Consider the following 57086-nt stretch of genomic DNA (forward strand, 5'->3'; position numbering starts at 1 on the left):
GGTTAGAGGTGCCAGGGGAGGGGGGTGGGGGGTAGGTAGCGGCAGGCGGTGCCGGTGGAGACCGTGGCACGCAGGTGGATGGCGAGGGGTGGGTGCCGCTGGTCGAGCCGCCGCAGGGTGTCGCGGATGCGGGCGGTGACCGTCTTGCGGGCCCGTTCCGCCTCGTCACCGAGCCGACGGGTACGACCGGCCAGCCCGGCGGCGGCCCGCAACTGGTCGATCAACGCCTGCCGCTCAGTGTCCAGCGCCGCCACCCTGCGCTCGTCGCCGCGCCCGGCCGCCAGATCAATCTCGTCGTCGAGCCGTGCCAGGTGGCGCCGGTAGCGGTTCTTCGCTTCGTCGTCGAGCACCTGATCGCCGCCCATCCGGCGGGCGGCGACGAGTTCCGGCCCGGCGGCCGGGTCGAGCAGCTCGACCGCGGGCACGTCGACGCCCGGGCTGCCGAGCAGCAGTCGCAGGTCGTGCAGCCCCTTGGCGTCGGGTAGGTGAGCCGTGCTGCCGTCGAAGGTGAGTCGCCAGACGGCACCGTCGCGCCGGAACTCGTACGCCGGTCCCACCGCGCCACCGTTGCCGGCCGTCCCGGCTGGCGCCGACCCCACCGCCGACTCGCCCGACCCCCACTCGCCCGCGGCCACTCCCGCCACCGGGCCAGCCGCCGTGACCGTCGCCGCAGTACCAGCTGCCGCTGGGCCCGCCGTCGCCGCGCCAGCCGTGGCCCGGTCTGCCGCCGCCGGCCTCGCCGCCCCGCCAACCGTGGCCGCACCCCCCGCCGACCCCGCCACCAAGCTCGCCGCCCCGCCAACCACCGCAGAGCCCGCCGCCGCCCCGTCAACTGTGGCCGTGCCCCCCGCCGCCGTTCCACCGGCAGTCGCCGGGCCGGCCGCCCCCGAACCGGCCATCGCCGAACCCGCCGCCCCCGAACTGGCTGTGGCCGAACCGGCAGCCGCCCCACCGGCCGTGGCCGAACCGGCCGCCGGGCTCGTCTCGGCGGACCGATCGGGTTCTTCGGTGGCCGGCGGGACCGAAGCGGCGGCGAGTCGGGCCAGGATCTGCGGCATGTCGAGTTCGCGGGCCTCGCGCTCGGTTTCGGCACGCAGAGCAGCGGCGCTCGTGGCGTCACCCGGGCCACCACGGGCGGCCAAGGCGTCGGCGAGCGCGGCCCGGGCGATCAGTGACCACGGGCGGGCACCCATCCGGTCGGCGGCGGCACGGGCGGCGGAGAAACCGGCGACGGCGTCGTCCCAACGCTGCTCGGCGACGTCGACCACGGCGAGCCAGTGATCAACCGGGCCGCTGAGGTCGCAGCCGTACAACGAGACGAGCCACTGGCCCCGGTACGGCAGCAGCGCCGCCCGGATCTCGGCGCAGCGGCTCGGATCGGCAAGCGTGGCCTGCGCGCGCAACCGCAACCACATCGGCGAGATCGACCCGGCGAACCGGGTGCCCGAGGCTTCGAGCTCCGCGCTGAGGTCGGCCGCCGTGCGATGGTCACCGCGCTCGGCCGCCGTGATCGCCCGCAGCAGGGCGAGATGCGGATGATCGGTCGCGGCGAGCCCGTCGAGCAGCGCGTCGGCGTCGTCGAGCCGGCCCCGCAGCAATTGCAACGCCCAGCGCAGATGGTGGCCGAGGAAGGCATGGTCGGCGTGTTCCCAGTCGTCCAGCTCACCGAGCTCGGCGTAGCACGTCTCGGCACCGGCGAAGTCGCCGCGGAAAGCGCCGATGATGCCGCCGTCGATGGCCGCCGCCATCTGATGCCGGGGCTTGCCGGTCTGTCGTCCACCGGTGACGAAGGCGGTGAGTTCGTCGAGATAGCGCGGGTCGCCGAGTTCCAGCAACGCCACCCAGCGCAGGGAGGTGGACCACAGCTCGGTTTCCCGGTCGCCGCTGCGACGCGCGACGTCGCGGATCTCGCCGGTGAGGGCGGCCCGGTCGGCGGCGGTGCCCAACCCCCAGGTGGAGTCGTGTCGCACCCACAGGCTGAAGGTGAGCGCCTCGTCGTCCCGCGTCGACCGGGCGAGCGTCTCGGTGGCGGTGATCAGGTCTGCTTCGAGGACGGCCGGCCCGGCGCTGTCGTCGGGTTCGCCGATCAGCCGCCGGTACGCCTCCCGCAGCAACGCCTCGCCGTCGATGCCGGGTACCGGCTCAAGCTGCCAGTGGCGACGTACGTTGAGCGCGAACCGGGCCAGCGTCGCCTGGTCGTCGACGGTCAGGGCCAACGCCGTGGCGTCGCTGAGCAGTTGGCGAGCCTCCTCCCGGGCGCCGCAGTGGAAGAGCTGATCGGTCAACGCCGTCATGATCTTCACTCGCTGGAGGTCGTCCCGGACCACCTCCAGCGCCCGCCGGAGGTGGACTGTCGACTCCTCCAGCGCCAGCCGGCACCTGGCGTCCCGCGCCGCGTCGAGCAGCAACTCGGTGACCCGGAACGCGTCCAGGTGGGCACCGGCCAGCCACGCGTGGCGGGCGACATCCGCCGGGATCAGCAACCGGTCCAGCGTGTCGTGCTCCTCCACGGCCCGCACCACGGCGGCGTGCCGCGCTCTGCGGTCGTCCTCGGTCAGTGCGTCGTAGAGCGTCTCGCGGACCAGGTCGTGCACGAAGGCGTAGCGGCCGTCGCCCAGGCCGAGCAGCAGTCGCGCGGTGACCGCGACCTCCAGCAACTCACCGACCCGGGTCGGCGGCAGACCGACACTGGCCGCGAGGACCTCGCCGTGGAACTCCCGGCCCAGCACGGCGGCGACGGTGAGCGCGTCGGCCACCATGGCGGGCAGGTGGTCCAGCCGCCGCCGCACCACCTCCCGTACGCCGGGAGGGATGGTGGCCAGCCCGCCGTCGGCATGCCAGAGCCGGGCGGTCTGCTCCACGAAGAAGGGGTTGCCGCCGGTGCGTCGGTGCACGTCGTCGACACAGTTCGCATCGGGCGCCCGACCGGCGGTGCGGGTCATCAGCTCGCCGACCTCGTCCCGGGTCAGGCCGGTGAGACTGATCGTGGTCGCCTTGGCCACCAGCGACATCAGCAGCGGCCGCAGCGGGTGGTCGGCGGCCTCCACCTCGGCGTCACGATAGGTGCCGACGAGCAGCAGCCGCTCGAACCAGGTGTGCTGGGCGGCGAACCGCAGCAGTCGCATCGACGCCGCGTCGGCCCAGTGCAGGTCGTCGAGGATCACCATGACCGGCCGGCGCTGCGAGACGGCGACCAGCGCGGTGGTGACCGCGTCGTAGAGGGCGAACGCCTCCTGCTCCGCCGCGTCGCCCCGGTCGGTGACACCAGCCGGCGACAAAGAGTTCGCCGCGTCGTGCGCGATGTCCGGCACCGGAGAGCCCGCCGCGCCGCGGGCGGCCCCCGGGAGGAGCGAGCTCGCCTCACCGAGCAGCAGGGCGAGCGCCGGCTCGGCGGATTCCCGAGCCAGCGCCCAGTCCTCCGGCGACCGGCGCAGCCGGCGCAACACCTGCGCCCAGGGCCAGTAGCCGGGGGCGCTCGCCGAATCCCAGCAGGCGCCACCGAACACCAGTGCGCCCTGTCGACGGGCCTCCTCGGCGGCGGCGGTCACCAGGGTCGTCTTGCCGATGCCGGGCTCCCCGGCAACCAGCACCAGCCCGCCGTGGCTGGCGGTGGCCCGGTCGACCTCAGCCCGCAACAGACCGGCCGGATGATCCCGCCCGATCATGAATCCGCCCGCCCGCACGCCCATGGCAACCGACGGTAGCCGACCGGACCGACACCCCGGGGTGTCGCGGCTCAGCGGGCGTCGGTGACCACGTGAGCGCAGGCGGCGCAGGCGGCCGGCCCCTGTTCGGCGAACCAGCGGCAGGTCCGCCGGATAGCGCAGCGGGGCAGTTCCACCTCCGGTTCGCCGACCGTCTGCGCGTACGACGCGACGAGGCGTTCACCGAGGCCGCAGTGATCACCGGTCCAGAAGCCGCACTGGCTGGTGACGCAGGGACCGGCGAGCCGGTAGCGCGCCTCCACCGGGGCGTCGGCCTCCGCCGCTGCGGCGACGGCCACCTCGGCCGGCAGGGCCGGGGTCACGTACGCGACCCGGCCCGCCGGAGTGATCATGCCGAGGAAGACCGTGGCGTTGCCCGCGGGCGTACTCGGGCACATCCGCTCCCCCGACGGGGCCGGTCCCTGCGGCGGTCGGGTCACTTCTGCAACCAGAAGCCGATGTCGTTGATCTTCTCGCCGAGGTCCTGCGCGAACGGACCGTCGATCACCCACAGGCCGTACCACTCGGGCCGCAGCCGCAGGTTGGCGTGGCCGAGGGCGAGTGGGTTGCTGAGCTTGGTACCGGCGACCGAGAGCGCGGCCAGGCCGGCCTTCTGGATCTCACCGGCGATCTGGCTCTGCTGCTCGGGTGTGAGGTCGACGCCGTCGACCACGAAACGGAACTCGTGGCGTGCCATGGTGTTTCCTCCGGTTCGTTCAGTAGGTGTCGGTACGTAGCCCGCGCCGCAGTGCCGCCCGGGTGAAGGCTGCCCAGCCGGAACGGGAGGCGGCGTCGAGACGGCCCACCTGGTGACGCCATGTGGCGGCACCGGCGGTACGCACGCCCCACAGCTCGCGGCACGCCGCGACCGCGAAGGCGACCTGCTCGGGTGAGCCGGTGAACCCGGCCGTAGCGTCGACCACGCGCAGCCCACCGTCGGCGGCGACGGTCACCTGGCCGAAGTGGTGGTGCAGGCTGGCCAGGGTGCCCAGGTGCGCGCGGTCGGCTCGGCCGGCGAGGAACGCGTCGAGCGGCCGATCGTCCACCACCACCCGGACGGCGCGCAGGGTGAACGTCGCCCCGGCCGCGTCGGCCACGCCGACCACCTCGACGGGGACGCTCCAGCGATGCGGTGAATTCGCCGACCAGAACGCCAGCCAGGCGCCCAGCCGCTCGTGCAGGTCCGGTTGCAGGGCCGCCGGTGCGGCCAGTCGTGCGGTGGCGATTCCGTCACGGATGACCGCCGGTGCTGCCGCGTGGACCGGGACGGCCGCCCCGGCGGGTGAGGTGACGACGGTTGCGGTGACGGCTGCGGCCGAGGCGACCGCCGTGCCGGCGAGCAGCCCGCGCCGGGACAACGAAACAGATGGGGATGACATGGTCCGCCTTTCTCCGACGGCCTAGGCATCCCACGCTATAGACGGCGACAGATCATCTGAATCACGGTTGTATCGGGACGCCGACACGAATCCCGGTGATCGACGACGGCGTGAATCCGTTCATCCTGCATGCCGTCGCCGCTGGTCAATCCGGCGGCTGGGGCACTGCGGCGAGGTGCGCGAGGATCGCCTGGTTGGCCTCCCAGCCGTCGGGGAACCGAACCGGCACATCCAGTTGCGGCGCCTCGGTCGAGGGATGGGCGTCCAACAGTTCGCCGATTCCGGCGCGGGCCACCACCAGGCAGGCGTGCCGGTGCCGGGAGGTGAGCACGCAGAGCCGCCCCGATTCCAGGTGGAAGGCGGTCGCGTCGCGTCGGCCGGAGAGCGGGTGCAACACGATCGTCACGTCGTACTCCCGGCCCTGGAGGCGGTTGGCGGTGTCGACGGTGACGTCCGCACCGGCCTCGCCGAGCCGCGCCCGGATGGCCGCGACCTGGTCACGGTGGGCGGCGCCGACGGCGATCCGGTCCGCGGTGACCGGCGCGCCACCGGGCGCCTGCTCGGAAACCGCGACCGCCCCGCGCCGCAGCACCCGCAGCGCGAGCGCGGCGCACGCGGCGGCAGCTTCCCCGTCGGTACGCAGAGTGTGCCGGGCCGGCAGCTCGTGCAGCGCCCAGCCGGTGGCGGCGGCCGACTCCACAGCCCGGTCGACGGCGTCACCCGACCCGGGCTCGGTGAGGTGCAGGGCCCGCTCGTCCGGGCCGGTGCCGGAACGGAAGCCGGTGAAGGGGTAGAACGCCCGGGACACGACCGGTGCCGCCGAGGCGGGCAGCCGCCAGGAGACCGGCAGCCGGTGCACCGGCAGGTGCGGGTTGTGCCGCAGCAGCACCGCCACCGCCGACTGCATCGGATCCCAGGTCAACCCGGCCCACCGGCCACTCTCCACAGTGGAGAACGGATCGAGCTGCCCAGGATCACCCACGAACAGGGCCCGCTCGAACCTGCCGGCCACGCGCAGCAGGGCGTCCGAGCGCATCTGGTACGCCTCGTCCACGATCGCCCATGGCCAGCAGCCCTCGGTGACAGTTGCCCACTTGGCCGCCGTACCGATCACCACAGCCGAGGCGGCCAGGTCGGTGACCTTCGCGGCAACCCGTACCTGCGCATGTGCCCGCACCCGGGGCGACGCCCGGTAGTCACCCGCCGAGAGCCGCCCGAGGCGCACCTGCGGCGCCTTGCTGGCGAGCCGGTCGATCAGGTCATCGACCTGCTCGTTCGTCTGCGCAATGATCATCAGCGGCTCGCCGGTGCTCGCCAGCTCGATGGCGGCCCGTACCACCAGAGTCGACTTACCGGCCCCCGGCGGCGAGTCGACCACCACGCCCCGATGCTCGCCCGACCGCAGGTCGGCCAGCACGGCGGCGATCACCCGCTCGGCCTCGACCGCCGGCGGCACCGCCAGTCCCGGCGGTGCCGCCAGTTCCGGCGTCAACCCGATCTTCCCCACCGGCCGCACCCTACCGCCAGCTGCCCTGTCCCGCGCTGACCCTTGCCGCCCCTTGCCGCCCCGGCGGCAGTCGCGCTCTACCGCCCCAGAGACAGTCACGGGTTACGGCCCCGCGACGGTGACGCCCCACCGTCCCGGCGACAGTCACGCCCATAGCCCGGCGACAGTCACGAGTTGCGGCATCTCGGGGTCACCGGCCGCCCGGAAGCCCCAACATGCCGCAAGCCGCGACGGGGCCACGCCGCGAGGAGGCAACGCCGCGACGTGGCCGCAAGCCGCGACGGGGTGGCGCGGGTCAGTGGACGATGACCGGGATCTTCGGCTGGTCGCCCGGCTGGTCACCTGGCTGGTCGCCGGGCTGGTCGTCGAGCAGGTGGGACCGTTCGCGCCGCCTGGGCAGGAACGCGGCCGGGATGAACGTCGCCGCCACCAGGGCGAACGCCACCCAGAAGGTGGTGGCGAAGGAGTTTGCGGCGAAGTCCAGCCCACGCTCGATGAGTGACGGGTCGGGAAGCTGCTGTGCCAGCTCCGGCCGTTGCTGGGCGGCGATCGCCAGGCCGGCCTCGGTGACCGGGTTGCCGTTCTCGTCGGTGAGGCCGGGGATCTGCCGGGAGCCGTTCAGCTCGTTGGTGAGGATCACCGACATCACCGCGGCGCCGACGGAACCGCCGATCTGCTGGAGGATGTTCACCAGCGTGGAACCTCGGGCCACCTCGTGCCCGGTCAGCGTCTTCAGCGCCGACGTCATGATCGGCATCATCGTGCCGCCCATGCCCAGGCCCATCACGAACAGCGAGCCGCAGAGCAGCACGTAGGAAGTGTCCGCGTCGAGCTGGGTGAAGGTGAAGAAGCCGGCGAGGATGAGCAGCAGCGCGAACGGCACCGTCCGGCCGACCGGCACCTTGTCGGCCAGCATGCCTGCGATCGGCATGGTGACCATGGCGCCGATGCCCTGCGGGGCCATCAGCAGGCCGGCGTGCAGGGTCGACTCACCGCGTACCTGGAGGAAATAGCTCGGGAACAGCAGGCCGGCGCCCATGAAGGCGATGATGAAGACGAACATGGTCAACGCCGCGATGGTCAGCCTGCGGTTGCGGAACAGCCGCAGGTCGAGCAGCGGGTGCCGGGGCTTGAACGAGTAGCGGACGAACGCCACCACCAGTGCGGCACCGACCAGCATCGGCCCCCACACCTCGGCGTCGGCGAAGGTGCCGGCCTCGGGCAGCGTGGAGACGCCGTACAGGAAGAGGGCGAGACCCGGCGAGAGCATCAGCATGCCGAGGAAGTCGAACGACTCGGAGGGCTGCGGGCTGTCCTTCGGCAGGGCCAGCTGGGCGTACACCAGCGCGACGATGCCGATCGGCAGGTTGATCAGGAAGATCCAGTGCCAGCTCGCCACGTCGATCAGCCAGCCGCCCAGGATCGGGCCGCCGATCGGGCCGAGCAGCATCGGGATGCCGAGCACCGCCATCAGTCGGCCGATCCGGTTCGGGCCGGCCGCCCGCGTCATGATCGCCATGCCGATCGGCATGAGCATGCCGCCGCCGAGACCCTGCAGGACCCGGTACGTGATCAACTCGCCGATCGTGTCGGCGGTGGCGCACAGGCCCGAGCCGATGGTGAACAGCGCCAGGGCCATCATGTAGAGGCGTTTGGTGCCGAACCGGTCCGCGGCCCATCCGCTGAGCGGGATGACCGTGGCCAGAGCGAGCGTGTAACCGGTCATCGTCCAGGCGACGCGGGCGTACGAGGCGTCGAACTCGCTCTGGAACGTCGGCAGGGCGACGCTGACCACCGTCACGTCGAGAATCGACATGAGCGCACCGAGCACGACGACGCCGGCCACCTTGAGTACCGCAGCGTCGAGCTTGTCCGAGGTCGGGACAGGCTGCGGTGCCGCGACGGATTGCTGTGTCACGAAGTCTCCTGTTGTCGGAACTGTCCGGGAGGACGAGCGGTGGTGGCCGACGTGGCGCCCACTGACCAGCGCGACGGCGGTGGTGAAGCCCGCACGGCACAGTAGCCCCCGCCAACGACACTTCGCCGCCCGTTTAGCGACCAGCAGAGCTTTCTGTGAGCACGGCCACGGTGATCTTGTGCCGCAAGGCGTGACCGGGCGGAGAGCGGGTAGGCGCGACCGGGTCGGGCGGCGGCGGGGAAGGTGGTGCCAGCGTGGCGAAGTTCCTGGTCACAGCGATCTACACGGTTCCGGGAATGGCCGGGCTGGCCAAGGAAGGCGGTACGGCGCGGGCCGAGGTGATCGAGGCGCTGATCGAGAACGCCGGCGGGCAGGTGGAGGCGGTGTACTACGCGTTCGGCCAGTTCGACCTGTACGTGCTCTGCGAGGTGCCGGACAACCTCACCGCCGCCGCGCTCGGCATCGCCGTGCGGGCGGCAGGCGGCGTCGACGCCCGGATCGTGCCGCTGCTCACCACGGCGGAGATCGACGCCGCCGTCCGGCTACCGATCACCTACCAACCGCCCGGCCGGTCATAGCACGGGGGCAAATGGTCTGACACCACCGGTCAGTGGCCTACCAGTAGTTCGCCCACCGCATCAGCCCATCGCGGTCGGCGTTCAGTACTCGCTGATCCGCTCAACCTCGCCATGATGGTCTCCTCTCGGGCTGCCGTCGGCTACTTCAATTAACTGCAGATCGAACAGCCCAGAATCGCCACCAGGTTGCCCAGCGAAACCGATCCCGCTGGGCGCGTGTTTTGGCCTAGGCGCTGATATGGGAAACGACGGCAGCACGAAGGACGCGGTCCTGGTCTAGCTCGGAGAGTTCCCCGATCACATCGAGGACGTCAACGTGAGCCACAGCGAGCGCCTTCGGACGTACAGCGGTAGGACGTCCCAGCCCGGCACCTTCGTAGTCGAGGAGTTCCACCGGCCGTTCGATGTGCCGGTGACGGGCAGCTGAGCTAGTGCACGGCAGGATCACCACGTTCCACCCTCGAAGGCCCAGGACGACCGCCGGCCGGATCTTGTACTGGGCCTTGTCGTCGAACGGCACCCGCGCCCAAACGAGCACTCCAGGGAGCAGGCGGTTCCGAGCGACCAGCCGAACCACGGATAGGTTCGGCACCCCACCACGCGGTGCGGGACGAGGGGCGGCTCGCCAGCGGCGTACGCCAATAGCGATATCCTGACGCTTCTGAAGCCTAGTAAGCTTGTGCACCGGCGTATTCCTTCTGCTTTGACGTGATATGACTTGATCCAGGGCAGAATTATTACGCTGCTGGCATAGGTTTGTCAACAGCGTCCTCACAACTACGCCAGGGGAGCACAGATGGACCAGCAACCAGGCGGGCTCGGACGGGCGATCCAGGTCAGACGCGCCGAGCTTGGGCTCAAGCGCAAGGAGGTCGCGGAGCGGGCCTTGCTCAGCTACCCGTACCTCTCGGAGTTGGAGAACGGCACTAAGCTGCCCTCCGCGAAGGCGCTACGCCAGCTCGCCGGAGCCCTCGAACTGTCGCAGGCAGAACTCCTGGAACGGGCCGATTACGATCCCGCTCCCGTCGGCCAACGCAGGACGACGGGACAGGGGCCGACAGCGTACCCATCGAACTCGAACGAAGCGAGGAGTATCAGCGACCCGGAGTTCGAACAGATGGGAAGACTGGCCGATATTGTCGCCGCAACGGTACGGGCAGAGTTGGCAGCGTGGGCCAGAACGTCTTTGCCCAGGCTCATCCGGGACGAAGTTCGCCGAGCCCTGGACGAAGAACACCGGGACGACCGATGATCACGACATGTGGATTTACCCTTGCCGACTGGCAGGCCGAGGCGGTGCATGCTTGGGAGAACAACTATCCCGCAGGCCCTTACCGGGGAACCCTGGAGATCGTCACTGGTGGCGGTAAGACTCTCATCGCCCTTGTGTGCGCAGCCCGCGCCGCCCTTAGAGACCCCGACCTCCGGCTGGCCGTAGTGGTGCCGACCGAGGCACTCGCCCGTCAGTGGCAGGTTGCCCTCGCGCGGTACACCAACCTGACCCAGCCTGAGATCGGCCTTCTCGGCGCAGGCGGGGACGACGATTTCAGCAAATGCCGAGCGGTCGTCAGCGTCCTGAACACAGCCGCCAAGCGTTTGCCGGCGCTGGCCCGCACAGCCCAACCACTCATGCTCGTCGTCGACGAGTGTCATCGTGCTGGCGCGCCCACTTTCGCCAAGGTTCTTGAGACACCAGCGGAATATCGGCTGGGTTTGTCAGCCACCCCCGACCGCGAGGAGTTCGACGACACGGGGCAGCCACTCCGGTACGACGAGCAACTGGTGGGCCGAGATCTCGGCCCGGTCGTCTACCGCTTCACCTTGCGGGACGCGCGGCTGGCCGGCTGGCTCCCGGACTACGACATCCACCACCACGGCATCCAGCTCAGTCCGGAGGAACAGCGCCAGTACGACCAAATCAGCAGGCAGGTCGACGACCTGGGCGACGAATTGCGGAGTCTCGGCCTTGAGATAGGCCGAGCCCAACAACTTCAAAAGCGGCGCGACGAAGTCGGCCTGCTCGCGCGGAGATACATTGCCGCGACCTCCCGTCGTAAGGATCTGCTGTACCGAGCGGCTCACCGGGCCAGGGTTGTCATACGTATCTTGACTCAAACACTCGAGTCGGGCCAGGCGAGGCGAGTTCTCCTCTTCCACGAGCGGGTCAGCGAAGCCGTGGCGCTCCACAAGGAACTTGCCATGTCGATGCCGGGCATCTCCATCGCGCTGGAGCACTCCCGGCTCGGAGATCGAACGCGGGTCGAAGCATTGGAGTCGTTCCGGACTGGGGAGGCGCAGGTGCTGGTGTCAGTCAAGTCCCTGGTCGAGGGAATCGACGTCCCCGAGGCCGACGTCGGAATCTCGGTCGCGTCGACGTCTAGTGTCCGGCAGCGGATCCAGGCACTGGGACGGGTCCTCCGACGTCGCTTCGACGAGAGCGCCCAGCGCAAACATGCCGACATGCACCTGATCTACGTCGCCAAGACCGTTGACGAGCAGATCTATGCCAAGGAGGACTGGGCGGATCTGACCGGCGCGGGGGCTAACAGGTACTGGCTATGGTCGGCCGACCCCGCCGCACTGCCACAGTCGATGCCGGGACCACCGGCATCCCCACGACCGACCGAGGAGCAGGAGTGGGACCGCCTCCAACGGCGTCGCCCAGATGCGCCGATTGCCTGGAGAGGAAGCATGATCGGCCAGGAGTATTCGGTCGATACCTTGGGGACTGTCACCAACAGCGCAGGCACCATAATCAGTAATCCACAAGATGTTGCTGCCCTCGTCGCGCGGGTTCGAGGCAGGCCTGGCGGGCGTTTCCGGGTCACACCGATCCATCGACTCGTTCTCGTATGGGGTGACAGCGCGGAAGGGCTCGTTCCATACGTGACGGGGCAGTTGGCAGAACCATTTGAGGCTGAGGTGGGGCGGCACGAAGATGGCAGCCACGCGGAGAGCGTTGACTCGGCGCTTCTGAAGCCCGGTACTGTGCTGGTGGAAGCGCCCAACAAGACCGGTGGGTCCTTCCGGCTTCGACAGAAGCAGGGTGGGGTCATCGAACGTCGCAGTCCGGACGGCACTGTCGAATTCGCTCGCGTTGATGACGACGCGCCTGCCGCCTTGGTAGCCAATGCCCGTCGGGTGCTGGACAACTGGCGTCAACTCTTCGATCGTGGGATCACTTTCTTCCTGAGCGAAGAAGGACAAGCCTGGTACGTGGAGGGCGGCAAGCGATTCCACCTCGCCCACGTCCCCGGCGGGTTCTCCTGGCCATCGTGACCGCAAGGTGGGACTTGTCGTCGGACGGCGGCAAGGTCGAGAGTGTGTCTCTTATCCGACAGAGATGACGGCTTGGAGGCGCATTAGTCTCACATCCGACCCCACCGTACCCGGAACGGCTGCCGGTACCGCTTGGCCCGACTTCCGGGCCAACGAGAGGTACTTATGTTTACCTTCTATCCAGGGCTGTCACCCTCAAACGTCAATAAGGACGCCAAGTATTCGGTTACGCACAGTCTGGCTGGCGGGATGGAGGTACGGCTCGTATACCGGATCAGTGCACGCGAGAAGGAACTCCTCACCAACGATCGCCATGAAGATCTCGTTGCGATGGTCAACGAGGTAAAAGAGAAGGTCAACGGCACCCCAGGCGGCGCCTTCTACATCAACGAGTATCGCGACGTGCTGGTGCCACACCCGGACGGCACTTGCGTCTACGCCGGAACGTACGACGACATCCTCGAATTCGACTACGACGGGCAGGTCATCGGGCCGGTACCGCCGCACACCCTGACGCCTGGGGCTTCGTGGTCCGGCCCCCACGCTGGAATCCCGTACGTGCTACGCGCCGGCGGGACAGACATCAAGTACGAGTTGACATCCGGCCGACGCATCAGGGAGGTGCGTCTGTCCGACGAGGTTGGGCCTGAGGCAGCCCGGTCGCTCGCACGTCGCCTGGCGGCCTTCAAGGGAGACTCAGGCGGACGCGTTTACATCAACGAAGCCTGCCACTTCTTCGCGCCACGGGCGACGACGGCCGATGGCACCGCGTACATCTACCTGGGAGCTCTGGAGGACGACGCCTGGTTCCCAGCGCCTGAAGTTCCAGGACGTATGTAGTCGAGAGCTTTGTACCAGCCTTTACCACTCTGGACGGAGCCAGGGCCAACGCAGCAGCACAGCGGTGGGCGGGTCGTGTGCCGCACCCGCCCACCGCGCTGGTCAGCGGCGGCGCTCCCCCACCCGGTACGTGACCAGGTTCGGGTCGGCCCGCAGCTGCTTCTGGGTGAACTTGATGGTGTCCCAGCCCTTGGCCGAGTACAGCCGGGTCTGGTCGGCGTACCAGGGCGAGTTCGGGTTGGCCGACTGCGAGTAGGTCAGCAGCTGCCGACCCGACGGCCCGTCGCGGCCCAGCTCGACGGCCATCAGGTACGACGTGCCGTGCCGCACCTTCGGGTAGCCGACGCCGGGCTGCACCTGGTTGATGATCATGTTGAAGACACCGGCCTCCGGCCAGCCGCCGTGGATGGGGATGCGGTCGGTGCCACGGGGTTCGGTCTGGATGTCGCCGAGGCGGGCGTCCAATGGGATGCCGCCGAGCAGTTGGACGGCGTCGGCGAGCGCCGTACGCACCCTCGGGTCGTCGACCGCGAGCCGGTTCGGCGTCGTCAACGGGGCGTCCGGGTCGAACGGGTCGGCGAAGCGCAGGCCGCCGGCCCGGGCGAACTCGGTGAACACGTGCGAGCCCCGGCTGCGCAGGTCGACCCGGAGGTCCCAGCGACGGAGCGCGGCGCAGGCGGCCGTCAGCTCGACGGTGGTGCCGTCCGAGGCGCTGGCCGTCGGCTGGGCTTCGCAGAGCCGGACCAGGTCGTCACGGACCAGTTCGCCGCCGTACGCCCGGTTGCCGAGCGTCACGTCCCACAGCCTGCCGGCGGTGAACCCCCGGCCGGGCAGCCCGTCGGTGCCGGCGAGACGCTGGCGCACCTGGTGGACGCCGAGCCGGGTCCGCAGGCTACGGGCGGTCCGCTCGTCGCCGATGATGCGCGGGTACCCGACGAGCGGGCGAGCCGGGTTGGCCAGCCAGTAGCTGTCGTTGGAGTTGGTCACGTAGTCGTCGCGGACCAGCGTGGGCAGGTTCGCCGGCCCGAGAATGCCGGGCACCGCCGCGTCGCGGTCCCGACCCAGCTCACACGATGATCGGGAACCGTCGAGGACGGCTTGGCCGCTTGTCGCGTACAGACTTTGGAGGGACGCGGGGATGCACGCGGCCGCGAGCGCGGCGGTGACCCGGGGCACGACGGAGTGGTCGGCGTAGAGGGCCCGCCCATCCCGGTCGGCGGCAATGACGTTGACCCAGGGCAGGAACTGTCGCCGGTCCAGCACCGACCGCAGCTCACCCACCGAGCGCGCCCGGCCCATGGCGAGCCAGCCGTCAAGCGCCCGGTTGTTCGTGGCGTTGACGTCGGTGATCGCGTACGCCGTGTCGGTGGTCCAGTCGAAGCGGCCCGGCACCACAACGACCGGGCCGAAGTGGGTGTCGTAGAGGGTACGGCTGACCGGGCCGTCGGGAGTCTGGACGGTGACCGTGCGGGCGGTCATCTTCCGGGTCCGGCCGTCGTAGCGGTAGCTCGTCGGGTCGCCGGGCACCAGCGTGAGCCGGTGCCAGACGAAACGGCGGGCGGTGGAGACGGTGTGCGACCAGGCGACCTTGCCGTTGTGTCCGATCTCGATGAGTGGGTCACCGATCAGGGCCGCGCCCTCCACGTCGTACCGGCCGGGCACCTTGAGCCGCATCCGGTAGAAACGGTCCGCGCCATCCCACGGGAAGTGCGGGTTCGCCAGCAGCATGCCGGCACCGCTGGTGGTGGCGCGGCGTCCCAGACCGTACGCGTTGCTGCCCACCCCGGCCGGCGCGCCGTCCCGAGCGGCCACGACCGCCGCGGCCTGCGGGGCACTCACCGGCGCGCTGGTTCCATCCGCCCGGGGTGGCGCGGCGGCGACGATACCGTCGGCGAGTGCGGCGGAACCGGCCCGGACCATGGCCGTCCACTGGGTACGCCACAGATCCAGCTCGGTGATCGGGCGCAGCCACGGCCGGCCAGCGCAAGCGGGGTCGGTGACTTTCCTCATCCGCAGGTAGGCGTTGTAGCCGGCGGCGAAGCCGCGCATCTGGTCGCGTACCTCCCGCGACGGTGCGCGCACCCCGTCACGCGGCCCGGCGAGCAGCCGCTCGGCCACCCGGTCGTCGATCGCCTTCTGGTGGAACAGGTCGCTGGCGACGTTGTCGGTGTCAGCACCGAAGAACCGGGACCGTTGCGCGCTGACGGTCACCACGCTCTCGGCGATCAGGCAGACGTTGTCCTCCGCCTGCGCGTACCCGACGCCGTAGCCGAGGCTGGCGAAGTCGCGGGCGGTGATGTGCGGTACGCCGTACGAGGCGCGCTGGATCAGGGCCGAGTAGCCGTCGCCGTGCGCGACGGCGGTCCCGCCGGTCACGGCGAGGCCGGCGGCGATCAGGGCGGTGGCGGTCGCCGCGGCGATGAGTGAGCGTGGCCTCATCGGGCGGCTCGCTGGTGGTGGCACATGGAACGTCCTCCCCCGAGAGATATGTCTGTCCAGACCCGACCGACGCTAGTGGTGAAATTTACTCAGGTCACTCCCTGGCCGCCCCGGGGTTCACCCGCAGGGGCTCCTGGCCGCCGCATCAGTGGAACCGGCCGGCTACGAGAGCGACCGGTTACGCGATGAGCAGGAGCACGCTGATCACCAGCATCACTACTGCGGTAGCGCCGTGGATGCCGTAGACGGCCGCCTTGGGCCCACCGCTGCGCAGCACGATCAGCGCGTCGCCGATGGGGATGAGGGTGGCGGCCAGCATGAGCCCGCCCAGCAGGTGGGTTGTCCCGCCGACCACCACGATGAGGATGAAGATCCCCGCGGCGATGTCCCGCACGGCCTTGACGGACAGCCAGGCGTGAAAGGCCCGGTCCTCGGTCGGGGTGTCGGGGATGCCAAAGCCGACCGCGCCCTGCGGTGCCCAGAAGGCGCGACCGCCCATCACGATGACTGCCACACCGACCAGTCCGGCAAGCACGGTGGCGACGTTGCTGAGCATGATTGTTCCCCTCGCTTGAAACCTAGCGGCGCTAGATGTTGTAGCGACGATACGTTGCCGTCGACAGTATGTCTAGCGCTGCTAGGATCAGGCCATGTCCGCCATCTCCGAACGCCGCGAACGCGAACGCGCCCAGCGCCACCAGCTGATCATCACGGCCGCCCGCGAGCTCGCCGAGGCCGAAGGGTGGGAGGCAGTGACAACGCGGCGGCTGGCCGAGCGCGTCGAGTACAGCCAGCCGGTGCTCTACAGCCACTTCACCGGCAAGGACGACATCATGCGGGCCGTCGCCATCGAAGGCTTCGGCGAACTCGCGACCCGCCTGCGCCGTGCTCGTCTCACGGACCCCGTGCCGCCTGCGGCACTGCACGCCGTCTGCCGCGCCTACCTGGAGTTCGCAACCGAGCAGCCGGCCCTCTACCAGGCCATGTTCATGCTGCCGACCGACGTGAAGTTCGCGCACGCCGAGACGCCGCCGCCATTGCGCGCCGCTTTCGACGAGTTCGTGAGCTGCTTCCACCCGGACAATCAGCGACGCGAACTCTTCGCCGAAGTCACCTGGAGCGCGCTGCACGGCATAGCCGCTCTGACCGAGAGCGGACGCATTCCCCCGAACGGCCAGGCCGAACGGCTCGACTTCCTCGTCACCCAGATCGGCGCCACGCCAAGGCCAGGGATCTGAGCCGAGCAGGACTGCGGCCTTGGCCATTGATATTCATGCATGCGGCTCTCTAGCATGCGCACTATGCGTGCTCGTCGGTTCACCCTCGTCGCCGTACTCGGCATCGTGCTCGGGCTCTCCGGCACCGCCGTCGCCCATGCGGCCGACGATCCGGTGCTGACCACTCCCGGCGCACCGGTCGTGGTGGCCAACGAACCACACCTGCTCACCCTCACCTGGGCGCCGTCGACCTGGATCGGTGAACCGGGCGGGACGCCCATCCGGCACGAGGTGCGGGCCTGGCTCGGCCCCAACGTGTACCGCAGCCTCGGCACCACCACCGGCACCGACCTCACCCTCACCGATCTCGCCCCGGGCACCGAATATCGGCTCACCGTCTGGGCGTACACCAACGCCGGGTACTCCCTCGACTCGCCGGTGACCCCGGTCCGCACCGCGTACGGGAAGGCACGGGTCAGCTACCGCAACCTGAGCTGGTCACCGACGGACAACCAGATCCAGCACGTCCTCCAGGTCGTCAACACGGGCACCGCCCCGCTCGACCTGGCGGACGTGCGGGTCCGTTACCACCTGACGTTCGAGGGCGGGAACACCTCGCTGACCACCAACTGCGACTGGGCGGCGATCGGCTGCGCCAACGTGCAGCGCCACATCCAGTTCTTCCCGCCACCCCTGCCGCCGGGCCCGCCGGGCACGCCACCGCCGGCTGCGCCATCGCCGCCCGCCTCGGGATCGTCAGTGGCACCCGCGACGACCACGTCGCCGCTGCCGCCGACCCCGACGCCCACCCCGACGGTCTTCCCGCCGCCCGGCACCCCGATCCCCGGCTGGATCGAACTGACCTTCACCGCCGGGAAGCTGGCCCCTGGCGAGTCGACCGGGCCGATCTACCTCCGCCACCACCGGCCGAACTGGTCCGCGATCGACGAACGCGACGACCCCAGCTGGCAGCAGGCCACCGGCGAGTGGGCCGACAACAGCCGGATCACCCTCGACGTCGACGACATCCGCGAGTACGGCGACACGTACGCCTGAACTGTGGCCAGCGTCGGCACGGCCAGCACATCGTGCGGAACGGTCAGGCGAGCCGGAACAACTCCTCGACCGGCCCCCAATCCAGCCCGCCGCCGGGAGCGAGAGCGGCTTCACCCCAGGAGACGCCGAGCAGCCCCTCGTCCGAGTTGCAGGCGAAGCCGACGAGCAGCGTCCTGGGCTGCGGGGTGAGTTCCTCGATGGCCGCGCGCAGCAGCGTCCGGTCCCGGGCCTCGTCCGGAGTCTCGGGCATGCCCGGCAGGGTCGGCTCGTCGTAGCCAGGCTCCGGCCCGAAGAGGATCAGCAGGTCACGGACGAGCTGGTTCTTGAGCCGCCCCCGCACACGCCGCATGTCGAGACCCCGGCGCTTGGCGTACATCCAGGGCAACAGCAGATGGTTGCGGCAGATGGTGACGCGCACCTGCGCGCCGGGTGGATGCACGTCCTGCACATCCGGCAGGTCCCGGAGGTGCTCGTGCAGCGACTCGTACTGCTGCTTCCAGCGGGTCGGGCCGAAGGCATGATCCGTGGCCAACGCCGAGGCCTCCCGCGCGTTCTGCGCCAGCTCGACAGCCCGCTGGAGGGCCTTGGGGATCCGTGCCCGCAGGTCACGGACCAGGTCGGGGCCAAACTTCTCGACCGACCACTGTGACGGCTCGCCATCAACCCCCACGCCATATACCCCCTGTACCGAGGCGGTCACTGACCGATACAAGGTCTCACATTTTTCGATGCGATCAACAGCCCTGATCGTCCGCTCTCACCGGATTGCGGGCAGGTGGAGCTGGTGGGCGGGTATGCCTGCGGCGGTGAGCCTGCCCCGGGCGTGGTCGAGCATCGCGGGTGGGCCGCAGACGTGAACCTGCTGGCCGGTGCGGTAGTGGTAGAGGCCGAGAGTCAGGGCGTCGCCCTGTTCGGCGGGAGCGACGAACGGGTCGTGGGAGAAGGTCGGGACGACGGTCAGCCAGGGGTGGGCCTGGTCGAGCTTGTCCAGGGTGATCGCGTCGTAGAGGTCAGCCACTGTGCGTGCGCCGACGATCAGGGTCACCCGGCGACCGGCCGGCGCGGCGGCGACCTGCTCGACCAGGGCGCGCAGCGGGGCCAGCCCGGTGCCGCCGGCCACCAGCAGCAGATCCCGGGCAGTGGCTCGTCCCGCCCTGGCCGGCTCAGCCTTGGCGGATGCCGCCTCGTCGGGGCAGTCAGGAGGGGACGGCTCCGGGGCGGTGGGCAGGCTGAGGCCGATGTCGACGGGTGGGCCGAGATGGAGCAGGTCGTTGGGGCGTACCTCGTGGACGAGGGTGCGGGAGACGGTGCCGGCGGGGACCGCGCGGACGTGCAGCTCGACGGTGCCGTCGGGGCGCGGCGCGTTGGCCGGGCAGTACCAGCGCCACCGGCCGGGGTGCTGCGGCAGGCAGACCGGCACCGCCTGACCGGGGCGGATCGGCAGCCGCCGCCAGGGGCGTACCGTCAGGATGGCGATGCCCTCGGCGGCCAGGTCGCGGCCGACCACATCGGCGGGCCAGAACGCCGGCCCGTCGCCCATCCACCCGGCGGCGCGCTCGACGAGTGCCCAGGCCCGCCGCCAGCGTCGCTCCCAGCCGACCTGTTGCGGGCACAGCCGTGGTGCCACCGGCGCCAACGCGGCACCGATCAGCGGACCGTGTTCGGATCGCAGCCGGTACCGGCGGTGGACCCGACCGAGCACCGCCAGCAGCGCCAACCGCCCGGCCCGGTCACCGCCGCCGCCAACCAGCCGGGCCAACGCGGCGACGACGAGCGCCGTCGCCCGCTCCGGCAGCAGCCCCGGGCAGCGCAGCTCGGCCCGGAAACGTGCGGCGGCCTCGTCGATGACCTGGTGGTCGCGGGCGGAGAGAACCCCGGCCAGGTAGTCGGCGGCCCGCCGCCGCTGCGCCTCCGGCAGCCCCGGCCAGCCGTCCAAAATCGGTCCGCCGGCCGCGAGCTGCCGGGCCAGGTGCGCGGCGAGCCGGTCCCGATCAACCCCGATGAGGTACGCCGACAGCTCCGCGTCCGCCTCGACCAGCCGCAGCCAACGGGTCACCGCCTCGCGGCTCACCGCCGCTCCCCCGTCGGATGGTCGTGGAGTGCCGACCGACAGTCGGCGTGCCGGGCCTGCCGGCCGTCGGCGTGCCGGGACTGCCACTGCCGCAACGCCTGCCGGATCCGCTCGGCCTCGGTGTTCGCGGTCGTCAACTCCCGGTGCAGCCTGTCGATCTCGTCGGCCGCCCGGTTGAGGTAGTCGTACACCTGGCGTGGGTCGAGACCCCGCCAGCGTCGATCGAAGTCGACAGCTCGAACCTGATGTGGGTGCAGGCGCTCCCCGGACAGGTAGATCATCGCCGCGGTGCCTCCTGCTCGGCGATCAACGCCTGCACCTGCCGCTCGCTGAGGCCACGCCGGTCCAACACCCGCCGCCCCCACCGGTGCAGCCGGCACGGATGCGGCGCACGATCGTTGCGGCAGCGCGGCCCCTCGGGCCACTGCTCCGCAGCGTGTACGGTCACCGCCCGCACGGCGAAACCGACATCCTCTGCTGTCACGTACGGCGGCATCGGCAGCTCGCCGAGCACCTCGTCAATCGAATCCATGTCCCTCCCCTGCTGTGATGTGGCACCGAGGCGGGCGGGGACGGCGCACCGTCGGGGGTCGGCACCACCGGAGCCCAGCACCCGCCCCGGGCCTCGTGTCCAGCCTCGGCGAGCACTTGAGCAGGGACTACAGCGCCGGAGAGGCCTGCGTGACGCAGAAATGAGGCATCTGCGTACCCGCGTGGTCGACGCAGGGTTATTAAAGTGACGCCAAAGCGGAGGGAGATCGGCCGTGGCCTTGAAGCGACAGCGACTCTGCCAGCGGCGTAAGGCGCTCGGATACAGCCAGGAGCGTCTGGCCGACCTTCTCGGCGTGGAGCGGTCCACTGTGGTGCGCTGGGAAAACGCGGAGACGGACCCGCAGCCGTGGCATCGCACCCGCATTGCTTCCGCGTTGCGCGTTACGCTCGAACAGCTCGACGACATGCTCGTCGACGTGTCAGTGGCAGCGCATCGAGGGCAGGCCTTGAGGGACATGGAGCGTGATCCCGTTTCCGCCGCCGCTAGGTCTGATCTCTTGGATGGCCTTCGGACCTTCCTCAGCACCTACCTGACGGACTCAGCACGACCGGCACCACCGCTGCCCGAGGTCCGGCGCGCTGTGGGCAGGGTGCACAACCTCTACCAGCGAGCGAGCTACACGTCGGCGGCCCGCCTGATGCCGGATGTGCTCAGCCATGCGACGGCCCTGACCAGCAGCGCCGCCGGCTTACACCGCACCAGTGCATTTCGGCTGCTCGCCGCTGCCTACATCGCCGCATCCAAGCTCGCGGCCAAGGTGGGTGACGGTGAGGCAACCCTGTTGACGGCTGACCGGGCGTCCACCGCCGCACGTCTGGCCGACGATCGGGCGCTTGCTGCTGTTGCCGCCTACCAGGCGGCATGCGGTTTGATGGGGCAGCCCGGAAGATCGGTAGAAGCCGAGCAGGTGGCACGAACCAGCATCGACTTATTGGCTTCGGCTGCTTCAACCTCCGACCCTGACCTGCTCTCCGCTCAGGGAGCGCTACTACTTCTTGCTGCCGTCATGACTGCTGCGGAGGGCGACACGAAGCAAGCGGGCTACTTCCTCACGCGTGCCGAACGGCTGGCAACGACGTTGGGCGCCGACCGCAACCGGCTGTGGACAGGCTTCGGCCCAACGAACGTCGTCATTCACGCGGTATCGGCCGCCGTGCGCGCGGGTAACCCGGACCAGGCCATGGAGGTTGGTGCTCGGCTCGACACGTCGCGACTGCCCATCGTGCTGGTTGGCCGAAGGGCACAGGTGCACGTCGACCTGGCGGCGGCAGCGCTGATGTCGTCCAACGACAGGTCGATCTGCGTGCTTCACTTGCTCGAAGCCGAGCGGGTTGCCGCCGAGATGGTGTACGCGAACGTACAGGCCCGCACACTCCTGCTCGACCTGTTGGCGAAGGAGCGCCGGACGGCGACGCCAGGACTGCGGCCACTCGCGGAGCGGGCCGGACTGCTGGCATGAGCCAGTCACGCGTACTCGCCCTGGTCGTCTGCGCCGCTCCTCCGGTGCTGCGGATCGCTGAGCTGATCGATCTACTAAAGGAAGACGGCTGGACTGTCTGTCTCACCGCCACCCCGACCGCCGCGACCTGGATCGACCGGGAGGCGCTAGCAGCGCAGACCGGCCACCCCGTGCGGGTGGAGTGGCGGAAGCCCGGCGAGCCGGAGCCGCATCCGTCGGCCACGGCCGTCGCCGTCGTGCCCGCCACCTTCAACGTGATCAACAAGTGGGCTCAGGGCATCAACGACACCCTCGCGCTCGGCATCCTCAACGAAGCGCTCGGTGCGGGGATCCCGGTCCATGCGTTTCCGAACGTCAAGGAGCAGTTGACCGCACACCCGAGCTATGACCGGCACCTGCGATTGCTACAGGACGCGGCGGTCGCCGTGACACCCCTACCTGCTGAACTGGATTGGCATACGGCCGTTCACCGTCTCCGGTTCGCATAACCTCCGGCACTCAATTGTCCGTCGGTGTATTGCAGGCAGCACGACCAGGCTCAGCGGCGTGGGTGCGGTACCTGACGGTTGAAGCGCGGCTTGAGGGCCAAGACCAGCGCTTCCTTCGCCCCCTCCGGGTTGTCGGTCTCCTGCCAGCGGATCTCCCGCCGGCCCAGCCAGTCGGCGATGTCGTGCGCGCTCGCCACCGGGCCCTGCTTGTCGAGAATCTGGCCGACCTGCTCGTGCAGCACCGACGACTCGCGATTGCCGGTCAGGTGCTGCCGGAGGCGGTTGCGTAGGTTCCCGGTCCGACCCACGTAGATCACCGTGCCGCCGTCGAGGACCACGTGCACGCCGGGCGCGCGGGGAGCATCGGCCACAGCCTCCACTGTGTACGGGGCGGAAGACGTGAAGCCGGCCAGCAGGTCGTCGCTCAAGGGCTCGGGCATGCCCGGGAGGCTACCCCTCGGTGACCGCGCACGAGCCGTCGTAGCCCTGAGTTGCGGAATCAGCCGGCGCGGGCCAAATGACCTGCTCGACTAGCTGATAGGCACTTGTCCGTTGCCGTCGACTATTGGCTTTTGCGAGTCGCCCGGTGGTTCCGCCATTCGCGGGCGGCACGGAGCAACGGTCCGTGGTGAGGGCTTGGTGCTAACCGCTGCTTGCGCTCCCACAGGCGCAACAGCCCGTCGGTGAAGGCATACAGCGCTTCCTCGGAGGCATGCGCCCAATTCGGGATCTGCCCGGCCCATGCCTCGGCTTCGGCGGGAGGATGGCCGGCGCGGACGAGACGGACCAGCATGAGGGCGGTGTCGATCCACGCCGCGCCGAGCGCCGGGCTGGACCAGTCGACGAGCCGCAGCCGATCGGCGACGAGGAAGTTCCGCGGCGTCATGTCGGTGTGCAGGAGCGTGTCGCCGTCCACCAGTTCGGGAGCGATCAGGCCGCACCAACGGTCGGCGAAGCGCTGCACCCGGACAGGCGGGCTTGGAGTCAGGAGACGGCTCTGGGTGTCGAGCAGGTCCGCGACCGCAGTCAGATCCGGCGAGCCTGGAGCAAGATCGGCATGCCGGCCGGCAACGTACTCGAAGCCGAGTATCAACCAGCCCTCCGCCTCAATCGTCCAGCGCAGGCGGGGCGCCACATCGGGTAGCCAGGGGTTGACGCGGGCCTCGTTGCGGTAGAGCCAGGCAGTCGGACCATCGGTCTTGCCGCCCTTGCAGAAGACTCGGCCGGTGTCGGTGTCGATAACGGCGGCCAGGTCGCAGGAGGCACCGGTCGGCACGGAGTAGGCCGCATGGACAGCGCCAGCCCGATGTTCAACGCGTTGGCGTGTTTCTTCGGGAAGTTCGTGCCAATGGCGGCGCTGCGGCATGCGGTAGCCTCCCGGCAGGCGAGCGGACCCGGGCAGAGTATGCCCAGTTCGGCTGATGGTTTGGCCTACCGAGGGAGAGCCGACGTGGCACAAGGTGGAATCGGCACCCCGGCCACGACTGAAGCGATCGGCGTGTGCGGGGCGGCGTCCGCCTGCGGGAATTGTTAGGTTCCCGGCGTGGCCGACCTTGACCGAGGTATCTACGAGCACTTGATCACCGAACAGCTCGCCGAGCGACTTCGACAGGTTGCCCCGGCCTTGGTCCAACACGACAAGATCGAATTGGCCGATGCGCCCGACGTGCTCTCTCGGCACATCGCAGGCTTGGCCCGGCGGGCGCTGCTCGCCGTCGGCGGTGGCGACGACAAGCTAGCTCGCCAGGTTGAGTTGGCCAACCGGATCGCCGAGAACATCGGCCGGGCCGAGCCGCGCGCGGTCGACAGCGCCGACCAGATCACGGACGCCCAGCGCTTGCTGCACGCCATCGCCGCCCCGCCAACCCCGCCGGCCGCACCCACCTTTCCGGCACGCCCCACCACACCACTAACGTCCGGCGCGCTGCTCGTCAACGGTCGTCACCAGCCGCGCATCGGCCACGAGGTCACCCACGAGATGGCCTCCGCCGACCAGGTCGACCTGCTCTGCGCGTTCATCAAGTGGCATGGCCTGCGCATCATCGAGCCGGCCATCCGCGACCTCATCGACCGAGGTGGCCGCCTCCGGGTCATCACGACGACCTACCTCGGCGCGACAGACCAGCGCGCCCTCGACCGGCTCGCCGAACTCGGCGCTGACATCAAGATCTCCTACGAGACCAGGACCACCCGGCTGCACGCCAAAGCGTGGCTGTTCCGCCGCAACAACGGCATGACCACCGCGTACGTCGGGTCGTCGAACCTGTCGAAGGCGGCGCTTGTCGACGGGTTGGAGTGGAACGTCAGGATCTCCAACGTCGAGCAGCCGTACGTCATCGACACGTTCACCGCCACGTTCGAGGACTACTGGCACGATCCGGCGTTCGAGGACTACGAGCCGGGCCGGGACGCCGAGCGGCTCCGCACCGCGCTGCACGGGGAGCGACGCGACGAAGCACCGACGCAGATCGCCAACCTGGATGTGCGGCCGTACCCGTACCAGGCCGAGGTCCTGGCCGACCTCGACGCCGAGCGAAAGGTCCACGGCCGCTGGCGGAACCTGGTGGTGATGGCCACCGGTACGGGCAAGACGGTGGTGGCGGCGCTCGACTACCGCCGGCTGCACCGGGAGAAGGCCGTCGACTCACTGCTGTTCGTGGCGCATCAGGAGCAGATCCTGCGGCAGAGCCTGGCGACGTTCCGGCAGGTCATGGGGGACGGTAGCTTCGGCGAGACGCTTGTCGGGGGCCGGGCGCCGCAGCACTGGCGGCACGTCTTCGCCTCCATCCAGTCGCTGCACCGGCGGGAGATCGACCCCGAGGCGTACGACATGGTTATTGTCGACGAGTTCCATCACGCGGAAGCGCCGACGTACGCCCGGCTGCTGGAGCGGCTGACGCCGCGCGTACTCCTGGGATTGACGGCGACGCCCGACCGCAGTGACGGCGGCGACGTGCGGCGGTGGTTCGATGGTCGCGCCGCCGTTGAGCTGCATCTGTGGGAGGCGCTGGAGCGGCAACTGCTCGCACCGTTCCAGTATTTCGGGCTGCACGACGATGTCGACCTGTCGCAGCTTCGGTGGAAGCGCGGGCAGGGGTACGACCCGGCTGAGCTGGACGGCGTCTACACCGGCAACGACGCGCGGGCGCGGATGGTGCTACGGGCAGTACGGGACAGCGTCGACGTCGACCGGATGCGGGCGCTCGGGTTCTGCGTGAGCATCGGGCACGCCGAGTTCATGGCTGACTGGTTCAGCAGGCACGGCGTGCCGTCGGCGGCGATCACGTCCCGCGTCGACGCCGCCGCGCGGCAGGCGCTGCTCAGGGAGTTCAAGGACGGCACGATCAAGGTGCTGTTCACAGTTGACCTGTTCAACGAGGGTGTCGACCTGCCGATGGTCGACACGATCCTGATGCTGCGGCCGACCGAGAGTGCCACGATCTTCCTTCAGCAGCTCGGCCGTGGGCTGCGTCTGGACGACGACAAGCCGTGCCTGACCGTGCTCGACTTCATCGGCGGGCAGCACGCCAACTTCCGCTTCGACCTTCGGTGGCGCGCTCTGACCGGGGTCAGCCGCCGCGCGATAACCGAGGCGGTACGCGACGACTTCCCGTCCCTGCCGAGCGGCTGCCACATCCAGCTCGACCGGGTGGCCAAGGACATCGTGCTGGCCAACCTGCGCTCAGCGATGCCGACCTCGAAGACCGGGCTGGTGAAGGAGCTGCGGCTGCTCGGGGACGTGAGCCTGGGCGAGTTCCTGCGCGAGGCTGGCGTGGAGATCGAGGACGTCTACCGGTCGGCGAGCATCGGCGGGTGGACCGGGCTGCGGCGGCTCGCCGGGCTGGAAGCCTCACCGGGCGGCGCGGATGACCGCGAGTTGGGTCGGGCCATCGGACGGATGCTGCACCTGGACGACCCGGACCGGCTCGACCTGTTGGCCCGGGTGGCGGCCGGCGAGCGGCCGGCGGCCGGGCGGCTCTGGGACATGCTGCACTTCGACCTGTGGGGGCCGAACGCGCCACTGAGCCAGCGTGAAGAACGGCTGGCGCGGCTCCGGGCCGAGCCGGCACGCTGTGCCGAGCTGCGACAGGTCGCCGAGGTGCTACGCGACCGCATCCACCGGGTGACGGTGCCGGTCGACGGGTTGCCGCTGAACGTGCACGCCCGGTACAGCCGCAACGAGGCATGCGCTGCCTTCGGCATGCCGAACCCGGGGTCGCTGCGGGAAGGGGTGAAGTGGCTGCCAGACGCCAAGGCCGACATCTTCTTCGTCACCCTGGTCAAATCCGAGGAGCACTACTCCCCCACCACGATGTACGCCGACCGGGCCGTCACCGACACGCTGTTCCAGTGGGAGTCGCAGAGCACCACGTCATCGGCGTCAGCGACCGGGCAGCGCTACATCCACCACGCCTCTCGCGGCTCCACAGTGCATCTCTTCGTACGGGAAACCCGGGTGCCGGACCGTGACCTGGGCGCACCGGCCTACCTGTACGCCGGCCCGATGACGTACCAGGAGCACACCGGCGACCGGCCGATGCGAATCATCTGGCGGCTGCACAACCCGCTGCCCGCCGACATGTACGCCGCCGCCCGCGCCATCGCCGCGTAAGCCTGTGTTGCTACGGAACCGGCACGACTTCTCTCACCAACGCCTGCATCCGAATGCGGTCTGCCGTGCTGGTAGACATCTGCTTCAGGCCGGCAGCTTGGGGCGCACCGAAGAAGCGGTGCAGTACCTCAGCGCCCTGACGGCCGGTAACGCTGCCCGGCCAGTTCCCGACCCGCAGCCCGGCCGCATAGGCCGCGTTGATCGGTCGCCACAGATCAACCGCGTCCTTCGCCGCGAATCGTCCCCGATAAGCGAGGGCCTTCAGACAGAGCGCTGAGGCCACGTCCGGCAGCATGACGCGCAGGCCGAGCGGCTCACCGCTGGTGAGCTGGACGTGGACGTCGAGTAACTCGGCAGGTCGATGCAGCGCAAGGACGAGGCCGGGCACCTCGTCGACCACCAGCTCACCGTGTCGTTGGTTGGGCACCAACGCACCCCGGTAGGACGGCGCAAGGATGTCGACCACCAGCGTCAGCGGCCCATGAGAATCTTCAACCTCGCGCATGAAACGGTTGGCTGCCTCCCGAGATGTGTAGCCGCGCTCGACGAGTTCCGCTGGCAGGCGAGGGTCAGCGACGACGGTGGGCAGGGCGGCGAAGTCGGCGTCTGCCGTCTCGCGCAGTGGCACCTGTGCGGAGACGCCGTGCAGTGCGACAAGCAGGGTGACCATGTGACCGCCGACGATCCGGTGGTCGAGTTCGAGCGCGGTGGTGATCTCCGCGAGGTCGGCAAGGGTGAGAAATCCGGCGTCTGCGGCGCGGCTGGTCGAGACGAGCGAGACGGAACGCGGTGCCACTGGGGCTGGTCCGGTCACGCCGCGTGCCTCTGGTCATGGTGGCGTTGACGCAGCATGTTCCACACGCGCTGTGCCGCCTCTTCGTTGTCGGGGCCGGGCGAGCGCCGGACGTCCCAGAGGACCTGGAGCGGATCGACGAGTGGGAGGCCGGGTGCCGCCTTGCCGGGCGGCGGCCACAGGCCGGGATCCCTCGGCACCGTGAGTTCGAGCGTCGCCTCCTCGTCGCCAGCGGGAACGAAGCCCACATCGGCCAGGTTAACGCCATCGCGGACGTAGAGGATCGCGCGCGTCGGGGCACGCCATGGAGCCATTGTGTCCGCCGCGACGTCGCCGGACACGACGACGCCAGCAGCATCTGTTTCCGCGACCAGTTCGACGACCGTCCGGGCCTGCTCGACCGCTGACGCCAGGCCGTACCAGTAGGTGCTGATGCCCCCCGGCCCCGGATAGGTCGACAGCCACCACCGGATCGCCTCATCGAGGTCCCGCACGACCCAGCCGGTAGGCATGCGGCTGACCAGGTCGTAGTCAGCTAACGCGGCCAGCGCCTGGGAGACGCGTGGTTGGGAGACGCCGACCAGGGCGGCCAGTTCCTGCTGGGTTGCGTACGGCTGTTGAATCAGCCGGCGAACCAGGGTGAAGGTGCCCCACGGCACCCGGCCGCGCTTGGCCCATCGCCTTACCGCCTCCGTTGGGGGTCGCAGCGTGACCCGTTCTCCGCCGAGGCGCAGCACACCCGTGACCTGCCGCTCGCCGTCGATCAGCCAGGACCAGCCGGCGGCCTCGACTGCTTCCCGAACTGCGGCCGTCGCCGTCGGCATGATGAACAGGCACGGTCCGGGGTGGCGGTCGATCGTCGTGGCGATGTCGCGCGGGGTCAGCGGAACCGGGGAGGCGATGACGGTCACCGTGACTCGGGCATCGACGTAGCCCAGCTCAGCCCGGTCGGCTCCGCGTGGCACGAGCGTGACCCCCGCTTCAGCCAGAGCGCGCCAGACGGACGACGATATAAGCATTACCCAACCCCCTTGGTTAATACTTATACACCCTGCTCACCTGCGTCTCCACCAAGTTGCAGTGGCGAGTTCGCAAGTATCGGTGCGTGCTAGGTCAGGCTGACGGAGCGGGCGAGTTTCACCGGTCGTCAGCCGCGCCGGCCGTCACCGCGCAGCGCCCGCAGCAGCTCCGCCGCCGACCGCGTGCGCTCGTACCGGACCTCATGCCCTTCCCGCCGGGACACGACGAGCCCGGCCCGGCGCAGCCGCCCCAGGTGGTACGACACGGTGGCCGGGCTGATCCCGTGCCGCGCCGCCAGTTCGGTGGTGGTCAGCGGCGTAGCCAGGTCGGTCAGCAGTGCGGCCCGGCGCGCGCCGAGAATGCCGGTCTCCTCGCCGGCCGGCGCGGGCAGCGACCACACCTGACCTCGCCCCCGCGCCGGGTAGCCGACCATGATCAGGCCGGGTGCGCCCAGGTAAACCGCGGGGCGGGGCAGGAACGCCGACGGGGACAGGATGAGCCCCTGCGCCGCGTCGAGGGACAGCTCGGCGGGCGAGTCGACCGTGACACGACGGCCGTCCCAGGTGAGCCTCGGGTCGAGGGTACGGACGATGTCGGCGAGGCCGGTCCGGGTGGCCAGTGTGGCGCGGTGGCGGATGTCCTCGTCGAGCACCCGGTGCAGGTTCGGCCAAAGCTCGGCCTGGGTGTGTCGCCAGAAGCGGGCGAGCTGATCGACAACCCGGGTGAGCAGCGCCGTCTCGCCACGTCGGGCGAGGACCTCGGCGACCGTGGCCGGCAATGGTGGCCGAGGGTCGCGTCCGGTCGGGCTGCGTTCCAGCAGGGCTGGCGAGGGCGGGCCGATCCGGAACGCCGTCCGCAGCTGTTGGTGGACGTCCTCGGCGGTGGTTGCCGCCACGGCCGCGAGTTCCTCGTCGAGGGTGGGCTGGTAGCTGCCGGGCAGCGGGGACAGAAAATCCGGGATGTACGCGGCGGCCCCGTTGACCAGCGCGAACAGCACGTCGACCGAGCCCGGGTCGAGGGTACGCCGAGTCTGGCTCACCCAGCTGCGGGCGTACGGTGCCCGCTCGGGGTGGGCGAGCACCTCCAGCGCGTTTGTGACCTCCGTCAGCCGCGACAGCGCAAACCGTGACCGGACGAGCCGCTCCGCGTCGACGTGCAGAGTCAACACCCGCCAACATTAGAACCCCCTCGAATCCTTGGCACCCGTCCTTGCCCCGCTGATCTCCTGACAACTACGGGGAAAGAGTCGCCTCCCGCCGCGGCGAGGGGACACCTTCCCCGAAGTTGCGCCCAGCCGGCCCTGCCACAGCGGTCGGCGTGGACTGTGGGAAGGGGATCTCTGTGTCGTACTCCGAAGGATTGGTGAGCCGGCGGACGTTGCTGCTGGGGGCGGCGGCCGTGGGTGGCGGTGTCCTCGCCGCCCGGCCCGCACAGGCGGCAGCCCGGCCCGCACAGGCGGCAGCCCGGCCTGCGCAGGGGAAGGCGAGGTCCGACTGCTCAAAGATCCGCTCGGTGGGCTGTTTCGAGGTGCTCGCGCTACGCGACGCTGCCGGCTCGTTCTTTCTCAGCTACGACGACGCCTTCTCCGGGGCGTCGGGAAATGACTGGGCGGCGGCGCGGCGCATCGACCCGGCCGCGTTCGGGCCGGACCGTACGTGGCACCTGGACTTCCGCTGCTACGCCATCCGCCGGCCCGGCGACCGGTACACGCTTGTGGACACCGGTGTCGGCCCGGAGGGCAGCCCGGCCTCGGCGTGGGCGCCGGTGCCGGGCGCGCTGCCACAGGTGTTGGCCGGCAACGGGATCGACGTGCGGCGGGTGGACACGGTGGTGCTGACGCACCTGCACGAGGACCACGCCGGCTGGGCGGTCACGGCCGAGGGCGTGCCGATGTTCCCCAACGCACGGTACGTGGTGCAACAGCATGAACTCGACGCGCTGGAAGCGGGCGGCAGCGAGATGCTGGGGTACGTGGTGCGGCCGTTGCGCGCGACGGGGCAACTGCACCCGGTGGACGGTGCCGTGGTGCTCAGCGGTGCCCGGGCGGAGGCCGGCCGGCGTACTCCCGCCGGCCGCCGCGGTGACCGCATCCGGGTGGTGCCCACGCCCGGCCACACCCCGGGGCACCAGTCGGTGCTGGTGGAGGGTGGCCGCCACGACCAGGTGGTGGTCACCGGTGACGTGCTCGTCCACGCCGTCCAGGTCGCCGACCCGGACGTCGCCTACCGGTACGAGGCGGACCAGGACCTGGCCCGGCTGACCCGCCGCAGCCTGCTCGACACGGCCCGCCGCGAACGCGCGGTGCTCGCCACCGCGCACCTCAACCGCCCCTTCGTCGAGCTCGACTGAAACCGCCTCCGGCCAGGTCGGCACCACCCGATCAGCCCGGACCGCGTTGCACAGACCCCCGGTCGGCGGCCCGTGGATCTTGGTGAGCCTCCAATGTGGCAGGATGCCAGCGCAGGTGCGCGATCTTCGCGCCGGAGCATCAGGAGGGCGTAATGCGGGGACTGGCACGACGACTGGCCATCTCGATTGTCTCGGCGACGGTGACGGCGGTGACGCTCGCGTCGCCGGCACAGGCCGCGACGAATCCGTTCACCGCGGCACAGGCGTGCAACAACGATTTCGGTGGTTCCTGGGCCCACACCACTGACGGCCACCGGTCGATTTCCGCACCGGATGGCACCAAGGTGGGCGATGTCTACCTGATGTACAACAGCGCCAGCGGGTACAACTGTGTCGTCACCCTCAAGCGGGTGGCGGTGGGCTCGACTACCGGGGTTTCCGCCGGGATCCGGGTACAGGGCGGTTCCTGGGCCTACGACCCGGGCAACTACAAGTACTACGCGGCGATTCAGCGCTCCGCCCGGGACAAGTGCGTCATGTACAACGGCGAGGTCCTGTATTTCACGAGCTGGCAGAGCGCCGGCCGGTACAGCTGGGGTAACTGCGGCTGATCGGGCGCTTGGCGCGAAAGCCTCACCACCTCGATTGATTCCGGTGAAGGGTTGCCTGATCGGGGGCGACGTGCACAGGATACGGGGACGCTCGATCAGCGTGCGTAGATCCACTGGTGCCCGGGCCACTCCGGGCCGGTGGTCTTCCACCTATGAGGAGGTTTCGTGGCACGACGCCGCTTCGCGGGGATAGCAGCCAGCGCCATCGTCCTACCGTTACTCGTCATCGCTCAGCCGACCGCCGCCTCGGCCACCCCGGAGGCCGCGACCGTCAAGCCGGTGCCGGCTCCGGCCACCGGGCTCGCCAGTGATGTCCGGGAGCTGACCCGCAAGGACTTCACCTTCAACGGGAAGCGCCTGGAGGCCCCGACCCAGTACCAGCCGCGTACCCAGGCCCGGTCGACGGCGGCGGCGGCCGAGACGCCGCCGGTCGGCACGGTGCGGCAGTGGCTCGCGCTCGACGACTACCTGGGCGAGATCTACCTGAAGGACTACACGCTGCGCGGCGTGGGCGACAACATCGAGGTGTGGGTCGCCAACGACACGGAGTTCCCGGAGGGTGACTGCCGCCGGCAGATCCCGAACTCCACGGTGGTCACCGACGAGCAGGTCGCGGGCCTGGTCAACGAGTTCGACACCAACATGTACCCGAAGTCGACGGCCGCGTTCAGCACCCCGCCCGAGCGGGACGGCAGCAACGCGCAGATCGGCGGGGACTTCACCGGTGCCGGTAACCGGACGGTCACCCTCGTCGACAACGTACGCGACGACAACTTCTACGACTTCCCGGCCGCCCCCAGCTACATCGCCGGGTTCCACTTCTCGCTCTTCAACGAGCTGCTCGACCGCAACATCATGACTGTCGACGCGTTCGACTGGGCGCACCGCACCGGCGCGAACCCGCCGAACGAGCCGACCGACGACCTGTGCACCAGCCGGCCGGCGCGCCCGCAGCTGTACGAGGGCACGTTCATCCACGAGTGGCAGCACCTGGCGCACTACTACACCGACCCGTTCGAGACGACCTGGCTGAACGAGGGTCTCTCCGACTTCGTGCAGACCCTCGCCGGGTACGTCGACGCCACCGCCCGGGTCGACGAGCCCGGCACCGACAGCCACCTCTACTGCTTCCAGGGCTTCGGCACCGTCCAGACGGACTACAACACGAATCCACGGGACTGTGGTGGTCCGGAGAACTCGATAAACCTGTGGAATGAGGGCAGTACGTCGAGTGGCGTGCTTGCCGACTACGGCAACGTCTACTCGTTCGTGCTGTTCCTGTACGACCGCTACGGCCTGGACTTCATCTCGCGGCTGCACCGCGACGGTGAGCTCCAGGGCTTCGCCAGCCTTGAGGCTGCGCTGAAGGCCGAGGGCGTCAAGGACATGTACAAGGTGATCCACGACTACCAGACGATGAACCTGGTGGACCGGATCGTCGGGAACTCCAAGCGGGGCATCATGCTCGGGGTGGACAAGCGCCGGGTCACCACGGCCAGCCTCGACGCCACCGTGAACCTGGCCAACCCCGCCTCGTACGCGGCCGCCGGCGCAGCACCCAACGGCGCCGACTACGTCACCTTGCAGAAGGCCAACGGTAAGCCGCTGGGCCTGGGCGATCTGCGTTCGATCAAGTTCCATGGCGCGAAGACGTTGCCGCCGGTCCCGCTGGCCTGGCAGGTCGTCAGCGACGACCCGGATCGTAGCGGCAACCCGGTGCTGTGGTCCGGCAACGGCAACAGCCTGGACGTCGCCGCGGTCACTCCGGTGACCGTGCCGGCCGCCGACCCGACGCTTACCTTCCTGGCGAAGTACGGTGCCGAGGCCGGCTACGACTACGGCTACGTCAGCGTCTCCACCGACGGCGGCGAGAGCTACACCGTCATCCCCGGTGAGGAGACCGTCGCCGGTCCGCTCGGCCCGGCGCTGAACGGCACCACCGACGGCTTCCAGCCGCACTCGTTCGACCTGTCCGCGTACGCCGGGCAGGACGTGCTGGTCAGCTTCCGGTACGTCAGCGACGGTGGTGTCAACGAGGGCGGTCTGCTGATCGACGACATCGCGGTCGGCGGCACGCTGGTCAGCGACGGTTCGAGCCTGGAGCCGTTCGACTCGCCGTCGGAGATCAACCCGACGCCGGTGGCGAACTGGAACGTCCGCTTCGTCGGCATCAACGAGAAGCTCAAGCTGGCCTACCAGGTGGAGGTCGACGGCAAGTCCAACTTCACCCTCGGTCTGATCCAGACGGCGCTGCTGTCCGCCTTCCCGAAGGTGGTCGCCATCGTCGCCTACGACGAGCCGACCGAGCAGGTCACGCAGTACGCCCCGTACACCCTGACGGTCAACAACGTGGCGCAGCCCGGCGGCGCTCCGCTGAGCTGACCCTGAGCAGGTAACTCCCGGTGCCGCCCGGCGCGGCACCGGGAGTTCTCTGTTCTGCCGGGCGAAGCTGCCGGATCCGGCGACGCGGCCCGGCGTCGGTCCCTAGCCTGGCCAGCAGAGGCATCGTCGGGGGCAAGCAGCCGGGGGACACCATGACCAACGCGATAGGTGACGCACTTGATGGCGTACGCGAAGTCGAGCTGACGGTGACCGGCCGCAGGACCGGGCGGCAGATCACCCATCCGGTCTGGTTCGTGCAGGAGGACGACAACGTCTTCCTGGTGCCGGTGACCGGCTCGGACAGTCAGTGGTACAAGAACGTCAAGCAGACCCCGATGGTCCAGTTGGCCGTCAACGGCACCGCGTTGAGTTCGAGTGCCACCCCGATCACCGAGGCCGACCGGGTCGACCATGTCGTGACGATGTTCCGCGACAAGTACGGTGCCGACCAGATCGCCTCGCTCTACCCGAAACACGACGTCGCCGTCCAGGTCCCCCTCGGATAGCTGTCGCAACTCCGGGTTACCTTGCCACGATGGAACAGCGACTCAGCCTGATCACGCTCGGCGTCGCCGACCTGGCCCGGTCCCGCGACTTCTACGGGCAGCTCGGCTGGCAGGGCCAAGAGGTCGAGCAGACCGTGTTCTTCCAGGCCGGCGGGCTCGCCGTGGTGCTGTGGGCGCGGCAGTCGCTGGCCGAGGACGCCGGTGTCGAGGACCGGGGCACGGGCGGGTTCGCCGGGGTCGCGCTGGCCCACAACGTACGCGAGCGCGCCGAGGTGGATCAGCTGATGGCCGCAGCCGCCCGGGCCGGGGCCAAGGTCACCCAACCGGCCCGCGACACCTCCTACGGCGGGTACGCCGGCTACTTCACCGACCCGGACGGTCACCTCTGGGAAATCGCCTGGAATCCGGGTTTCCCGATCGCCGCAGACGGCACGATCACCGTCCCCGACTTCGGCGCACCCTGACCCGACCCGGCGTCACGGGTCTTGTCGCCACCTCACGCAGGTCACTACCCGGCGGTCCGGGGGACCAGCTGCGCCGGTGCCCGCCGCCGGGGGCAACCGACGGGGCGCCGGCCGTGTCATGCTCTCTCCGACGACTCGCTGATTCGAGGGGGTCGATGTGGAGCTGCGCAGAGGCCGCGGCCCGTTGGTGCTCGGCCTGTTCTTCTTCGTGACTGGCGTCTTCCTGCTGGGGTGCTTCGAGCTCACCGTACCGGGATGGATCATCGGTCTTCTCGCCCTGCTGATCGGCGGCGGGATCGTCCTCGCCGAACGCCGGCCGTTCAGGTTCCACATCGGGCCGGACGGGCTGGCCGTCCGGGTAGCGGGGCTCAACCGGGCGGTGCCGTGGGCCGAGATCGACGCGATCATCCTCGACCAGGAGGTGCCGACGATCGGCGTGAAACACCCCATCGACTCCCGTCTGCTGCTGGTGCCGGCGGCGGGTTCGACCATCGACGGCCCCTTCGACGGACAGAGCCCGATCGACGGGCGGCCGGCACTGGTCCTGCTCGATCTCGCCGACGTCACGCAGTCGTTGGACGAGGTGGCGGCAGCTTTGACCCGCTTCGCCGGGAGCCGGTTCACCGACGTCCGGCACCACCGTCGCGCACACTTCGAGTCGCTGGACTTCGCAGTCGGGCCGGGAGGTTACGACCCGACCCGGGTGGACGAGTTGATCCGACAGGGGCGGGACGGGCTGCTCATCGACGAGTTGCTGCCGCGCTGGTCGGCCAAGGCGCGCTTCGAGGAGGCCCGGGCGGAGTTGCCCACGAGCACGTCGGGCTACGACCGCACCGCTGTGCACGCGACGCTCGACGAACTGTCGGCCCTGATCGCCCGCTGGCCCGAACAGGACGTCCCGTCCGACCGGAGCAACCGGCCCGACCCGAGCAACCCAACCGGACAGAACGGCCCGAGCGGCAAGAGCAGTCAGAGCGACCCACCTGACCAGAGCGGCCAGAGCGGCCAGAGCGGCCAGAGCACCCTGCCCGGCTGAGCGTCAGGGATCAGCGCTGGTCGGTGCCGGCAGGGTCAGCGCTGGTTGCGGCGGCGTGGCATGCTCTGCACGCCACTCAGCTGATCGAGGTGTCGTCATGGAGCTGCGCAGGAATCGACGTTCGCTGGCACCCGGGGTGCTGCTGCTCGCGTTCGGGCTCTCCCTCCTGCTGGGCTCTCCCGGCATGGGCACATCGATCTTCGCCGGTGCCGCGCTCCTGACGGGTGGTTGGATCACCGCTCGGTCGCTGCGACCGTTCCGGTTCCGGATCGGCCCCGACGGGCTGGACCTGAGGGTCGTCGGGCTCAACCGGTTGGTGTCGTGGGCCGAGATTGACACGATCGTGCTGGGCCGACCCGCAGGGGCAGCGGCTGCGACACCGTCTACCCCGTCGTTGCTGCTGGTCCCGGGCGTCGGGTCGACAATCGACCGTCCGCTCGTCGGTCGGAGCCCGGTCGACGACCGACCCGCCCTGGTGCTGCTCAGCCTCGCCGACGTGCGGGAGTCCGCGGACGAGGTGGCCGCCGAGTTGAACCGGGTCAGCGGTGGTCGCTTCACCGACGCCCGGCAGCACCGAGCCGAGCTCCGGGAGGGCCAGCCGGGAGTTGTCTCCGAGCCGGTCTTCGACACGGTGCTGCGCGGCTATTTCAAGAACATGGTGGACGACCTGGTCCGGCGGGGCCTGGACGCGCTCGCCTCCGGGACGGCGGCGCAGCGTCAGGCGGTCAGGGCGGAGCTGGATCCCACGACGCTCACCGTCGCCCTGCGCGGCTACGACATGGGGCAGGTCGACGCCTACCTGGAACGGCTCTCCACCGCGCTCGCCAACGAGCCGGGAGAGCCGGCACAACCGCACCAGCCCGAGTAGCCGACGCAGCCGGAGCTCCTACCGGACGCGGGCGGGGCGGGCGAGGGTCAGCAGCATCAGAAGCGAGGCGGCTGCGGCGGCGCTGAGCACCACGGCCATCGGGAGCGCGCTGCCTTCTCCACCGAGCCCGACCAGTGGTGCGGCGCTGGCGGCGACCACGGCCTGGATGCCGCCGAGCAGCGCTGCGGCGGTACCGGCGCGGGCGGCGTGCCGGTCCAGGGCGAGGGCGGTCCCGTTGGGCATCACCAGGCCGAGCGAGCCGAGGAAGACGAAGAGCGCGGCGACGACCACTGGCAGGTTGTTCAGCAGCGCCCCGGTGAGCACACCGAGGGCGGCGAGCAGGCCGAGACCGAGGCCGCCGACCAGCAGCGGTCGGGGATCGTAGCGGTCGAGCAGGCGGGCGTTGAGCTGGCCGACGGCGACGAAGGCGAGCGCGTTGGCACCGAAGACCAGGCTGAACGTGCTGGCGGAGAGACCGAAGACGTCCTGGAGGACGAACGAGGAACCGGACAGGTAGGCGAAGAGGCCGGCGAAGGCGAGGCCCTGGGTCAGCGCGTACCCGAGATAGACGCGGTCGGTGAGCAGCGTGCGCCCGGCGGCGGCGGTCGCGGCAAGGCCGCCGGTGCTGCGCCGCGCGGCGGGCAGGGTCTCCGGTAGCCGCAGCGCGACGGCGGTGGCGAGCAGGGCACCGACCAGGGCGAGGGCGACGAAGATGGAGCGCCAGTCGCCGACGTTGAGCACCAGGCTGCCGAGGGCCGGGGCGACCATCGGCGCGATGCCGAAGATCAGGACGAGGCGGGAGAAGTACTTCGCGGCGGCCCGGCCGGAGTACAGGTCACGGACGACGGCGCGGGCGACGACGGTGCCCATGCCACCGGCGAAGCCCTGTGCGAAGCGGGCCACCGCGAGCGTCTCCGCCGACGGTGCGAGGGCGCAGACCAGCGACAACAGGGTGTACGCGGCGACGCCAACCAGCACCGGACGGCGTCGCCCCCAGCGGTCGCTGAGCGGACCGGTGACGAGTTGGCCCAGGGCCATGCCGATCAGGCAGGTGGTCAGGGAGAGTTGGATCTGTGCCTGGCTGGCGGCCAGGTCGCGGGTCATCCCGGGAAACGCCGGCAGGTAGGTGTCCAGCGACAGCGGACCGATCGCGGTGAGCGAGCCGAGCAGCACCAGCAGCCCGAGGGCGGCGCGGCCGGTGGGTGGGGTGATGCGCTCCGGCGGGCGTACGGGCACGTCGGTCTGCGGCATCGATTCCCCTCGGCAGTCGGCGCCACCACGGCGTGGCCGGCTGCCGGGGGCGTTCGGCTACGGTAGCTCTGCCTACAGAGGTGTTGCAGCGTGAAGGGGCGGCACTGTGACCGACGAGACGCTCGACCAGCTCGGCGCGGCCCTCAGTGACCTGCACCGGGTACTCCGCCGTCGGGCCATCCAGCGGACCGGACGTGCCGCCCTGCCGGACGCGCAGGTCGAGGTGCTGCGGCTGGTGCAGCGTCAGCCCGGCATCAGCGTCCGGGAGGCCGCCGAGCGTCTGGGTACCGCCGCGAACACGGTGAGCACCCTGGTCGGCGAACTGACCACCGCCGGCCTGCTGCGCCGGGACCGGGATCCGACCGACCGGCGAAGCGTCCGGTTGGCGTTGACCGAGGTGGCGTACGAGCGCATCGCCGCCTACGGGCAGTACCGCCGCAAGCTGCTCGCCGCCGCACTGGCCGACCTGGACGCGACCGACCGGCAGCGGCTGGCCGCCGCCGTGCCCGCCCTGTCCCGCCTGGCCGACCAGGCCGCGGAGCTGCCCTGACCGCAGTCCCCGGACGCCCAGCGGGGTCAGCCGCAAGCCCGGTCAGCGCCTCGCTCTGATCACCTCGTACAGGGCGGTCCAGTCCTGGTCGCCGTGTCCGGCGGCGACCGCCCGCTGGTAGTGCGACCTGACCGCCTTCGGCAACTCGACGTCGACGCCGACTGTCTCACTGGTCCGCAGGATGTGCTCGGCCGTGGCACCCATCATCCGCGCCGTGCTCAGATCGCCCGGGTGCTCGCCGGCCTCCAGTGCGCGCGCCAGTTCCAACCCGTCGCCGATCATCGCCGGGATGTCGGTGAGCGTGGTCAGCGCGCCGGGCAGGAACTCGGCCGCTGGTACGCCCGCCGCGGTGACGAGCGCGGTGGCGTGCAGCAGGCTCGACAGGCAGGTGAGGAAGACGTCGAGGTGTGCCTGGTAGAACAGTTGCGCCAACCCCGGATCGGCGTCCAGGTACCTCGGCTCGCCGAGGATCCGCAGCACCGGTTCGCTGCGGTCGTACGCCTCGCGGGCTCCGCTGTAGAAGACGTACGCCTCACTGGCGCCGATCATGGGGGCGGGCACCATCACCCCGCCGGTCACGAACCGTGCGCCGTTGCTCGCGGCCCACGTCGCCGCCTGTCGCGAGGCGTCGGGGGTGTCGGAGCTGAGGTTGACCAGGGTGCGGTCGGCCAGGGCCCCGGGCTCGCCGGCCGCCGGGCCGAGGATGTCGTACATCGCCGGGTAGTCGGTGAGGCTGAGGATTGTCAGTTCGCTGGCGGCCACGGCGGCGGCGGGCGACGGCGCGAGAGTGGCTCCCCCGGCGACCAGGGCGTCGGCCCGGCTCGGGGTGCGGTTCCACAGCGTGACCGGGTGTCCGGCGCGCATCAGGGCCACAGCCATCGCCTGCCCCATCGGCCCGAGACCGATGACAGTGACCGGCCGGAGATCGTTGTTCATCGGACACTCCTCAGTTCCTCGAACATGCGGGCGGTGCCGTGCTCCCCGAACCCGGCGGCGAGCTGCCGACGGACCATGTCGTGCAGCGGCTTGAGCACCTCATCGGTGACGCCCTGCCCGGTGCTGGCCTGCATCACCGTGCTGAGGGCCGTCTCGGTGAACCGCAGGCTCTGCTGGCCCGGCCCGAGGTAGTCCTGCTCGTCGATGGTCGCAGCGAAGCCGGCCAGTTGCTCGGTCATCGCGGCGAGGAACGACGCCTGCCGCCGGACGAACTCGCCGGCCGGCACTCCTTCGGAGCCGACCATGGCCGCGCCGTGCAGGAAGCCGGCGAACATCGCGTACATGCCGGCGAGCATCGCCGTGTCGTAGAGCGCCGCCATGCCCGCGTCCGGCCCGAGGTAGCTGCTCTCGCCCCACAGGTCGAGCAGTTGTCGGTGCTGCGCGAAGCCCTCCCCCGATCCGCTGTAGAAGATCGCCGACTCGGGGCCGCCGATTGTCTCCGGGACGGCCATGATCGCGCCATCGAGGAGGTCGATGCCCCGCTCACCGGCCCAGCGGGCGAGGTCACGGGACTGGTTCGGCGTCGTGGTGGTCAGGTTGATCACCGTACGACCGGACAGGCCGGTCGCCACGGGTTCGAGCACCTCGCGTACGGAGGCGGCGTCGAAGAGGCAGACGACGACCGTGCGCGTACCGACGATCGCCTGCTCGACGCTGTCGGCGATGACGGCGCCCCGCTCGCCGAGGCTCTGCGCCCGGTGACCTGTGCGGTTCCAACAGACGATCCGGTGGCCGGCGTCCGACGCCGTTCTCGCGAGCGCGCTGCCCATCGCGCCCAGTCCCAGGAAGGTGGTGCTGACTGTCATTCGGTGGTCCCCTGCTCTGTCCGGTGATCTGACGGGCGCGCCGATCACCATGGTTGGCGACCACAATCGAGCGGGCAAGTACCCACTATATTGTTCAATACTTACCTCAAGGTAAGTGATGAAGATCGGCTACCGAGGAGGCGGATCCATGGCATCGGGCGACAGGTGCGGCCCGTACATCTGCGGGATCGACGCCGCGATGGACGTGGTGTCAGGGAAGTGGAAGTCGCTGATCCTGTGGGAGCTGGACAACCACGGCACCCGCCGGTTCGGTGAGCTGAGGCGGGGCCTGCCTGGGGTGAGCGAGAAGATGCTCATCCAGCATCTGCGGGAGCTGGAACAGGACGGTCTGGTCCACCGCGAGGTCTACCGGGAGGTCCCGCCCAAAGTGGAGTACTCCCTGACCGAGCACGGCCGGTCACTCAACGAGGCGCTCGGGCCCCTGGGCGAGTGGGGGCAGCGCCGGGTCGAGCGGCTGGCCGCCGAGGCCCCCACCGCCTCCGCCTGACCGTGCCCCCGTCACCCGCCGGCCAGATCCGCACACCACCCAGCACCTTGCGCCCTCACCCCCGCCACCACCTAGCAACTTCGGGGATAGTGCGGCCTCACCCCCGCCACCACCCAGCAACTTCGGGGATAGTGCGGCCTCACCTGGCGCTTTTCGAGGTTGCGGGCGAGCAGGTGGTGGGGTGGTCAGGTCGTGACGGTGCGGCGGACGCCGCCGTGCAGGCCGCAGGCCCGGGGGCTGCCGCCGGCCAGGCTGACCTTGCCGTTCTCGCACTGCACCAGGTAGCCGCGGCCCTCCCAGAAGCCGGGCACGCAGTCGAAGTGCTCGCACACCTCGCGGGCGGGTTCGCGGACCCGTTTCCCGCCGCAGAAGTCGTACCCCATCGGGTTCTTGGGAGCGCCGCAGCGCCGCTCGGGCTTCGGGCTGGCCTTGGCCGAGCCGGTGGCGCGCGGTGTCGGCGCGGAGCCGGTGGCGGGCAGTGCCGGCGCTGAGCCGGTGGCGCGCGATCCGGTCGAGGAGCTGGTCGTTGCCGGCGCCCCGGTCGCGGCCACCGCGGTTTCGGTGCTGGTCGGGTCGGACGGGCCGGAGTTGGCCAGGGCCACCGGCACCATCACGGCCAGCGCGGCGGCGACCACGGCGGTCCGCCGGCCGCCGGGGATCAGAGTCAACAGTCGGGCCTGGCCAGGGGTGGCGATGCCCGGGCGGGACGGGCGCAGCCGGGCGTGCTCGTCGATCAACTCGTCGAGCTGGTCGATGACCGCCTGACGCTGCTCGATGGCGTCGGCGAAGGCCAGGGTCAGTACGAACCGGAACTCGGCCGCCACGTCCGGGCGCAGCAGCACCCCCGAGGTCCGCCGCCGGTCCAGCACCTGGATCAGGGTGACCGACGCGTGCGGGTCGTGCGACAGACCGGTCATCCTGCCGTACGCCCAGTCGCGTCGGCCCCGCCCGCCGAGCAGCACCAGTCGGCGGTTGGTGATCACCGCCATGCCGGCGTCGGTGACCCGCACCCCGTCGGGCAGGCGTCGCCGCAGCCGGCCGGTCTGCGCGCCGACGGTCAGGTCAGGGGCGGGCAGTACTGCGTTGTGCCGCAGCTCCACCAGTTGGGCCGCCGGCACCACCCGGAGTACCACCTCGTCGGGGGCCAGTTCCAGCGGGAGGCCGTCGCCGGCCGTGGTCGAGCCCTGGCACTGCTCGGCGAGCGTACGCAGCCGACGCAGGTCGTCGTCGCGTCGCCGCCAGGTCCCTTCGGCGCTGCGGAACAGCCGCAGCCGGCGCTCGTTCTGCCGGCGCGCCCACCGGTACCGCCATGTCGAACCCGTCGAATCAGTCCTCGCCACGCCGAACTCCCTCGCCGCGCATGCCACCAACCGCAGGCCACCAAATGGGGTGTCACAGTGTTAACGGTTGCGAGCACCGGCATGGACACGGCCAGAAGTGGTCGAATTACCCGATCGGTGGAGCAATACGGACGAGATGGCGGTTTACCCTGCGCCATTCGCCTTTCCCCTCAGGCGGGCTGTGACGATACCGGCCACCGGTACGCCAATCACTCGTACGGGTTTTACGAGGGCTGTCGTCCAGTGGCGTGGCCCGTGATGGCGAATCTGGTGGCGAGGTGCTGGCGATACCGGAACTGGCGGTCGTGGCGGTGGATTCCTGCCGGCGGTGGCGGTGACGAGCGGCACCGGCGGCGGTAGCGAATCCGATCTCACCGCGCTGGTACGGGCCGCGCAGGATGGCGACGAAGATGCGTTCCGCCTGCTGTACCGGCAGGTGCAGCCCGGTCTGTTGCGCTATCTGCGGGGCCTGGTGGGCGGCGATGCCGAGGACGTGGCCTCGGAGGCGTGGTTGCAGATCACCCGCGACCTGCGGCGATTCCGCGAGGAAGGGGCTGGGTTCCGGGCCTGGACCGCCGGGATAGCCCGGCACCGGGCGCTGGATCACCTACGCCGCCAGGGACGGCGACCGTCGACGGCCTTGCCTGCCGACGCACTGGTCGACCTGCCCGCCGATCAGGACACCGCCGATCAGGCCGTTCAAGCCGCCGCGACCCGCGCCGCCATTGAGTTGATCGCCACGCTGCCAAGTGACCAGGCCGAGGCGATCCTGCTACGGGTGGTGGTCGGACTCGACGCCCGGGCCGCCGCCCAGGTGCTCGGCAAGCGTCCTGGCGCGGTGCGTACTGCCGCCTGGCGGGGATTACGCCGGCTGGCCGCGCGTCTCGACCCGCAGACCGCCCAGGACCGGGCTATCGCACCTGAACAGGGCCTACGCCCACCCACCCCCACGATGCGTCGACTCGCGGCGGGTGAGTGACGCAAATGATCCGGGACGACGCCAGGGAAGACGAGATGAGCAAACCGTCACCTCGACGAATGGACAGGGAGACCGCAGAGCGGCTGCTGGACGCCGATCCGGTCGCCCTGAGCCAAGCCGGTCCGCTCGCCGCGCCACTACGCGCGGCACGCGGGCCGGCACGACACGACGAGATGGCTGGAGAGCATCTGGCGGTGGCCGCATTCCGGGCTGCCGCCGATCTCGCCCCCGAACCTCGACCACGGAGAGAGTCAATGCTCAAGATCACGCTGGGGAAACTGCTCACCGTCAAGGCCGCAGCCGTCGTCGCCGCCACCGGGCTCGGTGGCGTAGCGCTGGCCGCCGGTACCGGTACGCTGCCCAACCCGCTGGTGGGCCCGACCACGCGCCCGGCTACCCACGCCCCGGCAGCACCGACAGCCACCCCGTCGCACCCGGCCGGGCCAGCTGACCGGGCCGGCGCGAACGACGGGCCGTCACCCTCGCTGGTCGGTCTGTGCCGGGCCTATGCGGCCGGCGCCGCCACGAACCCGGGCAAGGCGGCGGAGAACCCGGCTTTCGCCGAACTTGTCGAGGCGGCCGGCGGCGCCGGACAGGTCGACGAATACTGCGCGGACGCCGTATCGGAGGAACGTGCCCGCCCCACGGGCGCGCCGAGCGGTGCCGGACGGCCGACCACCCGGCCCACCCCCGACACGCGCGGTGGCACACCGACGAGCCGGCCTGACACGCCTGCCACCAAGCGGCCCGGTGGCGCCCCGACCGTGACCGTCCCCGGTGCGCCTACCGGGAGCGTTCCGGCCGCGACGCCCCGCACCCCCGGCCGCTGACCGCGGGGCCGGGCGGGTTCTCCCCGACCCGCTCGGCCCCGCGCCCGCTTCGACAGACGATCAGGGTGACTCGACCGTGCTGATCAGGAACTTCTGGACTTCGGCCTCGACGATTGCCACCTGCTGCTCCGGTTCGGGGCCGGCGCCGCGGAAGTCCAGCAGCTGCTCCTCGGACTCCCACCGCTCGTAGACGTTGATCCGCCCCGGCTCGATCAGGTCCGGACTGATGGAGAAGTCGAGACAACCGGGTGCCTCGCGGGCCTGACGGACGATCTCGGCGCAGGTGGCCAGGTAGTCGTCCCGCCCGGCGGGGTCGACCTGTAACGCGCCGGCGACTATCAGCAAGACAACCTCCGAAGATCGGGAGAGCGGACGCCAGTCATACTCTCCCGATCCGCCATCGTCCGCACGCGGGATCAGGCGCGGCTGATCGCGTTGGCGTGGATCGCCTCAGCCAGGTACTCCGTGAGCCCGGGAGCCTTCGCCTCGTAGTGCGCGGTGAACCGTTCGTCGGCGAGGTACAGGTCGGCCAGACCGGTGTGGATCTCGTACGAGCACTCGTAGAACCAGCGGCTGATCTGCTGCCGGTGCTCCTCAGCCAGCTCCATGGCCGCCGGCCCGTCGGCCGGCGCGCCCGAGGCCATCAGCGCCACGATCCGCCGCCCCCAGTCCTCGGTCTCGGCCTTGAACCGCTGCCAGTCCTGCTTGCTGTAGCTCGACGTCCGCCGGGTCGACTCCCGGTACGCCTCGGTGCCGCCCCACCGCTGCTCCGCCTCCTCGGCGTGCGCGTCCGGGTCGAAGTCCCCGAAGACCTCGAACCGCTCCTGCGGGGTCAGTTGGATGTTCATCTTGCTCGCCTCCATCGCGAATTCGATCGCCGCGACCATCTCCTGAAGGCGCTTGATCCGCACCGTCAACAGCTCGTGCTGGCGGCGCAGGTGCGCTCCCGGTTCGCACGACGGGTCGTCGAGGATCACGGCGATCTCGTCCAACGGGAACCCCAGCTCGCGGTAGTACCGGATCAGCTGCAACCGCTCCAGGTCCGCCTCGGAGTAGCGGCGGTAGCCCGCGCCGCTACGCCCGCTCGGCGTCAGCAGACCGATCTCGTCGTAGTGGTGCAGCGTCCGGACTGTCACGCCGGCGAGCTTCGCCACCTGACCAACCGTGTGGGCCATGGTTCCCCCTTTCCGGAACCACGGTCCCGCCTGCCGTTACGTGAGGGTCAAGCCAGATTCTGCGACGCCGGACACCCCCGGCGGGTCGGCCTTCACCAGGACGGTACGCAGCTCGGCCAGGCCGGTCGGGCGACCGTAGCGGTAACCCTGCCCCTGCATGCAGCCGATCGCGGCCACGGCCTCGTGCTGCCGCTCGGTCTCCACCCCCTCGGCCACCACGCTCAGGTCGAACGCGCCGGCCAGCCGGGTCACCATCTCCACCGTCGCGTACGCCCGGGCGTCCTCGGGGATCCGGGCCACGAACGACCGATCGATCTTCAACTCGGTCGCCGGGATCCGGTGCAGGTAGCTCAGCGACGAGTACCCGGTGCCGAAGTCGTCGATGGCGATCCGGATACCCAACTCGCGCAGCTGCCTCAACCGGTCCAGCACCGCGTCGCTGCCCTCGATCAGCGCCGACTCGGTCAGTTCCAGGGTCAGTGCTCGGGGCGCCAGTCCGGCGCCCGCGGTGGCCTCGGTGACGGTGGCGATCAGGTCGGGGCGGCGCAGGTGCGACGCGGCGATGTTCACCGCGACCGTCGCCGACGGAACGTGGTCCTGCCAGGTGGCCGCCGCCCGGCACGCCTCGTGGATGACCCACCTGTCGATCGGCAGGATCAGCCCGGTCTCCTCGGCCAGCGGCAGGAACCGGGCCGGGCTGAGCACGCCCAGCCGGGGATGTCGCCACCGAACCAACGCCTCCGCGCTGCGCACCGCCCCGGTGGCCAGGTCCACGATCGGTTGGAACTCCAGGTGCAACTGCTCCTCGTCGACGGCCCGCCGCAGGTCGGCGATCAGCTCGGCCCGGCTCACCGCCGACTCCCGCAGCCCCTGCGTGCACCGTCGGTACGCGGATTTGCCGGCCGCCTTCGCCGCGTACATCGCGATGTCCGCATCGCGCAGCAGGTCCGTGTGCGAGATGTGCTGGGGCCCGTACTCGGCGATGCCGATGCTGGCCGACGGGTGCACCCCGACCAGTTCCTCCCCGGGCGATGGTTGCAGCGCCGCCAACAACCGCTCGGCCAGTCGTTCCGGCGCCAACGGCCGCCCGTCGGTGACCAGCACCGCGAACTCGTCACCACCGATCCGGGCGATCATGCCGTCGTCACCGACCGCCCGACGCATCCGCCGGGACAGGCCGGACAGCAGCGTGTCGCCGGTGGTGTGCCCGAACCGATCGTTCACCTGCTTGAACCCGTCCAGGTCCAACAGCAGCACGGCCACCCGGTCGGTGCCGCGCAGCGCACCACGCAGTCGGCGGGTGAACTCCAGCCGGTTGGGCAGCCCGGTGAGCTGGTCGACGTAGGCGAGCTTGCGTAGCTGCACCACCAGACGCAGGTTCTCGTTGGCCGCCAGGCCCTGGCGAAGCGCCAGCATGGCCAACAACGCCATCATCGCCAGGAAGATCGGCATCGGAGTGTGACCGCTGGCGTCGCGGGCCAGCATGGTCGCCACGATCGCCCCGCCCACCGGCAGGTAGGGCAGCACCACCCGCCACCACGGCGGCAACGGCGCCTCCCCGGCCTCTTCGACAGCGCCGTGGTCCCGAGGTGGGGGCATCCGGGTCGCCACCACGATCAGCAGGTAGCTCAGCGGCCAGAGCACGTCGACCGGGGTGCCGGGCTGGTAGGTGCCGGCGGCCACCAGGGACACGTAGACCGTGTCGGCCACCGCCCGTACCGTCAGGCCCACGCCGAGCAGCGCCATCGGCCGCCACACCGGCCGGCCCGGGCCGACCACCGCGACCAGGATGGTCAGCTGCATCAGGTCGAACATCGGGTACAGCAGGCCGGCGGTGCGTAGCGGCTCGTCCAGATCGGCCAGACTGACGTTGCGGAAGATCAACAGCCAGCCGATCGGAATCAGCGCCAGCCCGACGATCACCCCGTCGAGCAGGGTCCGGGCCCGACCCACCGTGGTACGCGGCGCGGTGACCGAGCAGAACAGCGCGGCGGTGCCGGTCAACAGGCTGACCGCGAAGATCAACCCGATGGGCAGGGTGTGTGGCAGGCTATCCCCGATTAGGCGCTGGGACGTCCACAGTGCTCGGCCGGCCAGCGACAACGCCATGGTGGCGGCCAGCAGCAGCCAGAACCGGCGCAACGTCGCCGGGTGCCGGCGGGCCGCCGCGACGCAGGCCACCGCGGCCCAGCCCGCCACGGTGAGCGCACCCAGATCGCTGACCAGCGCGCCGGCGGGCAGCCCCAGCATCAACCAGAGCGCCTCGACCGCGACGACGACACCGGCACCGACCAGCCCCACCCGGCCGACCCGGTCCGTTCCGGGCGAGCGCGCGGCAGCCCGCTCGATGTCCTTTCGCGACACAGCGATCGCTCCGGCTCTCTCTCGTGCGTACACCCTCGACGGCGAGGTCCTGCCCTGGCAAACCCCGAAAGCCTAGCCACGCCCGCAGCCACCCCGCCAGATCCACCGGTAGGCAAGTCCACAACCTTTGGTTCGCCGGGCACCACCTGGTCTCACGCCGACCGCCTCGCGACTCGCCCGGCTGCGGCGATGCGGGCAGCGCCCCGCTCGCGGTCGCCCCGCTGTATGCCCTGTCGCGCCCGCCCACTGCCCGGGGCCGCGCCTTCCGCTCCACCCCACCGGCCACACCCCACTCCAACACGGAGCGTGACGCGCTGCGGCCATGACAGCGCATCACTAAGCGTGACCGTCCGGCCCGCCACCGACAATGCTGTCTGCCGCCTTTGCTCTGCTTACCTATACGCAACCCCACGTTGAGCTGGCCTTACCGGCGAGACACCGGGTTGACGCCAGTTACTCAGTGCAACCGATGCGTATAGTGAAGCAGAGCAAAGGGGCCGAAGGTGAGGTTGTCACCGTGGCGGGAGGCGGTTACCGTACGCTATCGACGGTCGGGGGTCCGGCTCTGCGCTGGGTGAGTTGTCGGGGCGGGTGGTCCGTCGGGGCGGGCCTTCCGTTCACGCCCATTCTTCGTCGGGCGCCGCCGCTGCGGTCACGGGTGGACCGCCGTGGGTCCACGGGGTCTCCTCGACGGCCGGAAATGCCGCACCCGGCACGTAGGCATCGCTCAACGTGGTGTAGCAGAGCCGCTCCCCGACTTCCGGCACGCTGCCCGGGCTGGCCTTCAGGCCGCGTCCCATCCCGCCGGACAATTCCAACACCACCTCGGTCTTGCCGTCGGCCGTCGGGGTGACGAACACCGTCCGCGCCTTCTGCCCGGGACGGGACGGGCTGGACAGGGTCGCGCCGACCGGCACCAGCACCGGGTCGGTGGTCATCAACTGGATGCGCGGACGCAGCACCGGCCGTCGGCCACTGTCGTCGACCCGGGTCGGGTCGGCCAGCAGCACCTCGCCGACGAACGCCTCGCCGGTCAGCCGGTACTCCGCCATCACCAGTGGGTCGTCGTAGGCGCGCTGCACCGCGTAGGTCGCGGCGGCCCGCTCCAGGCGGTGCAGCCGGGCCGCGGCGGCCACCGCACCGTCCCGGCGCGGCTGCGGCGCGCCGTCGGAGTCGAGGTGGTCGGCGTGGGCGGTGAAGGCGTCCCGGTCGCCGTCCCACCGCCCGGCCACCCGGGCACCGGGCGGCAGGGCACGCAGCAACCCCAGGCCGCGCCACATCAGCTCCCAGGTGGGCGTCAGCTGGTCCCGGAGCAGCCGCTCCAGCTCCGCGTACGCCTCGACGCGCGTCGCCTCGTCGTCGGCGGCAGCGTACGCCTCGATGGCCGGGGCCAGCAGCCGGTTGTCGAACTCGGGATCGGTGGCGGGGCCGGCCGGCGGGCAGAGCGACGGGTCCTCGGCCCGGACGGCGGCCTCGGCACCGGAGAGCCCGGCCGGCGGGGCGATCCAGCCCAGCAGTGCCGGCAGGTGCAGATCCTCGACCGCGCTCTGCCCGGTCGCCCAGTGCAGCGTCAACGCCTGCGTCATCGCCACCAGCGCCGACGAGCCGGGATGCTCGGCCCGTTCGGCGAAGAAGGTCAGCCAGCGGCCCAGCAGTGGCACCTGCGGCGGTACCGGATACTCGCCGTCGACCCGACGGAACCGGGTGGACCGACCGAGCAGCCGCAGGAACGTCACCCCCGCCGGGTTCGGCACCAGCAGCTGCGGGGCGTCGAGGTACCGGTACCGGACGTCCCGGCCCCGGTCCACGGCGACCGCCTCGTTCGCCGTGCGATGTGCGTCCACGTACGGCAGTACGATCGCGGCCAGTCGCTGCTCGGCGGCGAACGCGAACCGCTGGTCCCGGTTTCGTGGCTGCGGCACGATCAACAGGCGCCCCTCACCGGGTGCCGAGCCGACCATCGCGGCGAGCGGAGCGTTGGCCTCCCCCGCCATCGCCAGCGGTACCAGCACCAGAGGTCGCCTCGACAGGTGCAGATGCCGCACGGTGGCCACCGGTTGGGCGACCCCCGTGGCCACCGCCTGCGCCGCCGCCAGCGCCCGCAACGTACTCATGCGCTGGCGAGGGCGTCGGCGCGCAGACGGGCCGCGGTCCGCAGCAGCGCGGCGGCCTCCGCCCGTTCCGGGTCCGTGGCGGTTTCCCCACCGGCGAGCGCCAGCACCTCGGCGACGTCGGCGATCCCGCCCAGCGCCTCGCGGACCGGGCGGCCGAGCGCCCCGGTCTGCCCCTGCGCCTCGTGCCGGCAGAGGTACGCCAGCTCGCAGCTGGCCAGGCAGTCGGGGGCGTACCGGGCCGGCACCCGGGCCAGCGAACTGGCCAGGGCCGCCGGATCGGCGGCCGGATCGGCGGTGAAGTCGGCCGGGACGCCCGCCAGCAGCGTGTCGAGCCGGTCCATCCGGTCCAGTTGCCGGCGTACCACAAGCAGTTGCCGGCGGACGTCGAGCAGGTGCGCGACCGGCGCGTTGCTGAAGTCCCGGGGGCAGACCAGCACCACCTCGTGCGACACCAGCTGTGGGTCGTGGCCCCGGGCGGTGAGCAGTTCCCGCAGGGCCAGCACGTAGACGGCGGACTGCACCGCCGCGCCGGCCAGCTTCGCCGGGTCGGCCTGGCCGTCGATCACCGGGAACGACTTGATCTCGACCACGTGAAACCGGCCGCCCAGCCGGGCGGCCACCAGGTCCGGCTCCAGGTGTACCCGCTGCCCGGCGACCGACAGGCCGAGCATCGGATGGTCGAACAGCGCCGCCGGTTCATCGGCAGGCGACAGCGCCTCGGTGAGCAGGGTCGCCGAGCGTCTGGCCCGGGTGGCCGGGTCGTCGCCGGCATCGAGGTCCGTCCAGCGGGCCGCCGCCGGCACCGGTACGCCCAGCCGCTCCGCGACCAGTCGCAGCAGCTCGGCCCCACCGTCGGCCTTCACCTGTGCCTCGAACATGTTGCCCCGGGTGATGGCGAAGCGGGACTGCCCGAACCGGGCGGGAAAGCCGACCCGCTCGGCCAGCGCCGGCTTGTCCACCCCCGCACCGTCCAGGACCGCCCGGCGGTTGCAACCCGGGTTGCCGGTCAGCGCGGCGATCGTACGGGCGTTGTGTCGTTTCGGCGGTGCGTCGCCCCGGATCGCGGCCAGTCGCTGCTCGGTGTCCGTCACGACAGGCCACGATAGCCGTGGACCGTCCGTGCCGCCGCGGTCAGCCGGCCGTGGCGCTGGTCTCCTCGGGCAGCCAGATCGGCTGCCAGTCGGGCACCTCGTGGAAGCGACGCAGCTCGGCCCACCCGGACACGATGCCGGACCAGGCCGCGTACGGGGGGTTCTGCTCGTCGAAGCCGCTCTGCACGAAGGTCAGCTTGGTCTTCCCCTCGGACTCGGCCAACTCCCAGCTGGTGACGCCGTTCGGTCCCCAGTCGATGGACATCCTCCGGCCCGGCTCCAGGTCGACCACCTTCGCGGCGAAGCCGCTGTCGAAGCCACCCATCGCGTACCGGCCGCCGACCCAGGGCTCGATCCCGATCGGGTAGCCGAACCAGGCGCTGGCCTGCTCGGAGTCGGTCAGGGATTCCCACACCTTGGCGGCCGGCGCGGCGATCTCGATCTCGCCACGGAAGTCGGCGCTGGTGAAGTCCGTCCTGGGCAGCAGCGGCTGGCCAGCCAGGTGCGCCTCCAGGTTGGCGATGGTGAGCGCCCAGTAGGTCTGGAGGACGCCCCGGATGCTGGTGCCGTTGACCACGTCGTTGAAGTCGAAGTGGGTCTGCGACAGCCGCAGCACGGTGGCGTCCGGCCCGTCCGCGCTCAGCGTGATCTCGGTGGTGGTCTCCACCCCGTCGAGCAGCCAGCCGAAGCGCAGCCGGTCGTCGTCGGCATGCAGCACCCGCTGATGTGGAGCGTCGCCCTCGGGCGTGTAACGGCCCCAGAATTCGTACCGCTCGGGCAGCTCGACCTCGGCGTGCTCGGCCAGCCAGACGCGCAGCTCGGCGGGGTCGGTCAGGGCCTGGCGCACCCGCGCGATCGGCACGGCGAGGCGGGCGGCGATGGTCATCGGTTCAGTCACGGTCGGTCCCCTTCGGGTAGCAGGCCACGGCGAGCTTGAAGGCGTCTCCCGCGGCGCCGCCGTAGCGCGTGAACAACTCCTGTAGCGCGGACTGCAGGTCGTGCAGAAACTCCTGCCGGCGTTCGGCCGGCACGCGGATCTCGCCGGAAACGCCGATCGACGGCAGTTCCGGGGCGGAACGGTCCAGGGCGGCGACGTCGGCCTGGACCTCCTCCATCAGGTCCAGCAGGTAGCCCAGGCTCAGCTCGTCGCGGGCGCGGCGCAGCCCGATCCGGCCGACCAGGCGCGGTGAGAGCCAGTACGACCGGGCGGCTGCCTGGTAGATGCCTTCGGTGATGCCGCGGACCTTGCGCTTGTCGACCTGCTCGACCAGCCCGGCCGCGACGAGTTGCTTGACGTGGTAGTAGACGCGCTGTGGCGTCTGCTCCAGCCGGGCGGCCACCTCGGTGCAGGTGCGTGGCTCGGCCAGCTGCCGCAGGATCTCGACGCGCTGCGGTTTCAGCAGCACCTCGGCCTGCTCGATCTGCTCCAGGTACAGGACATCTCTCATGGCAAAATCAGTTTGTACGTAAAAAACTTCCTTGTCAATAGCATCGAGAAAGGCCGCGCCGGCAACTTCCGGCGCGGCCGCACTCAGTCGCGAGGCGCCCCGGTCAGGGCAGCCAGTCCGGGCGCAGCGGGTAGCCGTTCACCGCGTCCGGGCCGTTGCGCGTCGCCACCACCTGATGCAGCTGGATGCCGTTCCGCTCGAACGCCAGCCGGGAACCGGCCATGTAGAGCCCCCACACCCGGGCGGTGCCCGCACCCACCTCGGCGACACAGAAGTCCCAGTGCTCCACCAGGTTGCGGCACCAGGCAGCGAGGGTCAGCGCGTAGTGCTGGCGCAGGTTCTCCTCGTGGTGCACCTCCAGCCCCGCATCGTGGATCTCACTGATCACCCGCCCCGGACCGGCCAGCTCACCGTCCGGAAAGACGTACCTGTCGATGAACGCCCCGGAACGGTGCGGCGCCCGGTTGTCCGCCCGGGTGATGCAGTGGTTGAGGAGCCGGGCCCCCGGGCGCAGCCGATCCCGCAGGAACCCGAAGTAGGCCGGATAGTTGCGGACTCCGATGTGCTCGGTCAGGCCGATCGAGGAGACCGCGTCGAACTGCTCGGGCGGAGCGTCGCGGTAGTCCAGGTGCCGCACCTGCGCCAACCCGGCCAGCCCCTCCCGCTCGATCGCCGCCTGCGCCCACTGCGCCTGCGCCCGCGACAGCGTCACCCCGAGCGCCTTGACGCCGTACTCCCGGGCCGCGTGCCGGACCATGCCGCCCCAGCCGCAGCCCACGTCCAGCAGCCGCATCCCCGGCCGCAGCGCGAGCTTGCCGGCGACCAGGTCGTACTTGTTCGCCTGCGCCTGCTCCAACGTGTCGTCCGGGCTGCGGTACACCGCGCAGGTGTACGTCATCGACGAGCCGAGCACCCGCTCGTAGAACGCGTTCGACACGTCGTAGTGGTGCGAGATGGCGCTGCTGTCGCGGATACGCGAGTGCCGCAGGCCAGCCACGATCCGCTTCCAGCGCGGCCGGGCCTCCTGCGGCGGCGCCGGCGGCGGCAGCAGCCGCTCCCAGCCCAGCTCGCGCACCAGCGCCAACCCGTCGGCCAGCGCCGGAGCCCGCATCCGCACCCCACCGAGCACCCGCAACGCCTCGTACGGGTCGCCCGGGTGGACTCCCTCCAGGGTCAGGTCACCGCTGACGTAGGCACGTGCCATGCCCAGGTCACCCGGCGCGGTGAGCAGGTAGGACAGCCCGCGCTCGGAGCGGATCGACAGGGTGATCCCGGCGTCGGCCGGGCCGATGGAGCTGCCGTCGTACGCGCTGACGCGCACCGGCAGGGGGCCTGAGGTCACCGCCCGGACGATGTCCGCCACGGTAGACCCACGCCGCCGGCCCCCCGGGGGCGGCGTGGCGGGAGCGCCTGCCGCTCCCTGGCTTCGGTCGGTGAGACTCATGCCGGCACTCCGCTTCCCTCGCTCATGCTCGTGCAACCGCCTTCTCGTACAGTCCGGTCAGCCGATGCTCCGGGTCGTACCGCTCCCGCACGGCGCGCCATGTCCCGCCGCCGTAGAGCCGGTCGAACGCATCCCGGTCGTAGTACGCGTCGGAATAGAGCGACTTGTGCCCGCCCGCCTCCGACACCGCGCGCTCGATCTCCCGGTTGACGTCGCCGTCGGCGGCGCCCTCAGCGATCGGCACGCTCCCCCAGAACCCGATGTTGACGTAGTCCTGCCCCGGCCGTAGCGGATACAGCGGCCAGGACCGGGCCGATCCCGGGCCGCCCGGCTCGCGCAGCCGCAGCGGACACAACCACACCGGCGTCATCCCGACGTTCGCGGCGAACCAGTGCAGGAACTCGGCGGTGCGCTCCAGTGGGACCTCCACGTCCTGCACGACCCGTTCCCGAGCCGGCTGGCCGCGCCACCTGTCGATCCGGGCGGCGACCTGGTGCCGGTGCTCCAGGCGCACGATTCGGTGGTAGACGTCGCTGCGTCGCCACCTCGCCGGCCACAACCGCCGCACCACCGGATGCTGCGCGCCGAACGCCGCCGAGCACCAGAACCAGTCGGTGTCCCAGCGCCACAGGTAGTCGTGGACGGTCAGCGCGTCGTGCGGTCGCTGGCGCAACGAGCGGTAGTAGATCTCCTGGCCGGTGTAGTCGGAGACCGTCGGCACGTCGTCGGTGAAGCTGCCCAGCACGAGGTACGCCTCATCGGGGCTGAACATCACCCCGTCCATCGCGTCGACGCTCGCGCCGGCCCACCGGCGGGTCGCGGTGATCTCGCCGATCGCCTCGGTCAACGCGGTCAGGTTGGTGAACCTGAGGTTGCGCAGGGCCAGGTACCGGCGGACCGGTTGCAGCTCGATCCTCAGCCGGGTGGCGTACCCGAGACTGCCCAGCGAGTTGGGGAAGGCCGCGTACAGGTCGGCGTGTGGGCCGTCGGGCCGGGCGGTGACCACCTCACCGGCGCCGGTGAGCACGTCCAGCTCGGTCACCGACTCGTGCGGCAGTCCGTTGCGGAACGAGGTCGACTCGATGCCCAGCCCGGTCACCGCCCCGCCGAGGGTGATGGTGCGCAGCTGGGGCACCACCAGTGGCATCAGGCCGTACGGCAGGGTCGCGGCGACCAGCCGTTCGTAGGTGCACATGCCCTGCACGTCGGCGGTGCGGGCGGCCGGATCGACGCCCAGCACCCCGCCGAGACCGCTGACGTCCAGGCCGGAGGTGGGGGCGCTGCGCGGACGGAACAGGTTGGAGGTGCGCTTGGCCAGCCGCACCGGCTGGCCGGGTGGCACCGCCGCATACGACCGTCGCAGCTGAGCCACCGCCAGGTCATGATCACGCACGGCGTGCATGGGATCACTTTACGCGTACTGAGAGCGCCCGGCGGGATGTCCATCGGGGGCGTTTCGCACCGGATCAGGGTTGGACGCCGGGGGTGACTGGTCGCCGCCGCGCACCGTGGGACAGGATGCCGGGATGTCGGAAACCGATGGATCGGGCACCGTCTACGGCAACCGCCGCCCCGCCGGGCTGCCCCGCGATCCGCTACTGGTCACGGCGCTGGCGGTCGGACTGGTCGGCGTACTGCTGGGGGTGCTGTTCGCCACCGGCGTGCTCGGCGGCGAGCAGCCGCAGCCGACGCCGACGGTGGCCGCCCCCGCCCCGAGCACGGTGCAGGCCAGCCCGACCGAGAGCGCACCGGAACCCAGCCCCACCCCGTCCGAGCCGTCCCCCACACCGAGCCGCAGCGAGGATCCGGACGCGATCACCGGGCCGAAGGTGTTCCGTGGGGTCGGTTCCGGTCTCTGCCTCGGCCTCGACGGTGACGGTGAGCGGGCCGTCGCCAAGCTGGCCGACTGCAGCGGCGGGCCGGAGCAGCAGTGGGTGGTCAATGCCTTCGGCCCGGACACGGTGACGCTTACCAACGCCGCCCACAACCAGTGCCTCGACGTCGAGGGCGGCAGCGGTGACGACGGTGCCCGGTTGCAGCAGTTCGGCTGCCACGGCGAGGGCAACCAGCAGTGGCGGCTACGACCTGTCGACGGCGGTGCGACCGTGCTGGTGGCCGCGCACAGCGGCAAGTGCGCCCAGGCCCGCGACGGTGGCGCCGGGGCCGACATCGTCCAGGCCCCCTGCGACGGCAACCCGGCCCAGCGCTGGACGCTTCAGTAGCGGCGCAGGGCGCGTAGCTCGTTCAGGTGTCGGGGCAGGTGCACGCGGGTGTGCAGGTCGATCGTGCGGCCCCACGGCAGCGGCTCGTCGATGACGAGTTCGAACCCCTCGCGGAGGTGCGTCTCGACCGGGGTGTCCGCCGCCGCACCGAGCCGCGCCACCAGCGCCACAAGTTGGTCACTGGTGGCGCGCAGCCGGGCGGCGAGCCCGTCGAGGCCGCCGCACTCGGCGGCCAGTTCGTCCAGTTCCGGCCGGTGGACCTCGTCCAGGTCGTAGAAGGCGTACGGCGCGCCGGCCAGCACCGCCTCAGTGGCCTCGCGCATCAGCTCGTCGCTGGCGACCAGGTGCGCCACGACCTGCTCGGCGCTGTACCGGTCGGGCGGAGGCGGCCCGAACCCGCCCGCGTCGACCTCGGCCAGCACCGCGTCGTACGCCCGCCGCAGCCCGTCGACCTCCACCCGGCCGAGCTTAGTCCGCGTTTCATGAGACCGTGCCCGGCTACCGGACTCAGACGGCGACCGGCCGCGTTGGAGGTCTGTCCGGATACAACACCGGTATCCGGACAGACCTCCGCCTGGCCGGACCACCGCCTGAGCCTCGGCTCGCTCGGGCGAGCCTCATGAAGCGCGGACTAGCGGCGGCCCCGCCGGGCCCGCAGGTAGTCGCTGACCACGTACTCGCCGAGGTCGTCGGCGTCCGGGGTGAAGACCCGTCCACCGCTGCGTCGGGCCACCGCGTCGACGAACCGGCGCAGGCCGGGATCGTCGCCGAGCATGAAGAGGTTCAGGGTGGCCCCGTAGCGGCCGAGCCGGTCCACCTCCCGGACCGTCGCCTCGATC

General features: G+C 70.6%; 53 protein-coding genes (1 of these 53 running past the window's edge). 21 read left to right on the forward strand and 32 right to left on the reverse strand.

The window, feature by feature from the left end:
* Nucleotides 1-2 precede the first annotated feature (2 nt).
* From KBX50_RS22380 to KBX50_RS22405, 6 genes are all read right to left on the reverse strand, one after another.
* On the reverse strand, nt 3-3689 hold the full coding sequence (locus KBX50_RS22380; protein ID WP_210939500.1) for an AAA family ATPase: 3687 nt from the start codon (nt 3687-3689) through the stop codon (nt 3-5).
* Between the two features lie 47 nt (nt 3690-3736).
* Nucleotides 3737-4144 carry a hypothetical protein gene (locus tag KBX50_RS22385; RefSeq protein WP_282239867.1) on the reverse strand — a complete coding sequence of 136 codons (408 nt, stop codon included), beginning with the start codon at nt 4142-4144 and terminating at the stop codon, nt 3737-3739.
* A complete protein-coding gene (locus KBX50_RS22390) occupies nt 4141-4401 on the reverse strand; it encodes a hypothetical protein (RefSeq protein WP_210939502.1) in 261 nt (86 codons plus the stop codon). The genes KBX50_RS22385 and KBX50_RS22390 overlap by 4 nt, the downstream gene beginning before the upstream one ends.
* A gap of 19 nt (nt 4402-4420) precedes the next feature.
* Nucleotides 4421-5083, reverse strand: a complete 663-nt coding sequence (locus tag KBX50_RS22395) for a hypothetical protein (protein ID WP_210939503.1) — start codon at nt 5081-5083, stop codon at nt 4421-4423.
* A gap of 145 nt (nt 5084-5228) precedes the next feature.
* On the reverse strand, nt 5229-6581 hold the full coding sequence (locus tag KBX50_RS22400; protein WP_307871044.1) for an AAA family ATPase: 1353 nt from the start codon (nt 6579-6581) through the stop codon (nt 5229-5231).
* Between the two features lie 304 nt (nt 6582-6885).
* Nucleotides 6886-8508, reverse strand: coding sequence for a DHA2 family efflux MFS transporter permease subunit (locus KBX50_RS22405; RefSeq protein WP_210939504.1), 1623 nt, complete (start codon nt 8506-8508; stop codon nt 6886-6888).
* Between the two features lie 296 nt (nt 8509-8804).
* Here KBX50_RS22405 and KBX50_RS22410 point away from each other — a divergent pair, with 296 nt between their 5' ends.
* The 4 genes from KBX50_RS22410 (at nt 8805) to KBX50_RS22425 (ending at nt 13205) form a co-directional block, all read left to right on the forward strand.
* Nucleotides 8805-9086, forward strand: a complete 282-nt coding sequence (locus KBX50_RS22410) for a GYD domain-containing protein (RefSeq protein WP_247674235.1) — start codon at nt 8805-8807, stop codon at nt 9084-9086.
* A 796-nt stretch (nt 9087-9882) separates the two neighbouring features.
* A complete protein-coding gene (locus KBX50_RS22415) occupies nt 9883-10338 on the forward strand; it encodes a helix-turn-helix domain-containing protein (RefSeq protein WP_210939506.1) in 456 nt (151 codons plus the stop codon).
* Nucleotides 10335-12365, forward strand: a complete 2031-nt coding sequence (locus KBX50_RS22420; RefSeq protein ID WP_210939507.1) for a DEAD/DEAH box helicase — start codon at nt 10335-10337, stop codon at nt 12363-12365. Before KBX50_RS22415 ends, KBX50_RS22420 begins: the two co-directional genes overlap by 4 nt.
* Nucleotides 12366-12530: 165 nt before the next feature.
* Nucleotides 12531-13205, forward strand: a complete 675-nt coding sequence (locus KBX50_RS22425) for a hypothetical protein (RefSeq protein WP_210939508.1) — start codon at nt 12531-12533, stop codon at nt 13203-13205.
* 102 nt (nt 13206-13307) lie between these two features.
* On the opposite strand, the gene KBX50_RS22430 is transcribed toward KBX50_RS22425, so the two are convergent.
* Together KBX50_RS22430 and KBX50_RS22435 are read right to left on the reverse strand one after the other, a co-directional pair.
* The gene (locus KBX50_RS22430; protein WP_210939509.1) at nt 13308-15644 is read right to left on the reverse strand and encodes an acylase; all 2337 of its coding nucleotides are present in this window, start codon (nt 15642-15644) and stop codon (nt 13308-13310) included.
* Nucleotides 15645-15822: 178 nt separating this feature from the next.
* Nucleotides 15823-16200, reverse strand: a complete 378-nt coding sequence (locus KBX50_RS22435) for a DUF4267 domain-containing protein (protein WP_210939511.1) — start codon at nt 16198-16200, stop codon at nt 15823-15825.
* Between the two features lie 94 nt (nt 16201-16294).
* Here KBX50_RS22435 and KBX50_RS22440 point away from each other — a divergent pair, with 94 nt between their 5' ends.
* Nucleotides 16295-16882, forward strand: a complete 588-nt coding sequence (locus KBX50_RS22440; protein WP_210939513.1) for a TetR/AcrR family transcriptional regulator — start codon at nt 16295-16297, stop codon at nt 16880-16882.
* A 63-nt stretch (nt 16883-16945) separates the two neighbouring features.
* Nucleotides 16946-17917, forward strand: coding sequence for a cellulose binding domain-containing protein (locus KBX50_RS22445; RefSeq protein ID WP_210939515.1), 972 nt, complete (start codon nt 16946-16948; stop codon nt 17915-17917).
* 43 nt (nt 17918-17960) lie between these two features.
* Here KBX50_RS22445 and KBX50_RS22450 read toward each other — a convergent pair whose 3' ends face one another.
* From KBX50_RS22450 to KBX50_RS22465, 4 genes are all read right to left on the reverse strand, one after another.
* Nucleotides 17961-18587, reverse strand: a complete 627-nt coding sequence (locus KBX50_RS22450; protein WP_210939517.1) for a hypothetical protein — start codon at nt 18585-18587, stop codon at nt 17961-17963.
* 87 nt (nt 18588-18674) lie between these two features.
* Nucleotides 18675-19988 (reverse strand): FAD-binding oxidoreductase, encoded by a 1314-nt coding sequence (locus KBX50_RS22455; RefSeq protein WP_307871040.1) that lies wholly within the window; start codon nt 19986-19988, stop codon nt 18675-18677.
* On the reverse strand, nt 19985-20269 hold the full coding sequence (locus tag KBX50_RS22460; RefSeq protein ID WP_210939518.1) for a DivIVA domain-containing protein: 285 nt from the start codon (nt 20267-20269) through the stop codon (nt 19985-19987). The genes KBX50_RS22455 and KBX50_RS22460 overlap by 4 nt, the downstream gene beginning before the upstream one ends.
* Nucleotides 20266-20520 carry a hypothetical protein gene (locus KBX50_RS22465; protein WP_210939520.1) on the reverse strand — a complete coding sequence of 85 codons (255 nt, stop codon included), beginning with the start codon at nt 20518-20520 and terminating at the stop codon, nt 20266-20268. Before KBX50_RS22465 ends, KBX50_RS22460 begins: the two co-directional genes overlap by 4 nt.
* A 232-nt stretch (nt 20521-20752) precedes the next feature.
* On the opposite strand from KBX50_RS22465, the gene KBX50_RS22470 reads away from it, so the two are divergent.
* Complete coding sequence (locus KBX50_RS22470; protein WP_210939521.1) at nt 20753-22000, forward strand: helix-turn-helix transcriptional regulator; 1248 nt, start codon at nt 20753-20755, stop codon at nt 21998-22000.
* On the forward strand, nt 21997-22488 hold the full coding sequence (locus KBX50_RS22475) for a flavoprotein (RefSeq protein ID WP_210939522.1): 492 nt from the start codon (nt 21997-21999) through the stop codon (nt 22486-22488). Before KBX50_RS22470 ends, KBX50_RS22475 begins: the two co-directional genes overlap by 4 nt.
* 50 nt (nt 22489-22538) lie before the next feature.
* Here the strand turns inward: KBX50_RS22475 and KBX50_RS22480 are convergent, their stop codons facing one another.
* Nucleotides 22539-22928, reverse strand: a complete 390-nt coding sequence (locus tag KBX50_RS22480) for a nucleotide excision repair endonuclease (RefSeq protein ID WP_210939523.1) — start codon at nt 22926-22928, stop codon at nt 22539-22541.
* A gap of 122 nt (nt 22929-23050) precedes the next feature.
* Nucleotides 23051-23854 carry a hypothetical protein gene (locus tag KBX50_RS22485; protein ID WP_210939524.1) on the reverse strand — a complete coding sequence of 268 codons (804 nt, stop codon included), beginning with the start codon at nt 23852-23854 and terminating at the stop codon, nt 23051-23053.
* 177 nt (nt 23855-24031) lie between these two features.
* On the opposite strand from KBX50_RS22485, the gene KBX50_RS22490 reads away from it, so the two are divergent.
* Complete coding sequence (locus KBX50_RS22490; protein ID WP_210939525.1) at nt 24032-27100, forward strand: DUF3427 domain-containing protein; 3069 nt, start codon at nt 24032-24034, stop codon at nt 27098-27100.
* A 10-nt stretch (nt 27101-27110) separates the two neighbouring features.
* On the opposite strand, the gene KBX50_RS22495 is transcribed toward KBX50_RS22490, so the two are convergent.
* The 3 genes from KBX50_RS22495 to KBX50_RS22505 form a co-directional block, all read right to left on the reverse strand.
* Nucleotides 27111-27914: a hypothetical protein gene (locus KBX50_RS22495; protein WP_210939526.1), complete on the reverse strand. Its 804-nt coding sequence runs from the start codon at nt 27912-27914 to the stop codon at nt 27111-27113.
* Nucleotides 27911-28858 (reverse strand): winged helix-turn-helix domain-containing protein, encoded by a 948-nt coding sequence (locus KBX50_RS22500; RefSeq protein WP_210939527.1) that lies wholly within the window; start codon nt 28856-28858, stop codon nt 27911-27913. The genes KBX50_RS22495 and KBX50_RS22500 overlap by 4 nt, the downstream gene beginning before the upstream one ends.
* Nucleotides 28859-29040: 182 nt before the next feature.
* Entirely contained in the window at nt 29041-30081 is a 1041-nt protein-coding gene (locus KBX50_RS22505; protein WP_210939529.1) for a helix-turn-helix domain-containing protein, read from the reverse strand.
* A gap of 194 nt (nt 30082-30275) precedes the next feature.
* Between KBX50_RS22505 and KBX50_RS22510 the strand changes: the two genes are divergently transcribed.
* The 7 genes from KBX50_RS22510 (at nt 30276) to KBX50_RS22540 (ending at nt 37129) form a co-directional block, all read left to right on the forward strand.
* Nucleotides 30276-31262 carry an MBL fold metallo-hydrolase gene (locus KBX50_RS22510; protein WP_307871041.1) on the forward strand — a complete coding sequence of 329 codons (987 nt, stop codon included), beginning with the start codon at nt 30276-30278 and terminating at the stop codon, nt 31260-31262.
* Between the two features lie 152 nt (nt 31263-31414).
* Entirely contained in the window at nt 31415-31873 is a 459-nt protein-coding gene (locus tag KBX50_RS22515) for a hypothetical protein (RefSeq protein ID WP_210939530.1), read from the forward strand.
* A 165-nt stretch (nt 31874-32038) separates the two neighbouring features.
* Nucleotides 32039-34255 (forward strand): choice-of-anchor J domain-containing protein, encoded by a 2217-nt coding sequence (locus KBX50_RS22520; RefSeq protein ID WP_307871042.1) that lies wholly within the window; start codon nt 32039-32041, stop codon nt 34253-34255.
* A gap of 152 nt (nt 34256-34407) precedes the next feature.
* A complete protein-coding gene (locus KBX50_RS22525; protein WP_210939531.1) occupies nt 34408-34761 on the forward strand; it encodes a nitroreductase/quinone reductase family protein in 354 nt (117 codons plus the stop codon).
* Between the two features lie 29 nt (nt 34762-34790).
* Nucleotides 34791-35225, forward strand: a complete 435-nt coding sequence (locus KBX50_RS22530) for a VOC family protein (protein WP_210939532.1) — start codon at nt 34791-34793, stop codon at nt 35223-35225.
* 157 nt (nt 35226-35382) lie between these two features.
* The gene (locus tag KBX50_RS22535) at nt 35383-36261 is read left to right on the forward strand and encodes a hypothetical protein (RefSeq protein ID WP_210939533.1); all 879 of its coding nucleotides are present in this window, start codon (nt 35383-35385) and stop codon (nt 36259-36261) included.
* A 97-nt stretch (nt 36262-36358) separates the two neighbouring features.
* The gene (locus KBX50_RS22540; protein WP_210939534.1) at nt 36359-37129 is read left to right on the forward strand and encodes a DivIVA domain-containing protein; all 771 of its coding nucleotides are present in this window, start codon (nt 36359-36361) and stop codon (nt 37127-37129) included.
* Between the two features lie 18 nt (nt 37130-37147).
* Here KBX50_RS22540 and KBX50_RS22545 read toward each other — a convergent pair whose 3' ends face one another.
* On the reverse strand, nt 37148-38380 hold the full coding sequence (locus KBX50_RS22545; RefSeq protein WP_210939535.1) for a multidrug effflux MFS transporter: 1233 nt from the start codon (nt 38378-38380) through the stop codon (nt 37148-37150).
* A gap of 106 nt (nt 38381-38486) precedes the next feature.
* On the opposite strand from KBX50_RS22545, the gene KBX50_RS22550 reads away from it, so the two are divergent.
* Nucleotides 38487-38930, forward strand: coding sequence for a winged helix-turn-helix domain-containing protein (locus tag KBX50_RS22550; RefSeq protein ID WP_210939536.1), 444 nt, complete (start codon nt 38487-38489; stop codon nt 38928-38930).
* Between the two features lie 42 nt (nt 38931-38972).
* On the opposite strand, the gene KBX50_RS22555 is transcribed toward KBX50_RS22550, so the two are convergent.
* Nucleotides 38973-39866: an NAD(P)-dependent oxidoreductase gene (locus tag KBX50_RS22555; protein WP_210939538.1), complete on the reverse strand. Its 894-nt coding sequence runs from the start codon at nt 39864-39866 to the stop codon at nt 38973-38975.
* On the reverse strand, nt 39863-40732 hold the full coding sequence (locus KBX50_RS22560; protein ID WP_210939540.1) for an NAD(P)-dependent oxidoreductase: 870 nt from the start codon (nt 40730-40732) through the stop codon (nt 39863-39865). Before KBX50_RS22560 ends, KBX50_RS22555 begins: the two co-directional genes overlap by 4 nt.
* A gap of 148 nt (nt 40733-40880) precedes the next feature.
* Here KBX50_RS22560 and KBX50_RS22565 point away from each other — a divergent pair, with 148 nt between their 5' ends.
* Nucleotides 40881-41240, forward strand: a complete 360-nt coding sequence (locus tag KBX50_RS22565; RefSeq protein WP_210939542.1) for a helix-turn-helix domain-containing protein — start codon at nt 40881-40883, stop codon at nt 41238-41240.
* A gap of 185 nt (nt 41241-41425) precedes the next feature.
* Here the strand turns inward: KBX50_RS22565 and KBX50_RS22570 are convergent, their stop codons facing one another.
* Nucleotides 41426-42580: a hypothetical protein gene (locus KBX50_RS22570; RefSeq protein WP_210939544.1), complete on the reverse strand. Its 1155-nt coding sequence runs from the start codon at nt 42578-42580 to the stop codon at nt 41426-41428.
* Between the two features lie 328 nt (nt 42581-42908).
* On the opposite strand from KBX50_RS22570, the gene KBX50_RS22575 reads away from it, so the two are divergent.
* Nucleotides 42909-43559, forward strand: a complete 651-nt coding sequence (locus tag KBX50_RS22575) for an RNA polymerase sigma factor (RefSeq protein ID WP_374224702.1) — start codon at nt 42909-42911, stop codon at nt 43557-43559.
* A gap of 59 nt (nt 43560-43618) precedes the next feature.
* Nucleotides 43619-44389 carry a hypothetical protein gene (locus KBX50_RS22580; RefSeq protein WP_210939546.1) on the forward strand — a complete coding sequence of 257 codons (771 nt, stop codon included), beginning with the start codon at nt 43619-43621 and terminating at the stop codon, nt 44387-44389.
* A gap of 60 nt (nt 44390-44449) precedes the next feature.
* Here KBX50_RS22580 and KBX50_RS22585 read toward each other — a convergent pair whose 3' ends face one another.
* The 9 genes from KBX50_RS22585 to KBX50_RS22625 form a co-directional block, all read right to left on the reverse strand.
* A complete protein-coding gene (locus KBX50_RS22585; protein ID WP_210939548.1) occupies nt 44450-44734 on the reverse strand; it encodes a putative quinol monooxygenase in 285 nt (94 codons plus the stop codon).
* A 71-nt stretch (nt 44735-44805) separates the two neighbouring features.
* Complete coding sequence (locus KBX50_RS22590; protein ID WP_210939551.1) at nt 44806-45564, reverse strand: MerR family transcriptional regulator; 759 nt, start codon at nt 45562-45564, stop codon at nt 44806-44808.
* 36 nt (nt 45565-45600) lie between these two features.
* Nucleotides 45601-47928 carry a bifunctional diguanylate cyclase/phosphodiesterase gene (locus KBX50_RS22595; RefSeq protein ID WP_210939553.1) on the reverse strand — a complete coding sequence of 776 codons (2328 nt, stop codon included), beginning with the start codon at nt 47926-47928 and terminating at the stop codon, nt 45601-45603.
* 617 nt (nt 47929-48545) lie between these two features.
* Nucleotides 48546-50042 carry a hypothetical protein gene (locus KBX50_RS22600; protein WP_210939555.1) on the reverse strand — a complete coding sequence of 499 codons (1497 nt, stop codon included), beginning with the start codon at nt 50040-50042 and terminating at the stop codon, nt 48546-48548.
* Complete coding sequence (locus tag KBX50_RS22605; protein ID WP_210939558.1) at nt 50039-51133, reverse strand: hypothetical protein; 1095 nt, start codon at nt 51131-51133, stop codon at nt 50039-50041. Before KBX50_RS22605 ends, KBX50_RS22600 begins: the two co-directional genes overlap by 4 nt.
* Before the next feature lie 40 nt (nt 51134-51173).
* The gene (locus KBX50_RS22610; protein ID WP_210939560.1) at nt 51174-52031 is read right to left on the reverse strand and encodes an SRPBCC domain-containing protein; all 858 of its coding nucleotides are present in this window, start codon (nt 52029-52031) and stop codon (nt 51174-51176) included.
* A complete protein-coding gene (locus KBX50_RS22615) occupies nt 52024-52581 on the reverse strand; it encodes a helix-turn-helix domain-containing protein (protein ID WP_210939562.1) in 558 nt (185 codons plus the stop codon). Before KBX50_RS22615 ends, KBX50_RS22610 begins: the two co-directional genes overlap by 8 nt.
* A gap of 103 nt (nt 52582-52684) precedes the next feature.
* A complete protein-coding gene (locus tag KBX50_RS22620) occupies nt 52685-54025 on the reverse strand; it encodes a class I SAM-dependent methyltransferase (protein ID WP_210939568.1) in 1341 nt (446 codons plus the stop codon).
* A 22-nt stretch (nt 54026-54047) separates the two neighbouring features.
* Nucleotides 54048-55427 carry an FAD-binding oxidoreductase gene (locus tag KBX50_RS22625; protein ID WP_210939570.1) on the reverse strand — a complete coding sequence of 460 codons (1380 nt, stop codon included), beginning with the start codon at nt 55425-55427 and terminating at the stop codon, nt 54048-54050.
* Between the two features lie 124 nt (nt 55428-55551).
* On the opposite strand from KBX50_RS22625, the gene KBX50_RS22630 reads away from it, so the two are divergent.
* Entirely contained in the window at nt 55552-56247 is a 696-nt protein-coding gene (locus KBX50_RS22630) for an RICIN domain-containing protein (protein WP_210939572.1), read from the forward strand.
* On the opposite strand, the gene KBX50_RS22635 is transcribed toward KBX50_RS22630, so the two are convergent.
* Nucleotides 56241-56705: a DinB family protein gene (locus tag KBX50_RS22635; protein ID WP_210939574.1), complete on the reverse strand. Its 465-nt coding sequence runs from the start codon at nt 56703-56705 to the stop codon at nt 56241-56243. The two genes, KBX50_RS22630 and KBX50_RS22635, sit on opposite strands and share 7 nt — an antisense overlap.
* Before the next feature lie 173 nt (nt 56706-56878).
* Nucleotides 56879-57086, reverse strand: the end of a protein-coding gene (locus tag KBX50_RS22640) for a VWA domain-containing protein (RefSeq protein WP_210939576.1). It continues 1745 nt past the right edge of the window; the window shows 208 of its 1953 coding nt (coding positions 1746-1953); its start codon lies beyond the right edge, outside the window — the gene reads right to left on this strand; it ends in the stop codon at nt 56879-56881.

The sequence above is a fragment of the Micromonospora sp. C51 genome, from assembly GCF_018070435.1.
GTDB lineage: Bacteria > Actinomycetota > Actinomycetes > Mycobacteriales > Micromonosporaceae > Micromonospora > Micromonospora sediminimaris.

What these genes read in the sequence shown, in the direction of transcription:
- KBX50_RS22555 (WP_210939538.1), bottom strand. Translation starts at nt 39,866, where the DNA reads ATGAACAACGATCTCCGGCCGGTCACTGTCATCGGTCTCGGGCCGATG.
- KBX50_RS22480 (WP_210939523.1), bottom strand. Translation starts at nt 22,928, where the DNA reads ATGCCCGAGCCCTTGAGCGACGACCTGCTGGCCGGCTTCACGTCTTCC.
- KBX50_RS22630 (WP_210939572.1), top strand. Translation starts at nt 55,552, where the DNA reads ATGTCGGAAACCGATGGATCGGGCACCGTCTACGGCAACCGCCGCCCC.
- KBX50_RS22435 (WP_210939511.1), bottom strand. Translation starts at nt 16,200, where the DNA reads ATGCTCAGCAACGTCGCCACCGTGCTTGCCGGACTGGTCGGTGTGGCA.
- KBX50_RS22395 (WP_210939503.1), bottom strand. Translation starts at nt 5,083, where the DNA reads ATGTCATCCCCATCTGTTTCGTTGTCCCGGCGCGGGCTGCTCGCCGGC.
- KBX50_RS22625 (WP_210939570.1), bottom strand. Translation starts at nt 55,427, where the DNA reads ATGCACGCCGTGCGTGATCATGACCTGGCGGTGGCTCAGCTGCGACGG.
- KBX50_RS22580 (WP_210939546.1), top strand. Translation starts at nt 43,619, where the DNA reads ATGGACAGGGAGACCGCAGAGCGGCTGCTGGACGCCGATCCGGTCGCC.
- KBX50_RS22600 (WP_210939555.1), bottom strand. Translation starts at nt 50,042, where the DNA reads ATGAGTACGTTGCGGGCGCTGGCGGCGGCGCAGGCGGTGGCCACGGGG.
- KBX50_RS22415 (WP_210939506.1), top strand. Translation starts at nt 9,883, where the DNA reads ATGGACCAGCAACCAGGCGGGCTCGGACGGGCGATCCAGGTCAGACGC.
- KBX50_RS22425 (WP_210939508.1), top strand. Translation starts at nt 12,531, where the DNA reads ATGTTTACCTTCTATCCAGGGCTGTCACCCTCAAACGTCAATAAGGAC.
- KBX50_RS22420 (WP_210939507.1), top strand. Translation starts at nt 10,335, where the DNA reads ATGATCACGACATGTGGATTTACCCTTGCCGACTGGCAGGCCGAGGCG.
- KBX50_RS22525 (WP_210939531.1), top strand. Translation starts at nt 34,408, where the DNA reads ATGACCAACGCGATAGGTGACGCACTTGATGGCGTACGCGAAGTCGAG.
- KBX50_RS22445 (WP_210939515.1), top strand. Translation starts at nt 16,946, where the DNA reads ATGCGTGCTCGTCGGTTCACCCTCGTCGCCGTACTCGGCATCGTGCTC.
- KBX50_RS22590 (WP_210939551.1), bottom strand. Translation starts at nt 45,564, where the DNA reads ATGGCCCACACGGTTGGTCAGGTGGCGAAGCTCGCCGGCGTGACAGTC.
- KBX50_RS22485 (WP_210939524.1), bottom strand. Translation starts at nt 23,854, where the DNA reads ATGCCGCAGCGCCGCCATTGGCACGAACTTCCCGAAGAAACACGCCAA.
- KBX50_RS22615 (WP_210939562.1), bottom strand. Translation starts at nt 52,581, where the DNA reads ATGAGAGATGTCCTGTACCTGGAGCAGATCGAGCAGGCCGAGGTGCTG.
- KBX50_RS22545 (WP_210939535.1), bottom strand. Translation starts at nt 38,380, where the DNA reads ATGCCGCAGACCGACGTGCCCGTACGCCCGCCGGAGCGCATCACCCCA.
- KBX50_RS22515 (WP_210939530.1), top strand. Translation starts at nt 31,415, where the DNA reads ATGCGGGGACTGGCACGACGACTGGCCATCTCGATTGTCTCGGCGACG.
- KBX50_RS22465 (WP_210939520.1), bottom strand. Translation starts at nt 20,520, where the DNA reads ATGGATTCGATTGACGAGGTGCTCGGCGAGCTGCCGATGCCGCCGTAC.
- KBX50_RS22410 (WP_247674235.1), top strand. Translation starts at nt 8,805, where the DNA reads ATGGCCGGGCTGGCCAAGGAAGGCGGTACGGCGCGGGCCGAGGTGATC.
- KBX50_RS22475 (WP_210939522.1), top strand. Translation starts at nt 21,997, where the DNA reads ATGAGCCAGTCACGCGTACTCGCCCTGGTCGTCTGCGCCGCTCCTCCG.
- KBX50_RS22530 (WP_210939532.1), top strand. Translation starts at nt 34,791, where the DNA reads ATGGAACAGCGACTCAGCCTGATCACGCTCGGCGTCGCCGACCTGGCC.
- KBX50_RS22565 (WP_210939542.1), top strand. Translation starts at nt 40,881, where the DNA reads ATGGCATCGGGCGACAGGTGCGGCCCGTACATCTGCGGGATCGACGCC.
- KBX50_RS22430 (WP_210939509.1), bottom strand. Translation starts at nt 15,644, where the DNA reads ATGAGGCCACGCTCACTCATCGCCGCGGCGACCGCCACCGCCCTGATC.
- KBX50_RS22560 (WP_210939540.1), bottom strand. Translation starts at nt 40,732, where the DNA reads ATGACAGTCAGCACCACCTTCCTGGGACTGGGCGCGATGGGCAGCGCG.
- KBX50_RS22440 (WP_210939513.1), top strand. Translation starts at nt 16,295, where the DNA reads ATGTCCGCCATCTCCGAACGCCGCGAACGCGAACGCGCCCAGCGCCAC.
- KBX50_RS22460 (WP_210939518.1), bottom strand. Translation starts at nt 20,269, where the DNA reads ATGATCTACCTGTCCGGGGAGCGCCTGCACCCACATCAGGTTCGAGCT.
- KBX50_RS22380 (WP_210939500.1), bottom strand. Translation starts at nt 3,689, where the DNA reads ATGGGCGTGCGGGCGGGCGGATTCATGATCGGGCGGGATCATCCGGCC.
- KBX50_RS22620 (WP_210939568.1), bottom strand. Translation starts at nt 54,025, where the DNA reads ATGAGTCTCACCGACCGAAGCCAGGGAGCGGCAGGCGCTCCCGCCACG.
- KBX50_RS22390 (WP_210939502.1), bottom strand. Translation starts at nt 4,401, where the DNA reads ATGGCACGCCACGAGTTCCGTTTCGTGGTCGACGGCGTCGACCTCACA.
- KBX50_RS22540 (WP_210939534.1), top strand. Translation starts at nt 36,359, where the DNA reads ATGGAGCTGCGCAGGAATCGACGTTCGCTGGCACCCGGGGTGCTGCTG.